The organism is Corynebacterium sp. ACRPF (genome assembly GCF_022347395.1).
Lineage (GTDB): Bacteria > Actinomycetota > Actinomycetes > Mycobacteriales > Mycobacteriaceae > Corynebacterium > Corynebacterium tuberculostearicum_D.
In genome coordinates this window covers 1-56,286 of sequence record NZ_JAKRNB010000012.1, presented here as the reverse complement: position 1 = coordinate 56,286, position 56,286 = coordinate 1, and the positions used below count along the sequence as shown (strand labels likewise).

54 protein-coding genes and 2 tRNA genes are annotated in these 56,286 nt (G+C 61.6%); 21 read left to right on the top strand and 35 right to left on the bottom strand.

The window, feature by feature from the left end; all coding sequences use genetic code 11:
* Positions 1 to 203: 203 nt before the first annotated feature.
* From MHX61_RS07150 to MHX61_RS07135, 4 genes are all read right to left on the bottom strand, one after another.
* Positions 204 to 560, bottom strand: coding sequence for a hypothetical protein (locus MHX61_RS07150; RefSeq protein WP_239193795.1), 357 nt, complete (start codon positions 558 to 560; stop codon positions 204 to 206).
* 116 nt (positions 561 to 676) lie between these two features.
* Entirely contained in the window at positions 677 to 1,213 is a 537-nt protein-coding gene (locus MHX61_RS11390) for a recombinase family protein (protein WP_239193793.1), read from the bottom strand.
* A gap of 85 nt (positions 1,214 to 1,298) precedes the next feature.
* Complete coding sequence (locus tag MHX61_RS07140) at positions 1,299 to 2,633, bottom strand: IS256 family transposase (protein WP_370658411.1); 1,335 nt, start codon at positions 2,631 to 2,633, stop codon at positions 1,299 to 1,301.
* Positions 2,634 to 2,712: 79 nt separating this feature from the next.
* On the bottom strand, positions 2,713 to 2,976 hold the full coding sequence (locus tag MHX61_RS07135) for a hypothetical protein (RefSeq protein WP_239193791.1): 264 nt from the start codon (positions 2,974 to 2,976) through the stop codon (positions 2,713 to 2,715).
* A gap of 157 nt (positions 2,977 to 3,133) precedes the next feature.
* On the opposite strand from MHX61_RS07135, the gene MHX61_RS07130 reads away from it, so the two are divergent.
* On the top strand, positions 3,134 to 4,198 hold the full coding sequence (locus MHX61_RS07130; protein WP_239193789.1) for a hypothetical protein: 1,065 nt from the start codon (positions 3,134 to 3,136) through the stop codon (positions 4,196 to 4,198).
* A gap of 365 nt (positions 4,199 to 4,563) precedes the next feature.
* Here the strand turns inward: MHX61_RS07130 and MHX61_RS07125 are convergent, their stop codons facing one another.
* From MHX61_RS07125 to MHX61_RS07110, 4 genes are read right to left on the bottom strand one after another with little or no spacing between them, the layout of a single operon-like run.
* Complete coding sequence (locus MHX61_RS07125; RefSeq protein WP_239193787.1) at positions 4,564 to 4,938, bottom strand: hypothetical protein; 375 nt, start codon at positions 4,936 to 4,938, stop codon at positions 4,564 to 4,566.
* A gap of 56 nt (positions 4,939 to 4,994) precedes the next feature.
* On the bottom strand, positions 4,995 to 5,744 hold the full coding sequence (locus MHX61_RS07120; protein ID WP_005327185.1) for a succinate dehydrogenase/fumarate reductase iron-sulfur subunit: 750 nt from the start codon (positions 5,742 to 5,744) through the stop codon (positions 4,995 to 4,997).
* Entirely contained in the window at positions 5,744 to 7,759 is a 2,016-nt protein-coding gene (locus tag MHX61_RS07115; RefSeq protein ID WP_201802305.1) for a fumarate reductase/succinate dehydrogenase flavoprotein subunit, read from the bottom strand. Before MHX61_RS07115 ends, MHX61_RS07120 begins: the two co-directional genes overlap by 1 nt.
* 15 nt (positions 7,760 to 7,774) lie before the next feature.
* Positions 7,775 to 8,530 (bottom strand): succinate dehydrogenase cytochrome b subunit, encoded by a 756-nt coding sequence (locus MHX61_RS07110; protein WP_179387314.1) that lies wholly within the window; start codon positions 8,528 to 8,530, stop codon positions 7,775 to 7,777.
* A 369-nt stretch (positions 8,531 to 8,899) separates the two neighbouring features.
* Here MHX61_RS07110 and ramB point away from each other — a divergent pair, with 369 nt between their 5' ends.
* On the top strand, positions 8,900 to 10,309 hold the full coding sequence (gene ramB, locus MHX61_RS07105; protein WP_239193785.1) for an acetate metabolism transcriptional regulator RamB: 1,410 nt from the start codon (positions 8,900 to 8,902) through the stop codon (positions 10,307 to 10,309).
* A gap of 127 nt (positions 10,310 to 10,436) precedes the next feature.
* Here ramB and lpdA read toward each other — a convergent pair whose 3' ends face one another.
* Positions 10,437 to 11,849, bottom strand: a complete 1,413-nt coding sequence (gene lpdA, locus MHX61_RS07100; RefSeq protein WP_005327177.1) for a dihydrolipoyl dehydrogenase — start codon at positions 11,847 to 11,849, stop codon at positions 10,437 to 10,439.
* 534 nt (positions 11,850 to 12,383) lie between these two features.
* Between lpdA and MHX61_RS07095 the strand changes: the two genes are divergently transcribed.
* The 7 genes from MHX61_RS07095 (at position 12,384) to rfbA (ending at position 21,166) form a co-directional block, all read left to right on the top strand.
* On the top strand, positions 12,384 to 13,796 hold the full coding sequence (locus tag MHX61_RS07095; protein ID WP_239193783.1) for an alpha/beta hydrolase family protein: 1,413 nt from the start codon (positions 12,384 to 12,386) through the stop codon (positions 13,794 to 13,796).
* Positions 13,797 to 13,829: 33 nt separating this feature from the next.
* Complete coding sequence (locus MHX61_RS07090; RefSeq protein WP_239193781.1) at positions 13,830 to 14,909, top strand: alpha/beta hydrolase family protein; 1,080 nt, start codon at positions 13,830 to 13,832, stop codon at positions 14,907 to 14,909.
* 45 nt (positions 14,910 to 14,954) lie between these two features.
* Positions 14,955 to 16,280 (top strand): M1 family metallopeptidase, encoded by a 1,326-nt coding sequence (locus MHX61_RS07085; RefSeq protein WP_239193779.1) that lies wholly within the window; start codon positions 14,955 to 14,957, stop codon positions 16,278 to 16,280.
* A 140-nt stretch (positions 16,281 to 16,420) separates the two neighbouring features.
* Positions 16,421 to 17,899: an HNH endonuclease signature motif containing protein gene (locus MHX61_RS07080; protein ID WP_239193777.1), complete on the top strand. Its 1,479-nt coding sequence runs from the start codon at positions 16,421 to 16,423 to the stop codon at positions 17,897 to 17,899.
* A gap of 64 nt (positions 17,900 to 17,963) precedes the next feature.
* Positions 17,964 to 18,959, top strand: a complete 996-nt coding sequence (gene rfbB / locus MHX61_RS07075) for a dTDP-glucose 4,6-dehydratase (protein WP_239193845.1) — start codon at positions 17,964 to 17,966, stop codon at positions 18,957 to 18,959.
* A gap of 2 nt (positions 18,960 to 18,961) precedes the next feature.
* On the top strand, positions 18,962 to 20,317 hold the full coding sequence (gene rfbD, locus MHX61_RS07070) for a dTDP-4-dehydrorhamnose reductase (RefSeq protein ID WP_239193775.1): 1,356 nt from the start codon (positions 18,962 to 18,964) through the stop codon (positions 20,315 to 20,317).
* Positions 20,318 to 21,166, top strand: coding sequence for a glucose-1-phosphate thymidylyltransferase RfbA (gene rfbA, locus MHX61_RS07065; RefSeq protein ID WP_239193773.1), 849 nt, complete (start codon positions 20,318 to 20,320; stop codon positions 21,164 to 21,166).
* A 3-nt stretch (positions 21,167 to 21,169) separates the two neighbouring features.
* Here the strand turns inward: rfbA and MHX61_RS07060 are convergent, their stop codons facing one another.
* From MHX61_RS07060 to MHX61_RS07050, 3 genes are read right to left on the bottom strand one after another with little or no spacing between them, the layout of a single operon-like run.
* Positions 21,170 to 21,784, bottom strand: a complete 615-nt coding sequence (locus MHX61_RS07060; RefSeq protein WP_005323087.1) for an MBL fold metallo-hydrolase — start codon at positions 21,782 to 21,784, stop codon at positions 21,170 to 21,172.
* Complete coding sequence (locus MHX61_RS07055) at positions 21,784 to 22,869, bottom strand: S-(hydroxymethyl)mycothiol dehydrogenase (RefSeq protein WP_200435940.1); 1,086 nt, start codon at positions 22,867 to 22,869, stop codon at positions 21,784 to 21,786. The genes MHX61_RS07060 and MHX61_RS07055 overlap by 1 nt, the downstream gene beginning before the upstream one ends.
* Positions 22,870 to 22,921: 52 nt before the next feature.
* Positions 22,922 to 23,737: a GDSL-type esterase/lipase family protein gene (locus MHX61_RS07050; RefSeq protein ID WP_204610408.1), complete on the bottom strand. Its 816-nt coding sequence runs from the start codon at positions 23,735 to 23,737 to the stop codon at positions 22,922 to 22,924.
* Positions 23,738 to 23,888: 151 nt separating this feature from the next.
* Here MHX61_RS07050 and MHX61_RS07045 point away from each other — a divergent pair, with 151 nt between their 5' ends.
* Positions 23,889 to 25,511 carry an AMP-binding protein gene (locus tag MHX61_RS07045; protein ID WP_204610410.1) on the top strand — a complete coding sequence of 541 codons (1,623 nt, stop codon included), beginning with the start codon at positions 23,889 to 23,891 and terminating at the stop codon, positions 25,509 to 25,511.
* Positions 25,512 to 25,568: 57 nt separating this feature from the next.
* Here the strand turns inward: MHX61_RS07045 and MHX61_RS07040 are convergent.
* Both MHX61_RS07040 and MHX61_RS07035 read right to left on the bottom strand, forming a co-directional pair.
* Positions 25,569 to 25,644, bottom strand: a tRNA-Thr gene (locus tag MHX61_RS07040).
* Between the two features lie 88 nt (positions 25,645 to 25,732).
* Complete coding sequence (locus MHX61_RS07035; RefSeq protein ID WP_370658410.1) at positions 25,733 to 26,932, bottom strand: DNA polymerase III subunit delta'; 1,200 nt, start codon at positions 26,930 to 26,932, stop codon at positions 25,733 to 25,735.
* A 37-nt stretch (positions 26,933 to 26,969) separates the two neighbouring features.
* Here MHX61_RS07035 and MHX61_RS07030 point away from each other — a divergent pair, with 37 nt between their 5' ends.
* Together MHX61_RS07030 and MHX61_RS07025 are read left to right on the top strand one after the other, a co-directional pair.
* Positions 26,970 to 28,502, top strand: coding sequence for an adenylate/guanylate cyclase domain-containing protein (locus MHX61_RS07030; RefSeq protein ID WP_204610414.1), 1,533 nt, complete (start codon positions 26,970 to 26,972; stop codon positions 28,500 to 28,502).
* A 12-nt stretch (positions 28,503 to 28,514) separates the two neighbouring features.
* Positions 28,515 to 29,759: a DUF418 domain-containing protein gene (locus tag MHX61_RS07025; RefSeq protein WP_239193771.1), complete on the top strand. Its 1,245-nt coding sequence runs from the start codon at positions 28,515 to 28,517 to the stop codon at positions 29,757 to 29,759.
* Here MHX61_RS07025 and MHX61_RS07020 read toward each other — a convergent pair.
* On the bottom strand, positions 29,703 to 30,290 hold the full coding sequence (locus tag MHX61_RS07020; RefSeq protein ID WP_204610416.1) for a hypothetical protein: 588 nt from the start codon (positions 30,288 to 30,290) through the stop codon (positions 29,703 to 29,705). The genes MHX61_RS07025 and MHX61_RS07020 overlap by 57 nt on opposite strands.
* Before the next feature lie 18 nt (positions 30,291 to 30,308).
* A complete protein-coding gene (topA, locus tag MHX61_RS07015) occupies positions 30,309 to 33,284 on the bottom strand; it encodes a type I DNA topoisomerase (protein ID WP_204610418.1) in 2,976 nt (991 codons plus the stop codon).
* 248 nt (positions 33,285 to 33,532) lie between these two features.
* Between topA and MHX61_RS07010 the strand changes: the two genes are divergently transcribed.
* Entirely contained in the window at positions 33,533 to 34,162 is a 630-nt protein-coding gene (locus tag MHX61_RS07010) for a DedA family protein (RefSeq protein WP_239193769.1), read from the top strand.
* Between the two features lie 30 nt (positions 34,163 to 34,192).
* Here MHX61_RS07010 and MHX61_RS07005 read toward each other — a convergent pair whose 3' ends face one another.
* The gene (locus tag MHX61_RS07005) at positions 34,193 to 34,396 is read right to left on the bottom strand and encodes a cold-shock protein (RefSeq protein WP_204610420.1); all 204 of its coding nucleotides are present in this window, start codon (positions 34,394 to 34,396) and stop codon (positions 34,193 to 34,195) included.
* 176 nt (positions 34,397 to 34,572) lie between these two features.
* On the opposite strand from MHX61_RS07005, the gene MHX61_RS07000 reads away from it, so the two are divergent.
* Positions 34,573 to 36,936, top strand: coding sequence for a DEAD/DEAH box helicase (locus MHX61_RS07000; protein WP_239193767.1), 2,364 nt, complete (start codon positions 34,573 to 34,575; stop codon positions 36,934 to 36,936).
* A gap of 7 nt (positions 36,937 to 36,943) precedes the next feature.
* Here MHX61_RS07000 and MHX61_RS06995 read toward each other — a convergent pair whose 3' ends face one another.
* The 8 genes from MHX61_RS06995 to ssd all read right to left on the bottom strand — a co-directional run bounded on the left by MHX61_RS06995 (position 36,944) and on the right by ssd (position 41,902).
* A complete protein-coding gene (locus tag MHX61_RS06995) occupies positions 36,944 to 37,141 on the bottom strand; it encodes a hypothetical protein (protein WP_239193765.1) in 198 nt (65 codons plus the stop codon).
* Between the two features lie 242 nt (positions 37,142 to 37,383).
* The gene (locus MHX61_RS06990) at positions 37,384 to 37,710 is read right to left on the bottom strand and encodes an Rv3654c family TadE-like protein (RefSeq protein WP_239193763.1); all 327 of its coding nucleotides are present in this window, start codon (positions 37,708 to 37,710) and stop codon (positions 37,384 to 37,386) included.
* Complete coding sequence (locus MHX61_RS06985) at positions 37,703 to 38,017, bottom strand: hypothetical protein (protein WP_005323101.1); 315 nt, start codon at positions 38,015 to 38,017, stop codon at positions 37,703 to 37,705. The genes MHX61_RS06990 and MHX61_RS06985 overlap by 8 nt, the downstream gene beginning before the upstream one ends.
* A gap of 55 nt (positions 38,018 to 38,072) precedes the next feature.
* The gene (locus MHX61_RS06980; protein WP_005327144.1) at positions 38,073 to 38,261 is read right to left on the bottom strand and encodes a DUF4244 domain-containing protein; all 189 of its coding nucleotides are present in this window, start codon (positions 38,259 to 38,261) and stop codon (positions 38,073 to 38,075) included.
* A 24-nt stretch (positions 38,262 to 38,285) separates the two neighbouring features.
* On the bottom strand, positions 38,286 to 38,882 hold the full coding sequence (locus MHX61_RS06975) for a type II secretion system F family protein (protein WP_204610422.1): 597 nt from the start codon (positions 38,880 to 38,882) through the stop codon (positions 38,286 to 38,288).
* Positions 38,879 to 39,667, bottom strand: a complete 789-nt coding sequence (locus tag MHX61_RS06970) for a type II secretion system F family protein (RefSeq protein WP_239193761.1) — start codon at positions 39,665 to 39,667, stop codon at positions 38,879 to 38,881. The genes MHX61_RS06975 and MHX61_RS06970 overlap by 4 nt, the downstream gene beginning before the upstream one ends.
* Positions 39,660 to 40,838, bottom strand: a complete 1,179-nt coding sequence (locus MHX61_RS06965) for a TadA family conjugal transfer-associated ATPase (RefSeq protein WP_239193759.1) — start codon at positions 40,836 to 40,838, stop codon at positions 39,660 to 39,662. Before MHX61_RS06965 ends, MHX61_RS06970 begins: the two co-directional genes overlap by 8 nt.
* A complete protein-coding gene (gene ssd / locus MHX61_RS06960) occupies positions 40,835 to 41,902 on the bottom strand; it encodes a septum site-determining protein Ssd (RefSeq protein ID WP_239193757.1) in 1,068 nt (355 codons plus the stop codon). The genes MHX61_RS06965 and ssd overlap by 4 nt, the downstream gene beginning before the upstream one ends.
* Positions 41,903 to 42,361: 459 nt before the next feature.
* Between ssd and MHX61_RS06955 the strand changes: the two genes are divergently transcribed.
* Positions 42,362 to 43,243, top strand: coding sequence for an HAD family phosphatase (locus MHX61_RS06955; RefSeq protein WP_239193755.1), 882 nt, complete (start codon positions 42,362 to 42,364; stop codon positions 43,241 to 43,243).
* Here MHX61_RS06955 and MHX61_RS06950 read toward each other — a convergent pair.
* Positions 43,240 to 43,956 carry an oxidoreductase gene (locus MHX61_RS06950; RefSeq protein ID WP_239193753.1) on the bottom strand — a complete coding sequence of 239 codons (717 nt, stop codon included), beginning with the start codon at positions 43,954 to 43,956 and terminating at the stop codon, positions 43,240 to 43,242. The genes MHX61_RS06955 and MHX61_RS06950 overlap by 4 nt on opposite strands.
* A 108-nt stretch (positions 43,957 to 44,064) precedes the next feature.
* Here MHX61_RS06950 and MHX61_RS06945 point away from each other — a divergent pair, with 108 nt between their 5' ends.
* On the top strand, positions 44,065 to 44,568 hold the full coding sequence (locus MHX61_RS06945) for a phage holin family protein (RefSeq protein WP_370658409.1): 504 nt from the start codon (positions 44,065 to 44,067) through the stop codon (positions 44,566 to 44,568).
* A gap of 120 nt (positions 44,569 to 44,688) precedes the next feature.
* Positions 44,689 to 45,603, top strand: a complete 915-nt coding sequence (locus tag MHX61_RS06940) for an alpha/beta fold hydrolase (RefSeq protein ID WP_239193751.1) — start codon at positions 44,689 to 44,691, stop codon at positions 45,601 to 45,603.
* On the opposite strand, the gene MHX61_RS06935 is transcribed toward MHX61_RS06940, so the two are convergent.
* From MHX61_RS06935 to nth, 4 genes are read right to left on the bottom strand one after another with little or no spacing between them, the layout of a single operon-like run.
* Complete coding sequence (locus MHX61_RS06935; protein ID WP_239193749.1) at positions 45,600 to 46,796, bottom strand: MarP family serine protease; 1,197 nt, start codon at positions 46,794 to 46,796, stop codon at positions 45,600 to 45,602. The two genes, MHX61_RS06940 and MHX61_RS06935, sit on opposite strands and share 4 nt — an antisense overlap.
* 57 nt (positions 46,797 to 46,853) lie before the next feature.
* Positions 46,854 to 47,555: a CoA pyrophosphatase gene (locus MHX61_RS06930; RefSeq protein ID WP_239193747.1), complete on the bottom strand. Its 702-nt coding sequence runs from the start codon at positions 47,553 to 47,555 to the stop codon at positions 46,854 to 46,856.
* The gene (locus MHX61_RS06925; protein WP_239193745.1) at positions 47,552 to 48,115 is read right to left on the bottom strand and encodes a TlpA disulfide reductase family protein; all 564 of its coding nucleotides are present in this window, start codon (positions 48,113 to 48,115) and stop codon (positions 47,552 to 47,554) included. Before MHX61_RS06925 ends, MHX61_RS06930 begins: the two co-directional genes overlap by 4 nt.
* Positions 48,116 to 48,124: 9 nt before the next feature.
* Positions 48,125 to 48,781, bottom strand: a complete 657-nt coding sequence (gene nth / locus MHX61_RS06920) for an endonuclease III (protein ID WP_239193743.1) — start codon at positions 48,779 to 48,781, stop codon at positions 48,125 to 48,127.
* 340 nt (positions 48,782 to 49,121) lie between these two features.
* On the opposite strand from nth, the gene glxR reads away from it, so the two are divergent.
* Positions 49,122 to 49,805 carry a CRP-like cAMP-activated global transcriptional regulator GlxR gene (gene glxR, locus MHX61_RS06915; RefSeq protein WP_005323128.1) on the top strand — a complete coding sequence of 228 codons (684 nt, stop codon included), beginning with the start codon at positions 49,122 to 49,124 and terminating at the stop codon, positions 49,803 to 49,805.
* 221 nt (positions 49,806 to 50,026) lie between these two features.
* On the opposite strand, the gene MHX61_RS06910 is transcribed toward glxR, so the two are convergent.
* From MHX61_RS06910 to MHX61_RS06895, 4 genes are read right to left on the bottom strand one after another with little or no spacing between them, the layout of a single operon-like run.
* Entirely contained in the window at positions 50,027 to 50,842 is an 816-nt protein-coding gene (locus tag MHX61_RS06910) for an MBL fold metallo-hydrolase (protein WP_239193741.1), read from the bottom strand.
* Between the two features lie 18 nt (positions 50,843 to 50,860).
* Entirely contained in the window at positions 50,861 to 51,319 is a 459-nt protein-coding gene (locus tag MHX61_RS06905; protein ID WP_239193739.1) for a RidA family protein, read from the bottom strand.
* Positions 51,320 to 51,478, bottom strand: coding sequence for a DUF4177 domain-containing protein (locus tag MHX61_RS06900; protein WP_005323131.1), 159 nt, complete (start codon positions 51,476 to 51,478; stop codon positions 51,320 to 51,322).
* Between the two features lie 44 nt (positions 51,479 to 51,522).
* A complete protein-coding gene (locus MHX61_RS06895; protein WP_005323132.1) occupies positions 51,523 to 51,846 on the bottom strand; it encodes a WhiB family transcriptional regulator in 324 nt (107 codons plus the stop codon).
* A gap of 144 nt (positions 51,847 to 51,990) precedes the next feature.
* Between MHX61_RS06895 and MHX61_RS06890 the strand changes: the two genes are divergently transcribed.
* A complete protein-coding gene (locus tag MHX61_RS06890) occupies positions 51,991 to 54,504 on the top strand; it encodes a transglycosylase domain-containing protein (RefSeq protein ID WP_239193737.1) in 2,514 nt (837 codons plus the stop codon).
* A 27-nt stretch (positions 54,505 to 54,531) separates the two neighbouring features.
* Here the strand turns inward: MHX61_RS06890 and MHX61_RS06885 are convergent, their stop codons facing one another.
* Complete coding sequence (locus MHX61_RS06885; RefSeq protein ID WP_204610441.1) at positions 54,532 to 54,996, bottom strand: GatB/YqeY domain-containing protein; 465 nt, start codon at positions 54,994 to 54,996, stop codon at positions 54,532 to 54,534.
* Positions 54,997 to 55,029: 33 nt separating this feature from the next.
* Between MHX61_RS06885 and MHX61_RS06880 the strand changes: the two genes are divergently transcribed.
* Both MHX61_RS06880 and MHX61_RS06875 read left to right on the top strand, forming a co-directional pair.
* Positions 55,030 to 55,920 carry a metallophosphoesterase gene (locus tag MHX61_RS06880; protein WP_204610443.1) on the top strand — a complete coding sequence of 297 codons (891 nt, stop codon included), beginning with the start codon at positions 55,030 to 55,032 and terminating at the stop codon, positions 55,918 to 55,920.
* A gap of 78 nt (positions 55,921 to 55,998) precedes the next feature.
* Positions 55,999 to 56,075 (top strand) — tRNA-Pro (locus MHX61_RS06875).
* Positions 56,076 to 56,286: the final 211 nt, after the last annotated feature.

Below are 56,286 nucleotides of genomic sequence, written 5' to 3'. Positions count from 1 at the left end.
TATGCTTTAGCATATGGTGTAACATGCGCTATAACATATGCCAAGACATATAGCGGGGCTGACGGGCGCGCTTATTCATCCTTTATAGCTGTGACCAGCCTGCTAAAAAGCCTGGCCACCCCGTTAAGGATGTCCAGGCTTTTCTCTGTTTGTCTTTCGTCTGAATGGACGAATTCGCAGTCAGGAATGTCGAGAAGTGAAAACTAATCGTCTACCTTTTCGTAGGAGCGACCATGGGCAATGATTGTATCGTCTTTCGTTGAAAACGATTCCTGGTTTCCGATAGCGCCCTTTTCTTCCATTTCTTCATCGCGGCTATCTTTGTCGCCTGGTACTCCAGCGTGCTCTAGGGTAAAAACTTTGTTCTCCTGATCGATGGAGCCGCTCAGTACTGCCCCTTCTATCGAGATTTCGTACGAGTCTCCGTCGATGACGATTGTTGAGGGGCCGTCTGGCCCAGTGTATTCGTAGGTGCCGTCCAGATTGTCCCCGCCGCAGGCGGCTAAGGACAGGGAGCACCCAAGGATGAGCCCAGCGGCAGTGAGTGAACGAAAACGCATGAAACCTCCAAAATGAGAACAGGAATAGGACATGATAAGGATACAAGGTCAAAAGGGCGTCGTGTCGAAGAGGCTTGAAAAGAGGGGCTTCGTATATACCCCTAATTGATACCGCGTTAGGTGTTTTTCAACGCCCGATACACCGTAGGACGGGTAACTCCGAATTCCCGCGCCAAGGCTGCTTTCGACTCCCCCGCCAGTACGCGCCGCTTAATCTCCGCCACCTGTTCTGTGCTTAGAGCTGGTTTGCGGCCTTTGTACTTGCCGGCCTTTTTCGCCAGCGCAATCCCCTCCGCCTGGCGCTCGCGGATAATGGCCCGCTCAAACTCCGCGAAGCTACCGAGAATGCCGAGCACTAAATCCGCACGCGGATCCGTGGTGTCTTTCGCAAAGATAAGATTCTCATGCAGGAAAGTGACAGTCACACCTTTGTTGGTGAGTTCATCAACAATACCGCGCAGATCCCTAAGAGACCGGGCGAGACGATCGATCGACGACACGACGAGTTCGTCACCGTCGCGCACATACGCCATACACTCGACAAGCCCTGGGCGGGCAGTCTTGGTGCGGCCGGAAATCTTATCTTCAAAGAACTGGTAAATCCTGCCGGAAGCATTGAGTAGTTCTTTCTGGCGCTGATTATTCTGCTCCACCGTCGAGACCCGGATATAGCCCACCCGCTGCCCACGCGAGCCGGAGTCCTTGAGCGTGCCAAGTTTTTTGTGTGTGGGGTTAGGTTTATAGGTATTTGTCGAAGCGGTCGGGGTAGGCCACGGCCATTTGGTTGATGGCTTGTTTCCAGCCGGAAACTCGGGCTCCTTCCATGAGTCTGCCGGCTGTCGCTGAGACTCGTTTGCCCTGCTTCGCCCTCTTGGCAGCTCGTTTGTCCTCAATATTGCAGATCATCAGCCACAGCGTTTTGAGCGCTGATTCATCGTTGGTGAACTGCACCCTGTTGCGGGTAGCTTTACGCAGCTCATTGTTAAACGACTCAATGGAGTTCGTCGTATAGATTACCTTTCTCGCTGCTGGTGGGAACTGCAGAAACGGTACGAAACGCGCCCACGCATCCCGCCAGACCTTGACTGAGCGGGGGTATTTTTCTCCCAATTCAGAGGCTTCAAATTCGTCTAAAGCAGCACGGGCTGTGGACTCGTCTGTGGCGGTGTAGACCTTCTTCAACGCGGCTGATACAGCCCGGCGATCCCCGTAGGCTACCCACCGGTTCGCGGCACGAATCAGGTGCACGATACAGGTTTGCACCATAGAGTTCGGCCACGTTGCTTCAACTGCTTCTGGTAGACCTTTAAGCCCGTCACAGCAGACGATAAAGACGTCTTTAACCCCACGATTGGAAAGATTGGCGCATACCTGCGCCCAAAATGAAGCGCCTTCTTCCTTGGCGATCCACAATCCTAAAATGTGTTTGATGCCGTCAAGGTCTACACCGATTGCCATGTACGCAGACTTGTTGACTACCCGGCCGCCATCGCGGACTTTAATGCGCAGCGCGTCCAGGAAAATGACCGGGTAGAACTCGTCTAGCTGGCGGTTTTGCCAGACCATAACCTCATCCAAGACAGCGTCAGTAACCGCGGAAATCGTCTCATGGGAAATATCGACACGCATCGCAGTTGCCATATGGTGCTGGATGTCCCTAATTGTCATCCCACCGGCATACAAGCTGACAATCATGTCATCGACATCAGTTAAACGTCTCGAGCCTTTAGGGACCATAGTTGGGATAAACGTCCCAGTCCTGTCTCTGGGAATATCCACGGTGACCGGCCCGTAGTTAGAATCCACGGTCTTTGTGTACGACCCGTTGCGGTGATTGTCTGTCCCAGCTGCAGCTTTGCCGCTCCTATCGCCGGGCTCGTAGCCAAGGTGGGCATCCATCTCGGCATTCAAACCCCTGGTAATCGAGGCTTGTAGCATGCCCCGAACTAGGTCGTTGGCATCCGTTGTAGACGTGCCTAGGTCATCAATCAGTTTCGCGATGTCAGGGTTAGCAAGAAGCTTCTTTTCAATCTCATCAATCTTGGCCTTATCAGCCGGATCTCGTCTCGCCACAGTAGTCAATCTGGTCCATCTCCTTATGCGGGTTAGGTACCCACACACAAACCACCAGACACTCTCGAGTCCTTGGCCATTAGTCTTCGCCCCGCGAGGGGTTAAAGGCAGCATTCTCCTGTTCTATGACCGCATCACGATACGACTCAACCACCCGCGCCAAGTCAGACAACTGTGCCCCGTCGAGACCATCAGCGTCAGCAAGCAAAGACTGCACAATCCTGCCCAACGCCTGCTGCCCCGACGACAACCCACCATGCAGATCCTTCACCCGCGCCAACGCGGGCACAGAGTCAATTTGACTTTCAATATGGAAACCATCCGACGACAACACCACACTCACCACTTTCTGTAAACATAAGGCCTAAACCCCGCTAGACACATGTAAAAAAATTCTAGGAACGGCCCTATTTACAGGAAACATTCCGCGTCAAACCGGCGTAACAATAGGGTGTACCTTAAACAACTGGTATTGACTGTTCGTTTAAAGAGGAGTGTTTATGGTTAGAAGCAAAGATGAATCTCAACCCACACAAGAAAACAAAACTCCCCCTGCGAAGGGGGGTAAAAAGACTATTCCACTGAAAGGGAGAGTGAAGGTTTACTTTGGGATTAATATCTTCCTTATTTTTCCTCCTCTTGGAGTCTTCATTTTGGATTGGTGGGATTTATGTAAGCACTCTAAAAACAGTGAAGAGGTATGGGCGGGTGCTGCTATTATGGTCCTCTCTTTCATTAGTGGCGTCATATTCTTGACTAGAGCTAGATGGATAAAAAGAGTTAATAACCGCGGGTTCCGGGTGACTAAGAATCCGGACGACTATGCACTCGAAAGAACTACTCTCTTGGCGTGGGTTTTGTTGCTCATTTTCCCAATAATTATCGAGGGTGTCGACGGTGCTTCGGGGATAGGTGCAATTACGAAGTGGGCTGCTGTCCTGGCTTTTTGGACCCCCATCGTTAGCATTGTCGGTTCAAGCTGGGGAAAGCTGAAAGCAACAAAACCTAACAGAGACAAAATTATTTGGCCGTGTAACTGGGGGAATGAAGCGTCTGAAAAACCAGAACGTGAGAACCGTGAAGGGGGCGGAAAAGGAATAGATAAGACCCGCTGTCTCTCTCCAAAAAACTTGTATAAGACTGGAAATCTTGGATTAATCCTAGTTCAAGCCCTGTTGTTCTTTGCCGTAAACTTCCTAGCTATCTTCTCCGATTTGTGGGTACGGCTCCCCGGTTGCAAGGCAATGGTGTTTTTCGGAGTTTATTTAATCCTATTTCTCGGTTGTTCGAGCCTGTATTTCGTTCCCGTCCACGACAAGGGCACGAAACCCCCGTGGCTGATTATTAGTCTAGTTGTCATGGCCGCTACACCGGCCATCCCAGCTGGGGTCGAACAGCTCGCCACGTCTGGAGTGGTGAATTCCCTATGGTGGAAGCTTGTAAAACTGCTTATCGGCACCGTCTGTCAGATTGTCGCAGGATATATTGCATGGAAGGCGACAGAACTGATACCAACGCCTGCCGTTAAGCAGAACGGTAAGGAGAATGATGAAGGAGCGGCGTGACGGACATTGTGCATGAAGCCCAGGACACGCACCTGTGCGTTTTGTTTATTGGGGCGCACGGGGATGCTGGAGATTACGAGTAGGCACTAGACGCCGCCAACAGTGCCGCCAAGCACCTACAGGTAATACAAGCGGAGTTACCTGCCACTTCCCCACTGGCCCGCGACGCCGCCATACTCGCTAAGTTTGTGCGCGCAGCACAACGGAATCTGTCTCAACAACGGCCCGCAGATAATCCCGACGAACTTCTAGACTTAGCCACGAGCCTCAAAGAGTCGCTGGAAGGGACAGATATGCAACAACCCCCGCCTCCCTGCATGTCATGCATGCTGGTGGAGGCGGGGGTTGCGTACTAAAGAAACGATTTAATTGGCTCGGCCGGTTTCCTTGCGGTACTTGCGGTAGTAGCGGCGGCCGTAGTGGACGGTGCCTACTGCAGCAATGGCCACAATGACTAGGGCGATGATGCCGATGATCATGGTCAGGGTGTAGTCACCCTCGCCTGCGGTGCCCAGCGGGGTGTCCCACACGCCAAGGCCCCAAATGATGATGCCGGCAGCCGGGAGGCAAGACATAATCAGACCCATGCCCACCCAGGTGGAGGTGCGCAGGAGGGAAGAGTGAGGAGCACCGAAGGACACGGGATCGTAGCCCTCAATGTAGGTGTCCTGAATCTTGCCGGAGAACTCTGGGTAGGTCTCGCTGGCGTAGTCAGCGACTGCATGGGTGTTATCGCTCATGGCGGAGTCTTTCTGTCTTTCTCTCGTTCCTAGTATTCCTACGGAATAACCTTAGCTTAGTCGTCCTTGCCACGGAAAGCAGCACGTGCACGTTCGCGGGTAACCGCGGAAACCGCGGTCAGCGGAACGCCGGCCGGGCAGACATCAGCGCACTCACCGTAGAGGGAGCAGTGGCCAAAGTTGGCTTCCAGGTCGTCGACCATGTTGCGGGCACGGCGGCCACGCTCTTCCTTGCCCAGCGGCATGAGGGAGAGGTGCACCAACTTTGCGCCGGTAAACAGGTGAGCCGCACCGTTCGGGCAGGCAGCAACGCAGGCACCGCAGCCAATGCAGGCAGCGTGGTCCAGCGAGTACTCGGAGGTCTCATGGTTGATGTGCATGGTATCCGCATCCGGAGCGGTGCCAGCGTCCATGGAAACGTAGCCGCCCTGCTCCATTACGTGATCCAGAGCCGCGCGGTCCACGATCATGTCCTTAATGACCGGGTAGGCAGCGGAACGGAATGGCTCCAGCTTGATGGTCTGGCCATCGGTGAAGTTGAACAGGCGCTGCTGGCAGGCAGGGGTGTTCTGACCTGGGCCGTGCGGGCGACCATTGACGGTCAAACCACAGGTACCGCAGATGCCCTCACGGCAGTCGGAAGCGAAGGCGAAGGGCTCTTCGCCGCGCTCAATGTAGCCCTCGTTAACGTGGTCCAGCAGCTCCAGGATGGACATCTGCTCAGAGGCGTCATCCACCTGGACGGTCTCGAAATGGCCTTCTTGGGTCGGTCCGGCTTGACGCCAGATCTCAAGTGTCAGTTTCATTACTTGTAGTTCCTTGTCATCAGCGGGATCGAATCAAAGTACAGCGGCTCGGCGTGGCGGATGAACTCGTTCTTATTTGCGCCCGGCTCCCATGCGGAAACGAAGCACCAGTTCTCATCATCGCGTTCTGCCTCGCCGTCCTCGGTGAGGTGGTCCTCGCGGAAGTGAGCGCCACAGGACTCATCGCGGTCCAGAGCGTCAACACACATGAGCTCACCCAAGTCCAGGTAGTCGGCAACGCGCAGGCCGTACTCCAGCACCTGGTTCATGTCATTGGCCTCACCCGGAATGCGGACATTAGCCCAGAAGTCCTCGCGCAGCTCGCGGATCTTGGTGATCGCGGCCTTGAGGTCCTCGACGTTACGGGACACGCCGCAGCCATGGTAGAGGATATCGCCCAGCTGGCGGTGGTAGTAGGACGGACCGTGCGGGTTCTCACCGCGCACACCCATGAGGCGGTCGATGCGCTCCTGGGACTGTGCCAGGGTTGCCTGTGCCTCTGGGGAATCCTCGGCCAGCTTCTCCTCGTTGAGGTGGTCAGCCAAGTAGTTCGGGATGGTGAACGGCAGGGTGAACCAGCCATCGACGGAAGCCGAAAGCAGGGAGTTTGCACCCAGGCGGTTAGCACCGTGGTAGGTCCAGGAGCACTCACCGGCGGCAAAGAGGCCGTCGATGGAGGTCATCTCGTTGAAGTCCGTCCACAGGCCGCCCATGGTGAAGTGGCAGGTCGGGGCGATGCGCATCGGGGTCTCATAGGCGGACTCGCCGATAGCCTCTTCGTACATCTCGATCAGGTTGGAGTAGCGCTCGCGGATCTTGTCCTTGCCTAGGCGCTCGATGGCGTCGCGGAAGTCCAGGTACACCGAGTTGTGCAGCGGGCCAACGCCCAGGCCGGCATTGATCTGCTGGGAGATGGCACGGGAAGCAACGTCGCGCGGAACCAGGTTGCCGAATGCCGGGTAGCGGCGCTCCAAGAAGTAGTCGCGCTCTTCTTCCGGAATGGTATTCGGGTCGCGGTCGTCGCCCTCCTTCTTCGGGGACCAAATGCGGCCGTCGTTACGCAGGGACTCCGACATCAGGATGGTCTTGGACTGCCAATCGGAGTTGACCGGCAGGCCCGTCGGGTGGAACTGCACGAAGGCGGGGGAAGCCAGGTAAGCACCGCTGTCGTACGCACGCATCATGGCGCTGGCATTGGAGTTCTTTGCCAGGGTGGACATGTGGTAGACGTTGCCGTAGCCGCCGGTACCCAGCACAACTGCGTGGCCGGTGAAGGCCTTGAGCTCACCGGTAATCAGGTTGCGGGTAACGATGCCGCCGGCACGCTTCTTACCGTTGTCGTTGTAGACGATGATGTCCTGCAGGTCGTTGTGAGCGAAGAGCTCCACGTTGCCCAAGCCAATCTGGCGGTAGAGCGCCGAAGTGGTGGACAGCTGCAGCTGCTGACCTGTTTGGCCACGGGTGTAGTAGGTACGGGAGACCTGCACACCACCGAAGGAACGGGTAGCCAGGGTGCCGCCGTACTCGCGAGCGAATGGGGCGCCGATGGCGTTCATGTGGTCAATAACGCGGACGGACTCGTTTGCCAGGCGCCAGCAGTCGGACTCGCGGCAGCGGTAGTCGCCGCCCTTCACGGTGTCCTTGGTGTGGCGGTAGGCGGAGTCATTGTCCACCTTCTTGGCACGGGAGGCGTTGACGCCACCCTGCGCGGCAATGGAGTGCGCGCGGCGCGGGGAATCGTGGTAGGTGAATACCTTTACCTTGTAGCCCAGCTCGCCCAGTGCGGCCGCAGCGGAACCAGCGGACAGGCCGGTACCAACCACGAGAACCTCAAACTTGCGGCGGTTCAGTGGGGAGACCAGCTGCATGTGGTCCTTCTGGTGGGACCACATATCCTTCATCGGCACGCCGTGCGGCTCGTGGGATTCCAGGATGTTGCCGGCGGATACGCCCGGAACGATGGACTGTGGGTGCGAGAACTTAGGGTGCTCGCGCTTGAGTTCAGTATTAGTCATGGGTTTCTAACTCCTTTAGCTGACCAAGCCCAGGGCAACGGACAAAGGCATAACGATGTTGCCGATGCAGACAACGGCCGGGATGACGTACGCCAAGATCAGGAAGGTCTGACGCCACTTCGCACCGGTGATACCCAGGTCAGAGGCGGCAAGGCGAATGCCGTGGGTGAGGTGCAGGAACAGGAAGCACATGGCGATCACGTACACGATGGTGACCGGCCAGCGGCTGAAGGTTGCAATCATGTTGGCCTTCACCGCGCCCTCTGCAAAGTCACCTGGGGCGATGGGCTGTACGCCCATGGTCAGGTCCAGCAGGTGGAAGATAATGAACAGCAGCAGAACCAAGCCGGAGACCAGCATGGTCTTGGTGGCGAAGGAATCCAGGCCACCCATGAGGTTGCTGCGGCTGAACTTGCCGCGGGATGCCTTGGAGCGGGCAGTCAAGGCGATCGCGCCGTAGATGTGGGCGATGATGGCGACCAGCAGGACGGCGCGAATGATCCACAATGCGCCCTCATGCGGGAACAACGGCTCGCCCATGGAGCGCAGGAATGCACCGTATTCATCTAGTGCTTCTTCGCCGCCGTGCGCCGGCAAGTACAACTTCAGGTTGCCGGCCATGTGGCCAACAACGAAGAGGGCGAAGAGCAGGCCAGTGACGGCCATGATGAGCTTCAGAACCCAGGAGGGCACTCCCGGCTTCTGGCGGATTGGTTCGTTAGTAATGTGGCCGTGAGTTACTGCCTCACGGTCCGGATTTCTTAAAGTCATGACACCTCCATTGTCGCCCTCACTTTAACTGGGCTTAACCGCTGGTTACTAGTCAATTCCTGCGGCGTTTCACCTAACGGTACGGCGGTACGGTTAAAGTCATAATTCTTTTAGGTAAGGGTTGCCTTAGAAGCCTTGGGGCAAAACGTCACTACCTTGGCTGCTCGGAATTCCGCAATATTGACGTTGCGTAATTCCCTCCGCAGTTGTGAACTTGCTCACCCAGTGTTACTAGAGTGACCGCCTTACCCCTTTATGTGTCAAACTTTCGCATGAAACCCACATGTAGCCCACAGGCGGGTGAACATTCTTCGCAAGATCTTTGCAATTAGGGTGCACACCCGCAGGCCAGCCAGTAACCTTGCCGGCATGAGTAAGACGTATGTGGGATCCCGCCTTCGCCAGCTTCGCCGTGAGCGCGATCTCAGTCAGGCTTCCCTCGCTGCGACGCTGGGTCTCTCCGCCAGCTACGTCAACCAGATCGAACACGACGTCCGGCCGCTCACCGTCCCGGTGCTCCTTCGCATCACCGAGGTCTTCGGCGTCGACGCCACCTTCTTCTCCCGCGACGATGACTCCCGCCTTCTTGCCGAGATCCAGGACGTCATCCAAGACAAGGAGCTCTGCCCCTCCCCCGTCGAGCTGCAGGAGCTCTCCGAGCTGGTCTATAACCACCCCACCGTGGCTCGCACGCTGGTGGATGTCCACCGCCGCTACCGCAATGTGCGCGATAAGCTCTCGCTAGCCACCGATGCCCGCCGCACCACCGAGGCCACCCAGGCCCTCTCCATGCCGCATGACGAGGTGCGCGACTTCTTCTACGCTCGCCAGAACTACTTGGACAACCTGGACCACCATGCAGAGCAGCTTGCCGACGCCCTCTCGGTCACCCACTTCGGCATCCGCGACACCGAACATGCCCTGGCCCAGCGCCTGCGCGAGCGTCACAACGTAAATATCCACATCACTTCCCAGATGGATGGCACGCTACACAGCTTTGACCGCGAGACCGGCGAGTTCCGGCTCGCGTCGCGCCTGAGCGAAGGCCAGCGCGCCTTCCGCATGGCCGCGGAGCTGGGCTTCCTTGAGGCCGGGGAGGATATCGCTTCCCTAGTGGAGGAGGAGCCGTTCACCTCGGATGCTTCGCGCAACCTCGCGCAGCGCGGCTTGGCCAGCTATTTCGCCGCCGCCACCGTAATGCCCTATGCACTGATGCATTCCGAAGCCGAGCGCTCTGGCTACGACGTGGAATACCTCTGCCAGGTCTTCGGCGTGGGCTATGAATCCGTAGCCTCCCGCCTGTCCACCCTGCAGCGCGATAACCTCCGCGGCATTCCTTTTACTTTTGTCCGCGTCGACCGCGCAGGCAATATGTCCAAGCGCCAATCCGCCACCGGCGTGCACTTTTCCAATAACGGCGGCACCTGCCCGCTGTGGAATGTCTACGAGACCTTCACCCAGCCCGGCATTATCTCCCGCCAGCTGGCGCAGATGCCCGACGGCCGCAACTACCTGTGGATTTCGCGCGCCGTCCAGCACCACCAGGGGCGCTTTGGCGATACCGATAAGCTCTTCGCCATCGGCCTAGGCTGCGAAGCCCGCCACGCCGACCGCACCGTCTACGCCGAGGGGCTCGATCTCAGCGATCTCTCCTCGGCCACCCCCATCGGCTCCGGCTGCCGCACGTGCCCGCGCGAGAACTGCGCGCAACGCGCCTTCCCACCCATTAATGAAGTCATCAACGTCGACGCCCACCGCTCCGCCGTGGCACCGTACTAACGCTTCCTGCCCAGGTGGACTGCACATAAAAAAAGCGGCACCGCGGTCCGCCTCCCTCCGACGAGGGAGCGAACGGTGCGGTGCCGCTGGCGTCGCGCTCAAAGGCGACGTCGGCAAGCAGCCCTGGTTAGAGGTTAATCATGTGGCCGCCAATACCCTCGGCAGCTTCCTTCATGGCCTCAGAGAGAGTCGGGTGGGTGTGAACGTTGCGGCCGATTTCCTCAGCGGTGAGGTCGAAGCGCTGCGCCAGGGTCAGCTCTGGCAGCAGCTCGGAAACGTTGGAGCCCACCATGTGGCCGCCGATGAGCTCGCCGTACTCGCCGTCCGCGATGAGCTTGACAAAGCCCGCGGTCTCATTGAGGCCAGCGGCCTTGCCGTTAGCGGAGAACGGGAAGGTAGCGACCTTAATGTCGCGGTCCGCGAACTTCTCCTTGGCAGCCTCTTCGGTGTAGCCGAAGGAAGCGACCTGCGGGTTGCAGAAGGTAGCGCGCGGCATATTCATGTAGTCACCCAAGAGCTGGGTCTCCACGCCGGCGATGGTCTCTGCAGCGACAACGCCCTGGGCCTCAGCAACGTGCGCGAGCTGCAGCTTCGCGGTGACGTCACCGATGGCGTAGATGTGGTCGACGTTGGTGCGCATGGTGTCATCGATGGCAATAGCGCCGCGCTCGGTGAGCTCAACGCCGGTATTCTCCAGGCCGAAGCCCTCGGTGCGTGGGGCGAAGCCGATGGAGATCATGGCGCGGTCCACGGTCAGGGTGTCCTGCTTGGAGCCGTCCTTGGACTCGACCTCAACGGTGACATTATCGCCGTTGTCCTTCACGGAGGTGGTCTTATAGCCGGTCAGCAGCTTGACGCCGAGCTTCTTGTACTCCTTGGCAATAGCCTTGGAGACATCCTTGTCCTCGTTCGGCAGGACGCGGTCCATGAACTCCACGATGGTGACGTCTACGCCATAGTTGGACAGAACATAAGCAAATTCCATGCCGATGGCGCCGGCGCCGACGATGACCATGGACTTCGGAGCCTCATCGTTGAGGATCTGCTCCTCGTAGGACACGATGTTGCCGCCGAGTTCAACGCCCGGCAGGGACTTGACCACGGAGCCGGTTGCGATGATGCAGTCATCGAAGGTGACGGTCTTGCCCTTGTCATCACCATCGGTGATTTCGATGGTCTTATCGTCCTTGAAGGAGCCAAGGCCGTTGATCTCGGTGATCTTGTTCTTCTTCATCAGGTAATGGACACCCTTGACGATGCCCGCGGAAACCTTGCGGGAACGCTTGTGGGCAACACCGAAGTCGAAGGAGACATCGCCGGAAATACCGAAGTCCTTGGCCTCGTGGTTGAAGGTGTGGGCAACCTCAGCGTTCTTCAGCAGCGCCTTGGAAGGGATGCAGCCTACGTTGAGGCAGACACCGCCCCAGTACTGCTTCTCGATTACGGCAACTTTCTTACCAAGCTGAGCTGCACGGATGGCGGCCACGTAGCCGCCAGGGCCCGCGCCGAGTACTACTACGTCATAATGTTCATTAGTCACGCCCTTTAGGATACGTAACTTTCCCCTCCATGTCGCGCATTGGGTCACACTCTTGTGCCCGAGTACCCCACGCTTCGGGGGGTAAAACGCGCAAAGGCCCTGCACGGTGGCGTCGGCAAGCGCGCGACGCCCCCAGGCAGGGCTATGGGCTCGGTGTTTTAGAACAGGCCGAGAGCCAGCGCAGCGGTGGAGGACATGGAGGAACCGGTGTGCAGGAACTGGCCCAGAACTTCGTTGATGGCCACGAGGATGGAATCGAAAACGTTCATTATGCTTCTTTCTGTGTTTTTACTTGCCTAGAGCGAGGGATGGGCCCGCGGATGGGGACCGCATTATTCACACGTTTAGTACTAGCGGAGATTGTAGCGCCACCGTTACATACGCGCCGCGTTCAGAATTATGACACACAAACCACATACGTCACAGGTTTTGCTACATTAAAAGGGCTATTAAGGCATAGAGTCTTGCTAACACTCCCGCTATGCGGAACGATACCTACTGAGAAGATTCTCTTAACTCGAGGAAGCTAAAAATATGCATACTTTGCGCTCTATCGGCTCCAGCGTCGCAGGCATCGCCATCGCGGCAGGAGTCCTCTCCGCCCCTCTCGCCTCCGCCGTCGAGCCGGCCGAGATCCAGGGTGACGCCACCCCGTCCACCATCCGCGAGGTAAACCTCACCGACTCGGCGGATGCGGAAAACATCAACTACGCCATCACCACCGAAGGCGAAAACCGCGTGGTAGATATTGCCAAGCTGAAAGATAAGGACAAGTGGAAAGGCTATGCCTTCGGCCACAAGAGTGGCCAGGACAAGCACTACGGCAACCACGTTAAGGCCCTGACCGCCACCTCCGCCGCGATGGGCGGCCGCGAGGTTCCGCTGGCGGTCATCACCCCGGACGGCAACTTTGATAAGCAGCGCCCCACCCTGTACCTGCTCAACGGCGCCGGCGGCGCCGAGCAGGGCATGGACTGGCTGACCGCCACTGCTAACCACGACATCGACCCTGAGGCCGAGGGCGTACAGGACATGGTGGACTTCTACACGTCCAAGGACGTCAACGTGGTCATCCCGCAGGCCGGCGCCTTCTCCTACTACACCGACTGGGTATCTTCCCCGAATAGCGGCTACCTCAAGGGCCCGCAGAAGTGGGAAACCTTCCTCGCCAAGGAGCTACCGGGCGCACTGGAAGAGCACATCGGCGGCAATGGCAAGCGCGCGATTGCCGGCATGTCCATGTCCGCGACCTCCTCCCTGCTGCTGGCGGAGCACAACCCGGGCTTCTACAACGCCGTGGGCTCCTTCTCTGGCTGCGCTTCCACCTCTCGCCCGCTGCCACGCCTGTACACCCAGCTGACCGTCAACCGCGGCGGTGGCTCGGCCGATCAGATGTGGGGCGCTATGGGCAGCGAGTACAACGTGTACAACGATGCCTTGGTGAACGCTAACCCGAATAACCTGGGCAAGTCCGAGACTTATGTTTCGGTCAACTCCGGCCTGGGCGGCGCCAACGACTGGGGTGTTCCGGGGTCTTCCACCCTCATCGTTGAGGGCGGCGTCATCGAGGCTGCCATGAACTCCTGCACCCATGACCTCAAGGCCAAGATGGACTCCCAGGGCATGAAGGCGGACTGGAACTTCCGCAATACCGGCACCCACTCCTGGCCGGGCTGGCGCAATGACCTCTTCACCTCCTGGGCAACCTTCGAGCGCGGCTTTGCCAAGGATGCCGCAGAGGCACCGGCCGAGCCGGAGGTAAAGCCCAACGAGCTTTCCATCGAGGCACCGCAGGCCGAGGAAGATGCGCAGGTTAAGGACGCCCCGAGCGCCGCTGACCAGTCCCCGGATAAGGACTTTGTCGCAGGCAAGGACGCAGAGGGCGCAGAGGTTCCGGACGCTGCGGAGGCTGCAGCGTCCGCCGAGGCTGCTGTCGCTGCCGAATAATCAGGAATTCAATAACTACAGGAAAGAAGCACTATGAAGCGCCTAAGCTCCATCCTTGCCGGCACCGCAGTGTGCGCAGGCTTGGCTTGCGCCCCAATGGCGGGGGCCGCACAGCTCACCCCGCAGCAGGTAGCGGGCAACGCCGCCCAGTCCACCCTGGCCCCACTGGAGGTCACCCCAGAGCTGGAGCAGCAGACCTGGTACCAGAAGTACAAGGACGATCCGCGCGTCGAAAAGCTGCAGGCCACCTCCCCAGCCATGAACGGCCGCCAGATTCCGCTGGCCGTCATTCGCGCAACGGATGAGAACCGCCCGACCATCTACCTGCTCAACGGTGCAGGCGGCGCGGAGCAGGACATGGACTGGCTGAAGCTTTCTGACGCCGTCGATTTCTACCACTCCAAGAACGTCAACGTGGTCATCCCGCAGGCCGGTGCTTTCTCCTACTACACCGACTGGGTATCCGAGCCGAACTCCAAGTACCTCAAGGGCCCACAGAAGTGGGAAACCTTCCTCACCAAGGAACTGCCGGGCGCCATCGAGGGCCACATCAAGGCCGATAATCACCGCGCTGTCGCGGGCATGTCCATGTCCGCCACCTCCTCCCTGCTGCTGGCGGAGCACAACCAGGGCTTCTACGACGCCGTCGGTTCCTACGCCGGCTGCGCAGCCACCGCTTACCCGGTAGAGCACAAGGCCGTTGAGCTTACCGTCAACCGCGGTGGTGCGACCGCGGAGCAGATGTGGGGCCCGTTCGGCTCCCCCACCAACCGCTATAACGACGCGATGATGAACCACGAGAAGCTGCGCGGCACGGATCTGTACATCTCTTCCGGTTCTGGGTTGGCCGGAGAAACCGATACGTATTCTTACTATACGAATCAGGGAGCTAACCCTGCTATCGCTGCTGTGGGCTCCGCTCGGCTGCAGGTCGAAGGTGGCGCCATCGAGGCTGGCGTGAACTACTGCACCCACAACTTCAAGGCCAAGCTGGACCAGGCTGGCATCCCGGCGACCTACAACTTCCGCAATACCGGCACCCACTCCTGGCCGCACTGGATTGCGGACCTCAAGGATTCTTGGCCGGTCTTCGAGCGCGCTTTCAATAAATAAGCTCGTTTCTTTCCACGGCTAAAAGGGCGGTAGGCTTGCAGCATTATGAAGTTGCTTCCTACCGCCCTTTCGCGTGCCCACACTGATCCTTATACCGGCGTGGATTTTAATCTCGGTTTCGAGGTTTCCCACTACACGCTGGATCTGACCTACCGCGTGGAGCCCAACCTGCTCCACGGCGAGGCTATTTTGGCCATCCGGGCCGATGAAGATTTGGCGTCCCTGACCCTAGATCTGGGCGGGGCGATGGTGGCTCGGCGCGTGACCGCAAAGGGTGCGCCGCGGGTGGCTAAATTCCGCCAGTCCTCCGGGAAGCTGCGCCTGCGCTTTGCTGAGGAGATTGCGGCCGGCACTGAGTTTGAGCTGGTGATTCGCTATGGCGGCAGCCCGCGGCCGATCCGCACCACCTGGGGCGAGATTGGCTGGGAAGAAACCGAGTCCGGTTCGCTGGTGGCCAGCCAGCCCAATGGCGCGCCGAGCTGGTTCCCCTGCGACGATACGCCTTCTGCCAAGGCACTCTATGACATCATCATTACGGCCGATGATCCCTTCATCGTGGTATCTAATGGTGACCTTGTCTCCCGCCGGGCGGGCGGTTCCACCACGCGCTGGCACTACCGCACCCGCGAGCCCATGGCCACCTATCTGGCGACGGTGCAGGTAGGAGAGTTCTCTTCTTTCGATTTGGGACCTTCCACGCGCGCTTGGGCGCCGGCCGCGCTGCGCGAGCGCGTGCTGAACGAGTTTGCCCAGCAGCAGGAAATGGTGGACTTCTTCTCCTCCCTCTACGGCCCGTATCCCTTTGCGGATTATCAGGTGGTCATCACGGAAGATGAGCTGGAGATTCCACTGGAGGCGCAGGGCCTCTCCATCTTTGGCTCCAACCACATCAAGGGCGACCACGCCTTCGAGCGCCTCATTGCCCATGAGCTTTCCCACCAGTGGTTTGGCAATTCCGTGGGCCTGGGCGAGTGGAAGGATATTTGGCTCAATGAGGGTTTTGCCTGCTACAGCGAGTGGCTATGGGGCGAGCACAAGGGCGAGACCACCGCGCGCGAGGCAGCACGTTCCCACTACAACGTCCTGGGACGCAAGGCGCAGAACCTCACCGTTTCCGATCCGGGTGCGCGCGATATGTTTGATGACCGCGTGTATAAGCGCGGGGCCTTGACCGTGCACGCCATTCACCGCCTGCTTGGCGACGCCTTCTTTACCACCCTCCGCAGCTACCTCACCGAGCACCAACACTCGGTGGTAGAGCCCCCCATGCTGCTGGATGCCTTCCGCGCCGCCGCTCCTGACGCCGCGCTTTTCGACGCCACCGTAGACACCTGGCTTAACCAGAAGGCCCTTCCTCCCTTCCCGAGTTAGTGGCTTTGGCCCCGTTTTGTGGGGTTTTGCCTGCGTTTGTTTGGGGAATGTCTAATCTATTGACCATTCTTTCTTTCCTGTTGACGGGGCGTTTTATCTGGGTAAGATAGAACATGTAAACGAAAAGGAAGGGAGGGATCATGCAGACCACCAAGCACGCGGAGATAGACTCCGCCATCGCCCAGGTTGCCACTGGGCTCACCCAGCTGCGCAGCCTCATGCAGGATCCTTCCGATCTGTCCTTCGAGCTTCTTCATTCGCATTTCGAACACTTGGAGCGGGCGCTAGGCAATAAGTCCACCATCGACGCCGCCTTCGCTTTCATCGCGGAGCGGGATGACGCCGGCCGCCGCGTTGGTTCTTCCAAGGCCAAGGACTACCTGACCACGCGCCTAGGCCTTACCGATGCCGAGGCCGCCGCCCGCCTCCGCAATGGACGCAACCTCTTCGCACCCATCCCCGATCCGGAGCCCACTCCCCCTGCGGACCCCGATGCGGACGATGCCGCACGCGCCCGAGCCGAAGAGGAATCCCGCCGCCGCGCTGACCGCGAGCGCCGCGAGGAGGAGAAGCGCCGCAAGAAGCTCTTTGAGGAAGATCCTATCCCCGAGCGCATCCTCAACCTCATCGAAAACGAGCTGCGCAGCCTCAGCAAGTACGCCATCCCCGGCCCGAGCGAACTGCGCAACCAGGCTCTCGAGCAGGCCAAGCGTCGTTCCTTCGATTCCCTGCGCGAGTGGCTGCGCAAGGCCATCCGCAAAGCGAATAAGCACGCTCTCAACCCAGCCGGCGAGCCCGATCCGCACGCCGCTACCCGCAAACGCCGCTTTAGTATCTCCCGCCAAGATGCTGATGGCGGCGTGCACATCTCCGGCTATCTCGATGCCTCCGCAGCTGCCATCCTCGCCAGCGCCTTCGCGCCCGCCAAGAATAAGGGCAGCGCGGATCTCAGTGCCGAGGACGATACCCGCACCTATGCCCAGCGCATGGCGGACCAATTAACCGCTGCGCTATCCAGCTATCTTTCCGCCACCCAAAAGAACTCCGACGGTCTCGGCTCCTTCTTCGTCGCCACTACCTTGGAGGAGCTAGAAGCGATGGGCGGAGATACCCGTTTCGCTACCAGCACCGGCATCGAGCTCACCCCGCTCGACCTCCTTCGCCTCGGCGGCGCGCGGCACGATTTCTTCTGCGCCGTGGACGACAAAGGCTTCCCCCTCGAGCTTGGCCGCACCAAGCGCACCGCGTCCCTCTGGCAGAAGCTCGCCCTCGCAGCCTCCGAGCTCGTATGCACACACCCAGAATGCAACCGCCCGTGGCAGGACTGCGACGTCCACCATCTCCAAGCCTGGTCTCACGGTGGCGCCACCGACCTCAAGAACCTCACTCTGTTGTGTCGCCGGCACCACGTGGACAATAACGACTACCGCGATGGCCGCAACGGAATGGGACACGCCGAACGAGACCCCAACACGGGCCGGGTAGGATACCGAGCCGCCCACACCAACGGCTTATCGCCCACCGTGGAGGTCAACGACCACCCCGCTGCGGAACAAGCCCCGGCCCGCAGGCTCACCGATCCGCCTTCGCCACCGCCGTCGCCCCCGGGCGCGGCCTGACCGGGGCCCGCGGCCTGCCACAGCCGCGCGCCCGACTGCCCTACACTGGATAACCATGCAAACGATGCTCGTCACTGGCGGCGCCGGTTTTATCGGCGCCAATTTCGTGCGCCTAATATGCCAGGCGCGCCCCGATATCCGCGTTACGGTGCTCGATAGACTCAGCTACGCCGGAAACCGCGCCAACCTCGCCGGTCTCGATATTGACCTCGTGGAGGGGGATATCGCCGATCCCGCCACCGTAGAACCGCTCGTCACCGCTGCCGATGCAGTGGTTCATTTTGCCGCCGAGTCCCATAACGATAATTCTTTGCGCGACCCCTCGCCCTTCATCCACACGAACCTCGTAGGCACCTTCACCCTTCTGGAAGCCTGCCGGAAGCACGATACCCGCCTCCACCATGTCTCCACTGACGAGGTTTTCGGCGACCTGGAAATCGGGGCAGACACCAAGTTTAGCGAGCACACCGCCTACGCTCCCTCCAGCCCCTACTCGGCCACCAAGGCGGGGTCTGACCACCTCGTGCGGGCATGGGTGCGTTCTTTCGGACTGCGAGCCACCATCTCAAACTGCTCCAATAATTACGGGCCGTACCAGCACATCGAGAAGTTCATTCCCCGCCAAATCACCAATATCCTCTCTGGACACACGCCCAAGCTCTATGGCACGGGCGAGCAGGTGCGCGATTGGATCCACGTCGATGACCACAACGAAGCGGTGCTCGCCATCCTCGAGCGCGGCCGCATCGGCGAGACCTACAATATCGGCGCGGACCAGGAAGATATTAATAATAAGCAGGTCATTGAGCTGATCTGCGAAATCATGGGCCACACCCGCAATGGGCGCGCGCTCTATGAGCACGTAGCGGACCGCCCCGGCCACGACCAACGTTATGCCATGGACGCCGCCAAGCTGCGTCGCGAGCTGGGATGGACCCCGCGGTTCACGGATATCCGCGCCGGTCTCGAAGACACCATCGCGTGGTATCGCGAGAACGAAGGCTGGTGGAAGCCCGAGAAAGAAAACGTGGAAGCCCGCTACAAGCAGCAAGGACAGTAGATATGCGTATTACCGAAACCGCCATCCCGGGGCTGCTCATCATCGACCTCGACGTGCACGGCGATAACCGCGGCTGGTTCAAGGAGAATTGGCAACGCGAAAAATTCACCGGACTCGCGCCCGAGCTCGCGAGCTTCCAGCCGGTGCAGAACAATATCTCCTTTAACCACACCGGTGCTACGCGCGGCCTGCACGCTGAGCCGTGGGACAAGCTCGTCTCGGTGGCGCAGGGCAGGATTTTCGGCGCATGGTGCGACTTGCGCGAGGGGTCGGAAAGCTTTGGCGAGGTCGTCACCCACGAGGTGGGGCCGGAGACTGCGGTGTTTGTCCCGCGGGGCGTCGCCAATGGCTTTCAGGCGTTGGAGGAAACCTCCTACTGCTACCTGGTGAATGAGCACTGGTCGGCCGAAGCTCGCTATGCCGCGGTGAATCTCAACATCGTGGATTGGCCGCTGGAGCCCACCGAGATTTCGGAGAAGGACAAGCAGCACCCTGCTCTTAAAGACGTGAGCCCGATGCCCGCCCGGCGCATCCTCGTCACGGGCGCGAATGGACAGTTGGGGCGTGCGCTCAAACGCTTGCTTGCCGACGCCGAATTGTGTACCCACGCCGACTTCGACATCACCGACCCACCAGAACGGAATTGGAAGCAGTACTCCGCCATCATCAATTGCGCGGCGTATAACGACGTCAACGGTGCCGAAAACGACCGCGCCACCGCCTGGGCCGTCAATGCGGAAGCGCCCGCACGGCTGGCGCGCATCGCCGCGGAGAACCAACTCACGCTGGTGCATGTGTCGAGCGACTATATCTTCGACGGCACTAACGAGGTCCACACCGAGGAGGAACTGCCGTCGCCGCTGAGTGCGTATGGGGCGTCAAAAGCCGCGGGCGATACCGCCGCGCAGACCGCGCCGCAGCACTACGTCATCCGTACTTCCTGGGTCTTTGGTGATGGCGAGAATTTCATGTCCACCATGCGCCGGCTGGCCACTAAGGGCGTGGAGCCGAAGGTCATCCACGACCAGCGCGGGCGGCCCACGTTTGCCGAGGACCTGGCCAAAGGCATCGTGCACCTGCTCAACTCCGGTGCGGAGTACGGCGTGTATAACCTCTCCAACTCGGGCGATACCGTGGGCCGCGATGAGATTGCCATGGCCGTGTTCATCGGGCTCGGCCACGACCCGGCCGAGGTCACTCCGGTAAGCACCGAGCAATACCGCGAGATCGCGGGCCCCGAGGCGCCGCGCCCCAAGGAGTCGACGCTTGCGCTAGATAAAATCGAGGCTACGGGCTTCAAGCCGCCGAATTGGCGCGCGGCCCTTGCCCTGTACTTGGCGCTGTACCCGGAGGATTAAATGAAAGGCATCATCCTGGCCGGCGGTTCCGGCACGCGGCTCTACCCGATTACCAAGGGCATCTCGAAGCAGCTCATGCCCATTTATGACAAGCCGATGATTTATTACCCGCTCACCACGCTCATTCAGGCGGGTATTCGGGAGATTCTCATCATTACCACCCCGGAGGATGCGGGGGCCTTCCAGCGACTGTTTGGCGATGGATCGCAGCTCGGGCTCATGATTGATTACGCGCTCCAACCGCGGCCGGAGGGGCTCGCGCAGGCCTTTTTGATCGGCGAGAAGTTTATTGGAGACGACAGCGTCGCGCTGGTGCTCGGCGATAATATCTTCCACGGCTTCGGCAGCGAGCTCGCCCACTGCCAAGATCCGGAGGGCGGCATCATCTTCGCCTACGAGGTCTCGGATCCGCAGCGCTATGGTGTCGTGGAATTCGACGCCGCCGGCCATGCGCTCAGCATCGAGGAAAAGCCGGAAGTGCCGCGGTCGAACCACGCGGTGGTGGGCTTGTACTTTTATGACAACTCCGTCGTGGAGATAGCCAAGGGCATCGAGCCCAGCGGCCGCGGTGAACTGGAGATCACGGCGGTAAACGAGGAGTACCTGCGCCGCGGCGAGCTCAATGTGCAGCGCCTGCACCGCGGCAGCGTGTGGCTCGACACGGGAACGGTGGACTCGATGAGCGAGGCCTCCGCCTACGTCGAGGTGATGCAAAAGCGCACCGGCATCGTTATTGGCTCACCAGAAGTGGCCGCCTTCGAAGCGGGCTTCATCGACCGCGCCCAGCTAGAAAAACTCGCCGAGCCGTTACTTAAGTCCGGCTACGGCGAGTACCTGCGGGCGTACTAGAGGCTAGTAGCCGCGCTCGATGTATTCGTCGATGCGCGCTGCCTCCGCGCCCACCGTGGTGGCGTCGCCATGCCCTGGCAGGACCTTGGTGTCCTCCGGCAGGGTGAAGACGACGTTCTTCAGCGACTCGATGATCACATCGAAGTCGGAGTACTTGCGGCCGGTGGCACCAGGACCGCCGTTGAAGAGCGTATCGCCCGACAACAGCGTCTCGCCCACGTGCAACACCACGCAGCCCGGCGAGTGGCCCGGGGTGTGGTAGACCGTGATCTTCTCGCCGCCAATATCGAACTGACCGCGGTCCGCCAATGGCGTGTATGGAGCATCGCCATTGGACTCCTGCCACAGCATGTCATCGTCCGGGTGCAGGTAGACCTCGGTATCGAAGCGCTTGGCGGCCTCGGGGGCGAGCTCGCAGTGGTCATTGTGCGCGTGGGTGAGCAAGATGCCTTCCACGCGACGGTCGCCAACGAGCTCTGCTACCGCATCCAGATCGTGGGAGGGGTCCACCACGTACACGCTGGAGTCATCACCCACGACGTAGACGTTATTGTCCACGTCCCACTCGCCGCCATCGAGGCGGAACTTGCCAGAAGTAACCGTGCTATCGATACGCATTAGAACTCCACCACCGAACGCAGAACCTTGCCGGACTTCATGGTGGTAAAGGCCTGCTCGACGTCGTCAAGCGCAATGCGCTCGGAGACGAACTTATCCAGCGGGAAGTTGCCGGCCTTAGACAGCGCCACATAAGCGGGGAAATCGCGCTCTGGGAGGCAATCGCCGTACCACGCGGGCTTAATAGAACCGCCGCGGCCGTAGAGGTCGATGGCCGGGATATCCACGTGGTCGGTGAGGTTCGGCACGCCCACCATGACCATGCGGCCGGCGTGGTCGCGGGAGTAGAAGGCCTGGCGCCAAGTGGGCTGAATGCCCACGGCGTCGATAGAGACATCGGTGCCAAAGCCTCCGGTGAGCTCGCGGACGGCGTCAATAACCTCCTGCTCCGAAAGGTCCTTGGAGCAGATGGTGTCGGTCGCGCCGAACTCGCGGGCGGTCTCCAGCTTGGACTCGTCGATGTCCACGGCAATGATCTTTGCCGCGCTCGCCAGCTTGGCACCCGCAATGGCAGCCATGCCAACGCCGCCGCAACCAAAGACAGCGACGGACTCGCCGAGCTGGATATCGCCGGTATTCACGGCCGCGCCGAGGCCCGCCATGATGCCGCAGCCCAGCAGGCCAGCGGCAGCCGGGTCGGTGTCTTCCACCTTGGTGCACTGGCCCTCGTGGACCAGGGTCTTCTCAGCGAAGGAACCGATGCCCAGCGCAGGGGTGAGCTCGGTGCCGTCCTCGAGGGTCATCTTCTTGGAGGCGTTGTGGGTATTGAAGCAGTACTTTGGCTCGCCCTTCTTGCAGGCGCGGCACTCGCCGCACACGGCGCGCCAGTTCAAAATGACGAAGTCGCCTTCCTCCACGTGGGTGACCGCAGAACCTACGGTCTCTACTACGCCTGCGGCCTCGTGGCCGAGCAGGAAAGGGAAGGCGTCTTCAATATCGCCATCGCGGTAAGCAAGGTCGGTGTGGCACACACCGCAGGCCTGGACGCGCACGATGACATCGTTAGGGCCGGGGTCAGGAACGACAATGTTGACGGTTTCGACTTCCGCACCCTTGGAACGGGCGATAACAGCTTTTACAGTCATGCGCCCGAGCGTACCGATATTTTCAAAACCGGCGCATTATTGAAAACTCTTTTTAAGAGTGGGCGATGACGTTGGCCGCATGCTCGTGACCACGCTGGTTCATATGGATGGGCAGGTTGCCGTCGCCAGCAGTAAAGTCCACCAGACCAGCCCACATGCGCTGGTTTGCATCGGCGCACATGCCGTTATTGCGGGTAGAGGGCTTCAGATCCAGGAACTGCACGCCGGTGCGCGCCGCCAAGTCCACCTGCATCCACTGCGCCTTATTCTCAAAGTCTTGGATGCCCGGCAGGAAGGTAGAATCGGCCGGGCGCGGACCGAAGTGGAAGAGGCAGTAATAAGGGCCGGTGCCGATGGTGGGGTATCCCACGATCTGGACGCGAGCGTTCGGGGCAGCGCGCTTAATGCGCTCGATCTGCGGGGCGGTGCGGTCCGCGAACTCCTTGCGAATCTGCGGCAGGCTCATATCGCGGTGGTTGTAGGTGTCATTAAAGCCGGTGGTGATGACCACGCGGTTAGTGGCCGGGCTCAGCGCGCCGGTACGGATGGCCGCATCCACCTGCTGGAAGATCTGCGGGCCGCGGGACATGGACACGGCGCCGGAGCAGGAGAAGTCCCGCACCGGAAGGCGCAGCTTGGCGCCGGCGCGCTTGGCGTAATTATTAGAGGTCGGGCAATCTACGCCCACACCTTTAGAGGGGGCGTAGCGGTGAGCGAGGTAGGAGCCGGCGTCTGGATCCGCCAAGACGGAATCGCCGAAGGCTACCAGGTTGCGCTCCGCGGCGGTGGCCTGCGGTGCGACAGCCACGCCTACGACGGCCAGCGCGGACGCCACCACGGAGAGGACTTTGAGCTGCAGAGATTTCATGAGATCCTTTTCTAGAAACACCAGTAACTTCAGGTAACTGTAGTCACTTCTGTAACATATTTCGAGTTGGCGGCAACACCGCCCGCCTCTCTCACGATATCGTCCATGGTTATCTTTCCGTTATCTTCGCTAATTTGGAGCTTTCCCGATCGTGAATTTTTCTGATTTCACATTCCACGCTGCAGCCCTCGGCCGGTTCGTGCCGGCGCTTCTTAACGCTGGACTCGTCAGCCACCAAGGCGGCGCGAAGGCGCAGCTTAGTTTGCTACCTAACCTGGCCCGCTACCGCTTCACCACCGCGCGCGAGATCGAACAGGGCTACCTCACCTGCCCAGAGCGCCTGGCGCTTATCGACGACGACGGCACCCTCACCTACCGCCAGCTGCGCACCCACACGCAGGGCTTCGCCCGCTACCTCCGCTCGCTGGACCTGCCCGAAATCCGCCTCGGCGTCATGGCACGCAACGGCCGCGGCATCATCATTCCACTCGGTGCCAAAGGCTATGCGGGCGCTTCTATTTACCTGCTCAACGTTGGTTCCTCCCCGGAGCAGTTAGCGGGCTGCATCGAGGAAAACGGTATCAACGTGCTCGTGGTTGATGATGAGTTCATTAACCGCGTGGACACCGATATCCCCGTCATCATCGCGCACGATACCGGGGCAAGTGATCTGCCAAAGCTAGACAAAATTGTGAAGACTCCACCGGCCGCGACGCTGCCGCGATTCCCCAAGCACGGCCCGATCGTGCTCATGTCTTCCGGCACCACGGGCATTCCGAAGGGCATTGTGCGGCCGGAGCCAACCCTGCCGGTGGTACTGGCCTCCATCGTGAACACAATTCCGTGGCGCGGCGACCAACGCCTGCAACTGACCGCCTCTATCTTCCATACCTGGGGTTGGGCCTGCATCAATATTGCACTGGGCCTGCGCAATACCATTGTCACCCGCCGCGTATTCGACGCGGAGCAGGTGCTTGACGATGTCCAGCGCTACCGCCTCGATGGCATGATCTCCTCCCCCATCTTCTTCAAGCGCTTGGTGGAGCGGGATCCGGCCGGTGAGTTCGATACCGCGAGCTTGAAATTCATCGCCTCGGCCGGCAATGCGCTGACCCCGGAGGTAGTCAAGGAGACCAATGCGCGCTTCGGCGCGATCCTCTGCAATGTCTATGGCTCCACCGAGCTCGCGCTGGCGACGACCGCCACCATGGACCAGGTGGCCGCCAACCCCACCATCGCCGGACGCGTGGCCTCCGGCACGAAGCTGCGCATCCTCGATAAGGAAGGCCACCCGGTGCCGCGCGGCGAGGTGGGCGAGATTTATCTGACCAACTCCACCGCCATGACTGGCTATACCAACCCGAATCTGCGCCTCAATAAGGTGGACGGTCTCATTTCGATTGGGGACCTGGGCTATATCGATGAACACGACTTCCTGCACGTTGTCGGCCGCGCCGATGACATGATCATCGTCGGCGGCGAGAACGTCCATCCGCAGTCCGTCACCGAGATTCTCGAGGCCATGCCGGGCATCCATGAGGTCCACGCCGGCGGTGTTGAAGATAGCGAAACCTTCCAGCGCATCGCCGTGTGGGCAGTGCCTACTGCCGACGCCACCGGTAAGGCCCTGACCGCCGACGCCATCCGTGACTGGGTCCGCACCAAGCTCGCTGACCACTCCGTGCCGCGTGATGTGCACTTCATGGACAAGCTCCCACGCAATGCCACCGGCAAGGTGGTCCCGCGCCTGCTGAAAAGCCACGGGGACGCTTAAGCCACGCGCTGCCCCCAAAACAGCGAAAGGCCGCAGGCTATGCACCTGCGGCCACTGTGGAGCCGCCTGCGAGAATCGAACTCGCGACCTTTTCATTACGAGTGAAATGCTCTACCGACTGAGCTAAGGCGGCACGCTGCTTAGCATATGCCAATGCAGCAAGAGAAAGTTTAACCTAGGGGCGCCGCGGAATAGAAATCGGGCCCCGAGCAGGCACCCGTCTATAGGCACGCGCGGCGCAGGCGGCCCACCAGCCCATCAAAGGCAATTTGCGTGCCGACGTTTTGCGTCAGCTGTTCGCGGCATAAGGTGATGGCCGCTTGGCAGTCCAGCAGGCCTTCCTCGCTCACCCGCTGCGCGAGCTCGCCAGAAAGACCAGCGAAGTCCGGATGAGTCAGATCCACCTGCGCGCCGACCTTCTGCATGAGCGCATCGCGGTATACGCCAGAGAGATCGATAAGTACTAAATCCAAGTTGTCGATTACTCGGCGCTTCGCCCGCTTCTTGTGCTGCTCCTGAAGATCCTTGATGGCGGATCGGGCGTCGCGCTGTGCCTTGGCCGCACCCTTGCCCTTCGCACCGACGCCGAGGGTCTGCTCCAGCTTCGCCAGTTCGGCTTCTTCCTGTTCCTTATGCGATTCCTTCGCCTCTGAATCGACCAATTTCAGCAGCGAGGTCACCGCCTGAAAGCCTTGGGAGCCATGGAAGACCTCTTCTGCCAGGTTGATGGCCACGGCGCGGCGCTTTTGCACCGCCGGGTCGTTGACTAGGCGCCGTGCCCGGCCGACGTGGCGGAGGGAGGTGAGGGCGGCCAAGTGGGCGTCGTGATCCGAGGCGCCCTCGCTGACCAGCTGGGCGGTAATGCTCTCCACCGACGGGGAGGGGATGTAGAGGTGGCGGCAGCGCGAGCGGAGGGTCTGGGAGAAGTCCTCGGGTGCGTCGGAAGGAGCACACATAATAATCACAGTGCGCGCCGGCGGCTCCTCCACCGTCTTGAGCAGGGCGTTCGCACCGTTGTTAGTAAGGCGGTCGGCATTGTTAAAGATCACCACGCGCCACGGCGCCACCGTGGGCAGGCTGGCAGCACGGCCGATAACCTCGCGCACCGTATCCACCGGAATGATGACTTCCTGCGGATCCACCAGCACCAAGTCAGTATGCTGCTTAGCACCCAACACCGCCTGGCAGGCCTCGCACCGGCCGCAGCCCGGCTCCTCCGGGTCCGTACACATGAGCGCGGCCGCAAAATCGAGCGCGGCCAGGGAACGGCCGGAACCCGGCGGGCCGGTAAATAGCCAGGAATGGCTCATCGCCCGCGGATCTGCCCCCGCCATCCCCCGCGCAGCCCGGGCGGCATCCAGAATGGTGCGGGCCACACCTGGGGTATCTGCCAATCTTTGCGCAACGCTTCCGGTATTCACTCGCCCTAGCCTACTGGTCTTACTAAAGTATGAAGGCATGAACAGACTACTGCGCGGCGCACGATGGCTCATGGGTACCCAATGGCCGGTCTACGCCGCCTTAGTCCTCGGCGCCAACCTTATCGGTGCCATCGCGATTATGACCTTTGTCCTCTATTTCCTGCCGATGCCGGAGATCAAGGACTTCGCCGCCGAGTTGCCCAGCCTCATGGGCGTCGCCGCGGTGTATCTGATTTTTGCCGTGGTCATTGGCATCGCCGTTACCCTGCTGCTTTTCCGCCCGGTGCTGGACTGGCAGCGCAACCCGGACGAGCACGATCCGAATATGGTGCGCAATCTGGTGCTGCGCATCCCCGTCTACCAGTCCGTGGTGGCGGCGGCGGTTTGGCTCATCGGCATCATCCTGGCGGTGGTGATTTCCGGCCGGGAATCCGCCAAGCTCGGGCTCGTCGTGGGCGTTTCCGCAACACTCGCCGGTCTCGTGGTCATTATCTTGACTTATCTACAGGCTGAACGCCTCGTGCGCCCGGTCGCCGCCCAAGCGGTGGCACGGCGCTTTGAGGATTCCACGCTCGAGCCGCCCATCAAATACCGCCTGATTTCTACCTGGTTAATGACCTCCGGCGTGCCTCTGGTGGGTATCCTCCTCGTCCTCATCGCGCAGCGCACCGGACTTTTTCCCAGCACTGCAGGAGACCTAGTCCCTGCCATTACCGCACTCGCACTGACCGCCCTGGCTACCGGGTTTATCGGTACTAGCTTTGCGGTGATGAGCGTGGTGGACCCGATTGTGGAGCTGCAGGACGCCATCAATCGGGTGCGCCGCGGCGATACTAATGCAGAGGTCGATATCTATGATGGTTCCGAGCTAGGCGTGCTGCAGGCCGGCTTCAACGAAATGATGCGTGGCCTGCGGGAGCGCAACCGCGTGCGCGATATTTTCGGCCGCTACGTCGGCAGCGAGGTGGCCCAACGTGCGCTGGAGGAACGCCCAGAATTAGGCGGAGAGGATCGCAAGGTGGCGGTGCTTTTTATTGACGTCATCGGTTCCACCACCTTCGCCGTCAACCACTCCCCCGAGGAGGTGGTGGAGGAACTCAATAAGTTCTTCGAGCACGTCATCGAGGTGGTGCACCGCAATAAAGGAATTATTAATAAATTCCAGGGTGATGCCGCCCTGGCTGTCTTTGGCGCCCCGCTCAACGTTTATGATTCCACCTCTGTGGCGCTACAGGCCGCCCGGGAGCTGCGCAGTGAATTGCGTGGGCTGGAACTGCAAGCCGGCATCGGGGTGGCCGCAGGACACGTCGTCGCCGGGCATATCGGTGGTGCGGACCGCTTCGAATACACCGTCATTGGAGATGCTGTGAATGAAGCCGCGCGCCTGACCGAGCTGGCCAAGGACACCCCGGGCCAAGTGCTCACCAATGCCGCCACACTCAAGACCGCTAACGAGGCCGAGCAGGCCCGGTGGACTATGATGAAATCCATTGAGTTGCGCGGTCGCCATCGCATGACCCAGCTGGCTCGCCCTATCCGCGCTACCCTGGCAGAACGTTCCGAGGTATAACGAGGTTTTTAAGTGAGTTCAGCTCCCCGGCCCCGCATGATCGTGCCCGATGTGGCACGCGGCATGGCCCTATTAGGCATCGCCATGGCCAATATGACCACGGCGTGGATTATCACCACCGACCGGCCAGCAAGTTATTTCGGCGGCATCATCGACGGCAGCGCGTGGGACAAGGCCGCCGTCGTCTTCGGCGCCTTCTTTGTCCACAACCGCGGCCTGCCCATGTTTTCTACGCTGCTGGGCTTTGGCGTGGGGCTCATCGCGTTGAGTCTGTGGCGGCGTGGGTTTCCGGTGCAGGCGGCGCGCAGGGTCATCGCCAAGCGCTATGCCTTCTTAGCAGTGATGGGTGCGGTGCACATGACGCTGCTGTTTTGGGGCGACATCATGTTCTTCTATGGCGCGGCCGGAATCGTGATTGCATTCCTGCTGCGCAAGCGGGATTCTACCCTTATGCGCGTGGCCTATATTCTGTTCGCACTGTGCGCGCTGGGCGGGATCGTGGCCTTCATTTCCGGCGCTATGGATCCCCTCGGCGTGGTGGCTACGGAAGGCATCGGCACCATCGAGTCCTACCCCGATTTGCTGCTCAGCCAGCTTGTCACCCTAGGCAGCCAGGCCTTGGCCACGCCGATCATTTTGCTGATGTACTTGCCCGTCATGCTGGTGGGTTTTGTGTGGGCGCGCCGAGGCGTGCTTGCCGACGTCCCCTCTCACCGCCCCACCCTCCTCCGCTGGGTTGCCATCGCGGTGGTCATTACCGTGGTAATCGGCGCCCTGTGGTCTTTGAGCACGCTTGGGGTCATCGAGCAGCGCTGGGCGAATGCGGCCAATAATGCCAACTCCTTCCTCGGCGTCTTCACTGGCCCCGGCATCCTGGCCGGGCTCGCGTTGGTGCTGCAGCCAGTACAAGAGCGACTCTCGGCCGGTGCACCGCTGCCCGCGGTACTGTGGCCCTTCGCGGCGCTGGGCAAGCGCTCCATGAGCGGCTATGTGGGCCAGTCCATCCTCTTTTTCTGCCTCGTGCACCCATTCATGCTGAACTTTGGTCACGAGCTGGGAGCCTTCGGCCAGGCCGCGCTAGCCTTCGCGGTATGGCTGGCCACGCTCATTTTTGCCTGCGTGCTGGAGGCCGGCGGCCGCCGCGGTCCCTTCGAGGCCGTGCATCGCCGCTTGTCTTATGGCCCGACGATGCAGCCGCAGCTACCGCGCTCGGGTGCGGCTAAGGCCGTCAATCAGCAGCAGGTGGCCGAGAATTAAGGTGCCGGCTTCGGCCGCGCGCACTAGCCGCACCTTGCGCTTTCGCTGCTGCAGCGCCGCACGCAAGGCCGTTAGCCCCTCGGCCGCGACGAGCAGGTTGGCGCCGTGGCTCATGCCCTTGCCGGCGTCGGTGCGCAGCGCTGGGTCGCCCGCCAGTGCCGAGGTGGCCAGCACGGCCGCGCCACCCACTGCCACTGCGGCGGACGTCGGCTGGCTACGGGTACTGGCAACGCCCGCGCCCCATGCGGCCGCGCGCAGGCCCCAACCTAAGGCATCATTGCGCGCGCCGCGGCGATACAAACTCCAGGCATAGGCGGCGTGGCTCGCAGCCACGGCCGCCACGCCCAGCACAGAGGGGCGTGTCAGGCGGCGGGTCTTTTCCACCTGAGCAAGGACTCCGGCCAAGACTGCGGTGTCAACGGCGGGCTCTTCGCAGACCGAGGCGAGCAGCTGCGGCTGTGCGCTGATATCGGATACGGCGCGCCGCAGAGCCGCAGCGCCTTCGTGGGTGCGGGCAAGAAAATCGTTCATGCCCGCCACCTTACGCGGTTATTTCTTGCGCGAGCCGGCCTTCACCACGTTTTTCGTGCCGGGCGAAGGCTTCTTGGTTGCCTTCTTGCCGGCCTTCTTCGTGGACTTTTTGGTGGCCTTCTTAGTCGCCTTCTTCTTGGTCGTCTTTCTAGAGGACTTCTTGGTGGACTTCTTCTTGGTCTCGCCGGAAGCTTCCTTGGCACGGCGCTCGGAGAGGAGCTCGTTCGCGCGGGCGTCGGTCAGCTGCTCCGGGTCATCGCCGCGGCGCAGGGAGGCATTGGTGGTGCCGTCGGTGACGTACGGACCGAAGCGGCCGTCCTTGACGGTCATCGGCTTGCCGGAGACGTCATTATCGCCCAGCTGCTTGATCGGCGGCTGGGCCGCGGCGCGACCACGGCGCTTCGGCTCGGCATAGATGCGGCGGGCTTCGTCCAAGGTGATGGTGAAGATCTGCTCTTCCTTGGCCAAGGAGCGCGAATCGGTCCCCTTCTTCAGGTACGGGCCATAGCGGCCATTTTGGGCGGTGATCATCACGCCGTCATCCTCGCCCACCTCGCGCGGCAGGGACAGCAGCTGGAGGGCTTCTTCGAGAGTCACCGTAGAGGGTTCCATCGAGCTAAACAGCGAGGCCGTACCCGGCTTCAGCTTATTCTCGATGTACTCCTTGACGCGCTTTTCCTTCTGCTTTGCGGCCGTCTTGGTCTCCCAATTCTTGGCGCGCTTGCCCTCCTCGGCGCGTTGCTTATCCTCCTCGGCCCGCTCCTTGGCGACGACCTCTTCGGCCTCACCCTCGGCCTTCTCCCGCTCATCATCGCGGACAACCTCGGTGACATACGGGCCGAAGCGGCCCTCCTTAGCCACAATCATGCGCCCATTTGCCGGGTTTTCACCCAGTTCGCGGCCGCCCTGTGGGGTGGCAAAGAGTTTTTCCGCCAGCTCCTCGTTCAATCCGTCCGGAGTGACGGTTTCCGAGAGGTTAGCGCGCTGGTACTCGATGCTGCCGTCGTCATTGGTGCCGACGGCGCGCTCGATATACGGTCCATAGCGGCCCACGCGTACGAAGACATCGCGGCCCTCGGTATCGGTGTAAAGGCGCAGGGAGTTGACCTTGCGAGCATCGATGGCTTCTAGGTTGACGTCGATAAGTGATTTCAAACCACCGTGACGGGCAATAGAGGCCGCCTTTTGCTCATTGGCCTCGGCGTTGCCGAAGTAAAAGCCGTTGAGCCAGGCGGTGCCGTCCTCGATACCGGTAGCAATCTGGTCCAGCTCATCCTCCATAGAAGAGGTGAAGTCATAGTCCACCAGCTCGGTGAAGTTTTCCTCCAATAGGCCCACGACGGCGAAGGCAACCCACGATGGCACCAGCGCATTGCCGCGCGAGACCACATAGCCGCGGTCCTGGATGGTCTTGATGATGGATGCGTAGGTGGACGGACGACCGATACCCAGATCCTCCATCTTCTTGACCAGGCTGGCCTCGGTATAGCGCGCCGGCGGGTTGGTGGAGTGGCCCTCGGCGGAGACTTCCTTGGCGCTAAGGGCGCGGCCTTCTTCCAGATGCGGCAGGCGGGTCTCGCCCTTCTTGTCACCCTTGGCGTCATCCGCGCCATAGGCCTTCAGGAAGCCGGGGAAGGTAATGGTGCGGCCGGTGGCGGAGAATTCCACGTCATAGCTGCCATTATCCGTGGTAGCCGTGCCGGCCACGGTGACCTTCATGGAGGTTCCCTTGGCATCGGCCATCTGGGAGGCGACGGTGCGCTTCCAAATCAGGTCATAGAGCTTAAACTCCTCCGCATCCAATTGACCGGAGAGCTGGCCCGGGGTGGCGAAGGACTCGCCGGCGGGGCGGATGGCCTCGTGGGCTTCCTGGGAGTTTTTCACCTTGCGGTCATAAACGCGCGGGGAATCAGAAACGTACTCTGCGCCATAGATGCTGGTGGCGGAGTTGCGCGCGGCTGATAGACCCTGCTTGGACAGCGAGGTGGAATCGGTACGCATATAAGTAATGTGGCCGTTTTCGTACAGTCGCTGCGCAATGCGCATGGTGCGCTCAGAGGTAAAATGCAGGCGTCGGCCGGCCTCCTGCTGCAGCGTAGAGGTCATAAACGGCGCATAAGGCTTGCGCGTATAGGGCTTGTGCTCGACGCCAGCGACCTGCATTTCCGCGCCGCTCAGTGCGGTTTCCAGCGCCTTGGCCTGCGGCTCGGTGATGACGATGACGTCCTTGCTCTTCACGTTTCCGCGGTCATCAAAGTCGCGGCCGAGGGCCACGCGCTTGCTATTGACGGCGGTAAGGCGGGCGTCGAATGTAGCGGGGTTATCCGCATCCGCAGCGCCGGTATCTAGCGTGGCGGCTAGGTCCCAGTAATCGGCCGGGATGAACGCCATGCGCTCGCGCTCGCGCTCGACGATGACGCGGGTGGCCACCGACTGCACGCGACCGGCAGAAAGCCGCGGCATGACTTTCTTCCACAGCACCGGGGAGACCTCATAGCCGTAGAGACGGTCGAGGATGCGGCGGGTTTCCTGGGCGTCGATAAGGTTGTAATCCAGATCGCGCGTATTATCCGCAGCTTCCAAGATGGCTGACTTGGTGATCTCATTGAACACCATGCGGCGTACCGGGACCTTAGGCTTTAGAACCTCGAGCAGGTGCCACGCGATGGCTTCACCCTCGCGGTCGGGGTCTGTTGCGAGGAAGAGCTGGTCGCACTGCTTCAGCTTGGATTTTAGGTCCGCGACCTTTTTCTTCTTATCGGGGCTCACCACATATAGCGGGGCGAAGTCGTCCTCCGGGTTCACGCCGAGGCGCGCCCAGGATTCCTTCTTATACTTAGCCGGCACATCCGCAGCGCCGCGGGGAAGATCGCGGATATGGCCCACGGAGGCCTCCACGATGTACTTATCTCCGAGGTAAGGCTGGATCTTCTTCGCCTTCGTCGCCGACTCGACGATCACCAAGGTCTTTCCCGGCCCGGCTGCTTCTGCCACTTCGACTTCATCCCTTTCGATGATGCGAACAATAAGGTTTGCACGCTTTCAGCAATCGCCCCTAGCGTACACAGATGATCTGCGTTTTCTTTCTCGCACCATATACGCGGTTGTGCCAAAAGGCCGTTTTCAGGGGCACTATGTACCCCCACGGAACCGGTCTATACTGGCCTACTTAGAACGCCCAGTAGCTGTGAAAGCATTGTGGGGCACGATAGCACACCCAAGACGACGCCCGCGGAGGATTCATGGTCGACACCATCACTATGTGGATCGAAACCGTCATGTCCACAGAGTGGATCTACCCGTTGGTAGGCGCACTGATCTTTGGTGACTGCTTCTTCCCCGTACTGCCGTCTGAAATCCCGCTCAATATGGCCGGCGCTTGGTCCGGCTCGCAGGGCTTTCCGCACCTGCCCACCATGTTTTTCGTAGCGCTAATCGCCGCCATGATGGGAGATAATCTCTGCTTCCTATTAGGCACACGGTTCATGCCCCTGCTCAAGCGCGTGCCTAAGGGATCAAAGGCTTACGAGGGGCTGAACTGGGTCAAGCGCAATATGCGCCGCGGCGGTGGTGCGGCCATCATTATCGCGCGCTTCATCCCCTCCGCCCGGCTCTTCATGACTATCCTGCTGGGATCCATGCGGTTTCCCTGGCTGGTCTTCTTGTTCTTCGACACCATCGGCGTCGCCCTCTGGGCCGCCCAAGCGCTAGCCATCGGCTATCTCGGTGGCATGGCCTTTTCCGATTCGCCGGTGCTGGCGGTGGTAGTCAGCATTATCGCCGCCGTCGTCATCGGCGTCGGCCTGCAGAAACTGCAGAATAAGTTCACCGAGTGGTGGGATACCCGCCGCGGCTACGCCGAAACGCCGTAGCGGGAAGACCTGAGCGAGGCAACCGGCCGCCTAAACTACGGACACGGACTGGGCCTGCTCGCCCTTCGGACCGGAGCCTACCTCGAAGGTGACCTGCTGATTTTCTTCTAGGGTGCGAAATCCGCTGCCCTGGATCTCGGAGTAGTGGACGAAGATATCGCCTTCGCCGTCCGCGCGCTCGATGAAGCCGTAGCCCTTTTCAGAGTTAAACCACTTAACGGTTCCTTGTGCCATGGTGTGCAGTCCTTTTCTTGATTGGCGGTGCGGCGATTCCGCGCCGAGGGGTTCGGTAAATGCGTCCTTTAGCAGTACCTTAAAGTGTAAACACCGCACCAAGACATCATTGGCCTCATCTCAGTGTGACACGTTCCACGCCAAAGCGATAGGCCTAACCCACGAGGGGGTAAAAATTGACTCACCCGGAAACGGATAATCCCCTGGGAGAAGAGCTCCTCGAGTTCATCCAGTGCCGCCTCGATGAGTCCACTCTCACATTTCAGACCACCCTGCCGCCGCAGCGCGCGCAGTATGCCGAGTGGCCCGAATGGGTGCTGCCGCAGTTGCGGGAAAAGCTGGTAGAAGGGGGCGTCGGCAAGCTGTATAGCCACCAAGCGGAGCTGGCGCAGGCGGCCTGGGCCGGCGAGGATGCGGTGATTTCTACCGGTACGTCCTCGGGTAAGTCCCTGGGCTATCAGCTGCCCATTCTGAGCCGGCTAGCGCAGGAGCCGACCGCCTGCGCGCTGTATCTCACCCCCACCAAGGCGCTGGGATCTGACCAGCTGCAGGCGGTGCTCGAGCTGTGCCGGGGCATTCCGGCGCTCAAGGGCGTGGTGCCCTCGCCTTATGACGGCGATACGCCGCAGGAATCCCGCGCGGGCGTGCGCGATCATTCGCGGTTCATTTTCTCCAACCCGGATATGGTGCATATGTCGCTGCTGGCGGCGCACGCGCGGTGGGCGCGGCTGCTGCGGCACCTGGAGTTCATCGTCATCGATGAATGCCATTCCTACCGAGGCGTTTTTGGCGCGAACGTGGCGCTGGTGCTGCGGCGCCTGCTGCGCCTGTGCGCGCACTATGGCTCGCGGCCGACGGTAATTTATGCCTCGGCCACTATGAAGGACCCGGGCCGGCATGCGCAGCGCCTTACCGGCCGGCCCACCCGCGCGATTACGGAGGACACCGCGCCCACCGGCGCGCGCACCGTGGCGCTATGGGAGCCGGGCTTTATCGAGGGCGCCGAGGGCGAGCACGGGGCGCCGGTGCGCCGCGCCGCCACCACCGAGGCGGCCGAGATGATGGCCTCCTTCATCGCCGAGGGCGCGCGCACCATGACCTTTGTGCGTTCGCGCCGCTCGGCCGAGGTAGTAGCCATGCGCGCGGCCGAGGTGCTCTCCGGTAGCCTCGGCCGGCCCGATTTTGCCCAGCGCATCGCCGCCTACCGCGCCGGTTACCTGGCCGAGGACCGCCGCAAGTTGGAGCGCGCGCTTGACGACGCCTCCTTGCTCGGCGTCGCCACCACCTCCGCCCTCGAGCTGGGTATCGACGTCGGTGGGCTCGATGCTGTGGTCACGGCCGGCTTCCCGGGTACCGTCGCAAGCTTTTGGCAGCAGGCCGGGCGCGCCGGCCGCCGCGGGCAGGGCTCGCTCGTGGTGCTCATCGCCCGCGATGAGCCGATGGATACCTACTTAGTCCACCACCCCGAGGCCCTGCTGGGCCGGCCGGTGGAGGCCAGCGTCTTCAATCCGGCCAATCCGTATATCCTCTTCGGCCACGTCTATTGCGCCGCGGTGGAAAAGCCGCTGGATGATGCCACGATTGCCGCCTGGGGTGCTCAGGATGTGGTTCACCAGCTGGCCAAGTCTGGCCTGCTGCGCCGCCGCGAGCGCGGCTGGTTCGCCGTGCCCGTCCCTGCCCATTCGCCGGAAGAGCTTTCCCCAGAGACGGCCCATACCGCGGTGTCGCTGCGCGGCGGGGCGGGCGAGGAAGTCATGATCGTAGATTCCTCCGACGGCCGCCTGCTCGGCACCATCGACGCCGCCCGCGCTACCAGCCAGGTCCACCCCGGCGCGGTGTACCTGCACCAAGGCGAGAGTTTTGTCATCGAGGAGCTCATCCTCAGCGACTACCTGGCGCTGGCCCGGCCCGAGACCCCGGACTATTCCACGACTCCGCGCTCCACCACGGATATCCGCATCCTGCGCGAGGCCGATAACCTGGTCAATTACTCCCCAGGACTGTGGGTGGCGGACGTGGAGGTGGAGGTCACCGACCGCGTCACCGGCTACCAGGTGCGGCTTGCCGACGGCACCATTGGCGACGATATCCCCCTCGATCTCCCCGAACAGCGCCTGGTCACCCGGGCGGTGGCCTACACCATCGATCCAATGGCGCTTGCCGCGATGGGGGTTACCGCCTCCGATACTCCTGGCACGCTGCACGCGGCCGAGCACGCCGCGATCGGCCTGCTACCGCTAATCGCCACCTGCGACCGCTGGGACATCGGCGGCGTGTCCACCGCGCTGCACCCCGATACCCAGCTGCCCACCGTCTTTGTCTACGACGGCCACCCCGGCGGCGCCGGTTTTGCTGAGGAGGGCTTTCGCCGCTTCCCCGAATGGATCGAGGCTACCTTCGAGGCGGTGCGCTCTTGTCCGTGCGAAGCCGGTTGCCCATCGTGCGTCCAGTCGCCCAAGTGCGGAAACGGAAATAACCCGCTGAGCAAGGACGGCGCCATCAAGCTACTGGGTGCGCTGGTCACCATGACGCAGGGCTAGCCTCAACTTAAGCGGTTTTGCCTTTTTCTTCATTTACTCGCTGCGCCCGCGCGTATTCATAGTCGGCGCTGCGCTGCAATAGCTCCTCACGCCGATGAGGAAACCGCTCCAATATTATGCGCTGAATTTCCGCCGCTGCACGTGCGCGAGTGCGCCGCACTTCCGGATTTGGCTCGTAAAAAGGCGAGCCTTGCGGATGCCTCATGGAGCATCGCCTCTTTCTTCTTTCGGGGCAGATTTGTCGAGCTCACCCTCTTTAAACTCTTGGGCAAAATCCCACAGCGTGTTGATAAAAGGGGAATCTCCTTCAACGTCCGATAATAATCCCAGAATTGTGGGGAGAAAATACCATCCAGTAAGTCTTTCGGCGGTATTCCCGCCAAGCGATGAAGCCTGCTACGGCTGCCACCGCGGTGGGGATAAGGCGCACTACTGCTTCCTGCCAGGTCATACCGGCCCGGCCTTCGCTTGAGTGGACCGGCCACGGACCGTGGCGGTGACGATGACGTCGCGGCCGGACTCGGTGCAGGTTTCTAAGGCGGCGTCATTGAGCGCGGCGGTATCGCGCGCGGCGGTGCAAGCATCTTCACCCGTAGCGAGGGCCCAGGCGCCGGCAACCGCCGCGAGGTCGGCCGCCACCTGGGCCTCGTGTCGCGCGGCCACGCGCGAGCCCACTGCCGCCACGATAAGCAGCAGGCTCACGATGGCGACGATGATGCCGGCTGCGGCAATGGTGGCATAGCCTTCCTCGCCGCAGCGCCTCGGCCTACTCATTTCCGCCCACCTCGGCCGGAAATACCGCTTCGGAGCGCATGGTGCCGACGGGGGCATCGACGCTTACCGACGCCCTCACCAACCCACCGCTTTCTTCCACGCTAACCTGGGCATCCTCGCGCGGGGGATGGTATTCGACGCCGATGGCGTGCGAACGCGCGGCCGCGCCCGCCATGTCCACCGCGGCGATATAAGATGCCAGCGTGGCAATGGCACCCACGATTCCCGCCGCGACCAAGACCAGGGAGCTTAAAGCCAAGGCGGCCTCGATGGTCACGGAGCCATCGTCATCAAATACCCTGTGCATCATTCCTCCTTTCTGCCGGCAGGCTGGGCCCGCCGGCCACGGTTAGAGAGCGGCGCTAGCTCGGGGTATTCGAGAGGGCGTCGGTAATGATGCCCTCGATGGCATCGACCACCCCGCCGCCGTTGATGACCATGTAGAGCACCCCGGCAAGCGCGGCGGCCGCCAAAGATCCCATGGCATATTCGATGGTGCTCATCCCCTCGTCATTGCGGATGAGCTGGGAATACTTATTTAGTGCGTGCATGATTAGTGTCCTTTCATGTGAGGTTTAGAGAAGTTGTGCGCCCAAACTGATAACTACGGGCGCAAGTCCTAGAACGATGAATGCTGGCAGGAAGCACACCGCCAGCGGGAGGGCGATAAATACTCCTGCGCGCTCCGCCTGCGCCGTGGCATGAGCGGATGCTTCCGCGCGCAAAGAAGTACAGATTCGATGGCACCCGGCCGCGATGGTGGCGCCGGATTGGCCCGACATGATGACAAGCTGCGCTAAGTCCTCCAGCCCCGCATGGCCCTTCATGTGGCCCCACGCGGAGTGCGCGGGAACGCCCACGCCGAGCAGCGCGGCGACGGTCTCCCACAGTTCCTTAGTCTGGGCATCCGCGGTGCGGGCCACCGCGGTGGTGGCGCCATGTACGGAAAGCCCTGCGGCCAGGCACGCTGCGAAGAGCTCGACGTCGCCAGCTACTGCCAGTGGATCCAGCGGTGCGGCGGGCTTGAGCTTGCTTATCAGTCCCCCGCGTGCGGTCGGGCCATCGCGCGGGGTCTTGGCGGTGGTCTCGGTTGCGCTGGCAGGTGCCAGGCGGGCGGTGTGCGGCGGCAGGCCAATAAGGGCGGCGAGGGCGATAAAGATGAGCGGGGTCATGCGGCCGCCTTCCGGATGATGACGCGCGACCAGGCGAATCCGCCGCAGGCCAGCGCCACGCCCACCACGAGGAGAATGCCGCCTAATCCACCGCCTAAAAGGAATCCGAGCGAGTTAGCACCCATGGCCCCTCCCATGGCGATGCCGGCTATGGGCAGGCACGCGAGCACCGTGGCGGTGGCTTGGGGTCCTTGCAGGCTAGCGGCGGTGGATTGCTGGTGGCGTCGGGAAGCGTCGAGGCGGCTTTGGGCTTGGTCGAGCAACCTGGCCACCGCTATGCCGTGATAGGTGGAAAGCTCTAATAAGTGACCCAAGCGGTGAAACTCTGGCAGAGCCTTGCCGCCCTGCGGATCTATCAGCGCCATGTGCGGCGGCGCACCGCGCGCGGCGAGGGTGGCCGTGGATTCTAGTGCTGCGGATACCTCGCGCGGGGTGGTAGCTGGAAGGGACTCCACGCCGCGGGCGAGCGCGCCAGCCAGGGTCGCCCCCGCACGCAGGTCCGCGGTGACCACGCCCAGGTAGGCGGCCAGCCCCTCGCGGCCGCGCCGCTCCGCCCGCGCGGCCACTAAGTCTTTGACGTACCAAGACACGCACCACGCGATAATGGCGGCGGCGATGGCGATGCTAATGCGTCCCACCGAGTAGAAGACCAGGCTGCCGCAAAAGACTGCGCCTAAGATCACCACGGAGCTGGTCTGTGCCCGGCGCGTGGCTGAGGCCAAGCGGCCGGCACTCGAAGGCGCGGGTATAAGGAGCGCGGCGGCAAGGAAGAGGTAGCTAAGCATGGCTGGCCTCCCCGGCAGGCTCGCCCAGAAGCTGCGCGGAGAATTCCGCGAAGCCGTCTGCCGGGCCATCTTCGGCGCTCCAGATGATGCGCGGGGTCACTGGGTTTCCCTCGAGCACACCGATATGGGCGAGGCGGCGGCCCTGCGGGGTGCGCTCCATGGTCAGCACCATGTGCACAGCCGCCGCCAATTGCGAATGCAGCGCCGCGCGGTCCACGCCGCCGAGGGCGGCGAGCGCCTCCATGCGGGCTGGTACTTCAAAGAGGGAATTGGCGTGCAGCGTGCCGGCGCCGCCGTCGTGGCCGGTGTTGAGCGCGGCGAGGAGGTCCACCACCTCGCGGCCGCGGATCTCGCCCACCACGATGCGGTCCGGCCGCATGCGCAGCGCTTGGCGCAGCAGTTGTGACATCGTGACCTCGCCACTTCCCTCCGCGTTGGCCCGGCGCGAGACCACGCTGACGCAGTGCGGGTGGTGCGGGGAGAGCTCGGCGGTGTCCTCGATAACGAGGATGCGTTCGCGCTCGGAGACGGTTCCCAAAAGCGCGGAGAGCAGGGTGGTTTTGCCGGAACCGGTGCCGCCGATGACGAGGAAGGAAATCCGCTTGTCCACCACGGCGCGCAGCAGTGCCGCGATGTCGTCAGGCAGCGTGCCATTGTCTACCAGCTGGGGCAGGGTGGTCTGCGCTTGGCGCAATACGCGCAGGCTCAGGCAAGTCCCGGCAACCGCGGGCGGGCTCAGCAGTGCGTGGACGCGCAATACGACACCATCGGGGCGAGTGACGCGGCCATCGGCAAAGGGCTGCGCATCATCGAGGCGCGTGCCTGAAGCTGCCGCAAGCCGGCTGGCCAGCTGGCGGACCTCGGCATCATCGCGGAAGGTGATATCGGTGCGCTCAAGGCCTTCGCCGCGGTCCATGAATACCGCGTGTGGCCCGTTGACTACGACGTCTGTAACGCCCTCGCGCCCCAGCACCGCATCGAGCGGGCCCATGCCGGTGGCGTCTTGGCGCAGGCGGCGCAGCAGGTCGAGCACTGCAACGTCACTAATCACGCCGGCTTCTGCGCGAATGCGCCGGGCCAGAGCTGCCGCATCATGCACCAATTCGGGCTCGGCGGCAATGATGCGCTGCATCTTTTCCAGCGTTTCTTGTGCTGCTTTATGCTCGCTCATACGCCGACCTCCTCGAGGACCGCGCGGGCGGCCTTGCGCAAGGGTGCGGGGAGGCGCTGCGGCAGGCCGCCGATTTCCACCGCGCGGGTGAGGCCCCGGAGCGTCGGCAATTCTGCCAGCACCGTGCTGTGGACGATGCGTTCTACTTCGGCCGCGCTTAACGACGCCCACTGGCGTTGCCGCAGCACCACCACGCATCTGCGCCGCGCAGCATCGAGACGCACCAGAAGTTGCGCGGCCGACGCGGCCGATCGCACCTCCGCGGCCACCACGATGACCACGTGGGTACAGGCATCCGGGATAGTCTCCGGGGTGCAATCCACCACGCATACCCCTTCGCCCGCATGGGCCGCCCCTACCACCCGGGCAAGCAGGTCCATGTCCAAGCGGAAGGGATCCGCGACGGTGCTGCGCGCGGCCGAGAGCACCGCTACCCCATCAGGCGTGGATGGCAGCGCGCGGTAGAGATCGGCGGCATCGATGCTGCCATCGCCCACGGTAAGCTCCGGCCAACGCGCCCCCGGTTCCGCTTCTACGCCGAGCAGGAGGTCGAGGCCGCCGGAGTATGGGTGGGCGTCGATAAGCAATGCGCGACCGTCGGCTGCGCACTGGGTGCGGGCCAGCGCGGCCGCGAAGGTAGAAGCACCCACCCCACCGCTCGCGCCCACCACTGCGATGGTCGCACTGCCCGGCCGCGCTTCCTGCGGCGCGCCCGCCGCGGCAATGCTCGCCAGCAACTCCTTCACCTGGGCGGGGATGATAAAGGCGCTCTCCGCGTGGCAGGCGAGCGCCGCCTCGTAATCAATCGGTCCGGGGTCCGCGGCCAGGAAAAGCACCGGCGCAGGCGCGGTGTGGGTGCGCCGCGCTGCTGCCACCACGCGGGCCATAAGGGAATCAACCAGCACCGCATAGGCGCCGGGCAGGCTGCGAGGGATATCGCGGGGATCGGTTACGGTCAGCACATCGTGGCTGGTCGCAGCCGCGGCGTGAACGGCCTCGGCGCGCAGCGCTTCGTCACCAATGGCGACAACGATGACGGCGGAATCAGGGTGTAATGCGTTCATGCCTCATAGCCTGAAGCAGTCGCGCAACCGCAGCGAGGCTCTGGCAGCAGCGTTGTGGATAACCCGCCAGACGTCACCATGTGGACCTAGTTTGGTTGTCGTTTCAACCAAAAATCTGTGGATAACCGGCACCACACGTCGGTAGATATAGGTGACGGCCCGCGCATCGGGGGGGTGTGCGCGCGGGCCGTCAGTAACCCGGCCTCGGGGGGTGAGCCGGGGCAGGCCGCACAGTATATCGGGGCCTTGCACGCATTATTATGACATGTTCGCCACCCAATCACAACAGCTAACAGCAGATTTCCACGGCCACGGCGCTGACCTGCACCGAATGCATGTTCACTCAGCGCCACCCCCACGCGGGTTCCCAATCCCACATTTGTGACATACAAATCACCGTTAACGCCAGCCACTTCTACACCAGCAAGCGCTGAGGGCGGCTACACTCGGCAGCACATCATGCCTACTTCCCGCGATCCCCGTCATCCCCGCCGCGCCGCCACCACTCGCGCCGGCGGCGACCACGCACGCACCGCGGCGTTTTTCGATCTCGATAAGACCATCATCGCCACCTCCTCGGCCTATGCGTTTGGCCGCGAGTTCCTCCACAACGGGCTCATCTCGCCGGCCGAAGCACTGCAGCTCTCACTTGCTAAGGCCAGCTATATGTTTTCCGGCCTGACCAGCGAAGGCATGGATTCCACCCGCGACCAGCTCACCGCACTGGTCACCGGGTGGTCCGTGGACGAGGTGCGCGCCATCGCCCGCGACACCATGCATCACGTGGTCACACCCTCCATTTATGCCGAGGCCCGCGAACTCATCCGCGCCCACCGCGTTGCTGGCCACCACGTGGTCATCGTCTCTGCCTCCGCGGCCGTGCTGGTGGACATCATCGCAGAGGAACTCGGCGTCGAGCACGTCATCGCCACCGAATTGGCAGAAGAAAACGGCCGCTTTACCGGGGAGGTTCTCTTTTACTGCAAGGGTCCCACCAAAGCAGAGGCACTGGAGCGGACCGCAGCGGCAGAAAACCTCGACCTTAATGCCAGCTATGCCTACTCGGATTCCGCTACCGATATCCCGATGCTGGAAAAGGTAGGCCACCCCGTCGCCGTCAACCCGGACAAGCAGCTAAAGCGCCACGCCCTCGCCCACGAATGGGAGATCCGCTCCTTTAAGGACCCAGAGCCGCTCCTGCCTGCGCCGACCGCCAAGGAAGTTGGAATCGGCGCCTCCGTTCTGGCAGGTACCGCGGCAGTTATCGGCGCTGGCCTGTGGCTCGCCCAGCACCCGGGCCGCCCCGGCCCGCCCAAGCGGGGCCCACGGCGCGCCTCCTAGGCCGCGCGGGCAATCGCGTCGGCTTCTTTGCCGCCGGCGGTCCAGGCGGCGAGGTGGGTTAAGAGGGCGTCGGCAAGCGCGGTGCGGTAATTGCCCACCGCTGCGGCATACTCGGCGCGGTGGCGGGTGTAGTAGACCTCGGGCACGGCGAAACCGCGCGGGTCAAAGCCCGTATGCACCGCGGCGAGGCGGGAGGCAACGCGGGCGACGAGGCCACTGCGAGGGCCAAAGAACTCGCCGGCGGCAATCTCGGCATGGACCACACTCGGCAGCAAGAGATCGAAAGCGGGACCGCCACCCTGCGCGATGAGCCGGCCTAGCCCTTGCAAGCGCGCACTCTCGCCGGCCGGAATGCCAGTACCGCCCGCCGCTACATCAATGCGCGCCAGCACCTGCAGCGGTGCCCGGGCAAAGGAGCGCACCGTGGCATCTAAGAGTTCCGGGGCGGCCACGGAATAGGCGCTGACTGCGCTGGCCAGCGGACCTTTTTCCATATCTTCCGGTCCCGGATGTGGGGGGATGGCGTGGCCGTCCAGCGCCACGCTGGCGCGGGCGCCGCGCATGAGGGACTCCGCAGAGATAACCTCAAACTTGCGCAATCCTGCAGGTCGGCGGTGTGCGCGGGCGATGGCAGCGGCGGCCTTTTCTGCACTTTCTTTCACCCCCGGCAGGCGAAACAGTGGGGATAACGCGTCATTTTCTGACATATCCATTAGGATAGCCGTGGAAGTCCCTAAGTATGCGTGGCACCATGGGATAATAGTGATTCCATTATTATTGGGGACATTACAAGGTTTAGATAAACGCGAGGAGAATTAATCGTGAGCAACGATGGACTTTTTACCGACGGTACTGATCAATTTGCACCGAAGGTGAACTCTATCCCTTTGAGTGACGTGGATACGTCCTCGTCCGAGACCTCGGTAGGCCAGCTGGTCTCCAACGCCACCGAGCAGATGTCCCAGCTCGTGCGCTCCGAGGTGGAGCTAGCCAAGACCGAGCTGGCAGAGTCCGCTAAGAAGGGCGGCATCGGTGCAGGCCTCTTCGGCGGCGCAGGCACCATCGCACTGTATAGCTCCTTCTTCTTTTTCTTCTTCCTGGCCGAGCTTCTCGCCGTCTGGCTGGACCGCTGGGCAGCGTTCCTGATCGTCTTCCTGATCATGATCGTCCTCGCCGGCATCCTGGCCTTCATTGGCCTGAAGAATGTCAAGCAGGTCAAGGCCCCGCAGAAGACCATTGATTCCACCAAGGAGCTCAAGAACCTGGTTCCGGGCAAGGCGCAGAAGTCCCTGGACCGTAAGAACACCCACGGCCTCTACACCTAAACCGGCAGGCGCCACGCGTACGTGCACCCCTCTATCCGCCCTAGCTAGCCTGGGGCGGATTTTGTGTACTTCCTCCCCTTTTCTCTACCGTTTCTGCCCCAACTATAGAAAGGCGGCACCATGGCCTTCGCACCCCTGCCTCCCTCAACGGTGGAGCTGGATGGACCTTATGCGCATGAGTTCGTCCACACCCGCGGCATCCGCTTGCACGTAGCCACGGCGGGCGATAGCACGCAGCCCCTAGTGGTGCTTATCCACGGCGCTTTTGGCGGGTGGTTCGATTATCAGGACGTCATAGCGCCGCTTGCCCAACGCGGCTTCCACGTCGCGGCCGTGGATATGCGAGGTTTTGGCATGTCCGATAAGCCACCCATTGATCCGGGACAGGATATCCGTACCTTGGTGGGCGATATTAGCGGGCTGATCCAAGCCTTGGGCCACGACGACGCCTTTGTAGTAGGCGCCGATACCGGCGGCGCGGTGGCTTGGTGCCTGGCTGCTGAGCGCCCTGAGCGGGTGCGCGGCCTGGCCTCCATTTCCGCCGCCCACCCGGTAGATCTGCGCCGCGCGATTGCCGCCCGGCCGTGGGATTTTGGCTGGATTAACCTGCGCTCGCTGCTGTGCCGCCTGCCGCGCGTTACCCGCGCCCAAAACCTGCTGCTTAGCCCCCGCGCCTATCGCAAGGAGCTGGAGCTGGATACGGGGCCTTTGCTTGCCGACGCCGCCCTAGACCGCATCCTCGATCTCCGCCTGCGCGCCTCCCGCATCGGCAGCGTCCGCCGTGGAATCTTGTGGAACCACCGCATGCGCACCGCCGTGGTCCCCTTGACCTGGGTGGAACTGGCAGTAGAGCGTCCCGTTCTCTTCATCCACGCCCAACAGCGACTGTGGAACCCTGTGGTCCGCCGCGCCGCCTCGCGCGCCCGCCGCGGATTCACCGCCACGACCGTCCCCGGCGCGAAGAACCTTCCTCACCTGGAAGCACCGGCGGATTTCGTTTCCATGCTGGCGGCCTGGCTACAAGAACATAACTAGTGCGCCACGCACTCCCCGGTATCAACCGGGTGGGTAAGCTGCGTGATGTCTCCGATTTGGGCGTTGACCTCATCGGCGGTTAAGGCATAGCCCGTCTCGGAATCATCCACCGAGGCGCCGAAGACCACGCCGAGGACCTCGCCGGCCGTGTTGACCAGCGGCCCGCCGGAATTTCCTTGTTGGATCTTGCCGCGCACGGTGTAGGAATCGCGTTCCACGCGACCATGCGAGTAGATATCCGGGCCGGAAATGGTGATGCGATCGCGCACGCGCGCCATCTCGGCGTCGAAAGGCCCGGAGTGCGGGAAGCCCATGACCATGGCATCATCGCCCGTCTGGGCCGGGGCCTGGGCCCAGGGCAGTGGATCGATGCCCAGGTCGCGCGAGTGCAGCACCGCCACATCCACATCCGGGTTGTAGTAGACCACGGTCGCGTCCTTGAGGCCCACCTTGGTATCCAAGCGCACGGTCTGCGTGCCGGCCACGACGTGAGCATTGGTGATCACGTAGTCATCGGCCGCCACGAAGCCGGAACCCATGAGGCGGCGGGAGCACTCTTCGGCGTCGCCAAGCACGTGAATGATAGACGGCCGCATGCGCCGCACCATCTCCGGATCCTGCACGTCTGGGTCCGGCTCTTCTACTTCCTCGGTGCTAATCGAGTTTTGCCACGGCGAGACCAGCGGCGGCAGGCCGGACTCGTTGAGCATCGCCGCCACCCCATTGGGCAGCGACGCTACCTGCGCCGGTGCGGCCGAGTTGAGGTTGCCCAAGATGCGGGAATCGCGCAGGCCCTGGCCGGCCGCACCGCCTAAATTAGTGGCCACGGGGATAGAAATCAGCCATATAACCACCAAGGCGGCAAAGGCTTGAAAAACCGCACCCACGGCAGAATCGAGGCGCTGCGTCTTGCGCGCTTTCATGCGATCGCGCACGCTGCCGCCCAACGAGGACCCGATAAGCTGCCCGATGCCCACAAAAAGCACCAGGATTCCCACCAATAGCAGCAAGCGCAGCGAGGGCTGCTCCACCAAGCGCAGGGCGGCTGGGGCCACGGCAATGCCTAGCACTACCCCAGCGCCCACACCTATGGAGGCCAATACCGCCGCGAGGGCGCCATTGCGCCACCCGCTCAGGAGCGCTATGAGGACGGCGACCACAATCAGGCCGTCAACGAAGAGCGCAGGAGTCATGGCTATGGGTTCTTTCTATCTGGGGTTTAAGACGTATACGTACCGCGGCACCAGCGGTTAGGACATCTTCTCATTATTGCGGGAGTTTGTGAGGGAGTCACGCAGGTCCATGACTGAATTGTTATCCCATGGCACGCTCCATCCGGAATGCTGCAAAAGCGCCGAGAGCACGCCGGCGGTAAAGCCCCAAATGACGTAGCCATTGGCGTGAAATGCTGGTCCCTGCCATTTTCTAAAGCCCACCATGAAGCGGTTGCGCGGATCGACTAACTCCCGGATCGGTACGAGAAATACATCATCGGTCTCATCGGGGCTGGCGGGATAGACCTCCCCCGGCTGGGTCCAATGCGCCAAAATCGGGCTCACCGGATTGCCGGTGGCGCGAATATGCAGCTGCTCCCACTGCTCCAGCGGGGTTACGGAGTTGCGCTGCAGGTCCGTTTCCTCCCAGGCTTCCCGCAGCGCGGTATCCACCAGGGAAGTATCCGCGGGATCCCGGCGGCCGCCGGGAAAGGCAATCTGGCCCGAGTGCGAGCGCATGGACGGCGAGCGATGCGTGAGCAAGATGCTGGCCTCCTCCGCGCTCTCACCGCTCAGCAGCATGAGCACGGCCGCTTCCCGCTTGACCGGCACCTGCACATTGGTGCCATTGAGGGACGAAGCCTGGCGGTTGCCAATGAGCTCTTGCACTTGGCTGGGGTCTACCCCCAGCGCCGGCTTGAGCCATTCTGGCGTGCGCTCGGGAAGGAGTTGACTCATGCCGCAATCGCCTCCTCCACGGCCTTTTCAATCTCCGCTGCGGAGCTAAACGGCTGCGCAAATTGCTTGCGCACCTCGCCGTCCTTGAGCACCACGGTCACCGGCACCACGCCCGGCAGGCCCAGCTCACCGGCGAACTTATTATCCGAATCTTGGAAGCTCGGCAGCTCCACGCCCAGGTCATTCAAGAAGGCTGCACCACTTCCCGCGTTCTTATCCGCGTGCACGCCTACGACCTGCCAGTCCGGGTGCGCTTCCGCCACATCCTGCAGATAGGGAAGCTCCGCGCGGCACGGCTCGCACCACCACGCCCACACGTTAACCACGGCTACGCCCTCATCGGCCGGCTTTCCGGCGGCCGCACCGCCTAGGCACTCCAGCTCTACCCCAGCCACAGTGCCGGCCGGGCAGTCTGGGCGCTGCGGGACTTCCTGCGGGGAAGCCTCGCTTGGCGACGCCTCCTCGGATCCGTCCCCACCCCGCAACTGCAAGACCCCAGCTACCGCAATGACGGCAATGAGGATCGCGGCAATTACCGTGCCAAGGACGTAGTTCTTCATACCGTTAGCCTAGCGCCCACGAGCGGCTGGACACATATCCCGCAGAACGCATGCTTCGCATTCCGGCGTGCGCGCATGACATACTTGGCGCCCGTGAAAGATCACGCGGTGTGAAAACATCGTCCACTCTTCCTCCGGCACGAGCTGAGCGATGTCCCGCTCAATCTTGACCGGGGTCTTCTCCCCCGTCAGCCCGAGCCGCTGCATGAGGCGGCTAAAGTGCGTATCCACGGTCAGCCCAGGAATCCCGAAGGCATTTCCGAGCACCACCAGTGCGGTCTTGCGACCAACACCGGGCAAGCTGGTCAGTTCCTTGACCGTGCGCGGGACTTCGCCTTGAAAATCTGCCACCAGCTTCTCCCCGATGCCCAAAAGGTGACCCGCCTTGGCGCGCTGAAAGCCCAACGGCCGCAGGATGCTCTCCAAGTCCGAACGCTGCGCAGCCGCATAATCCGCCGCCTCGGGGTAGCGGGCAAAAAGTTCAGGGGTCACCGAATTCACGCGTTCATCCGTGCATTGTGCGGAAAGAACGGTGGCAATGAGCAGCTGCAGCGGGGAGTCATAATCCAAGGCACACCGTGCATCCGGATATTCCTGCGCCAAACGCCGATTTACTTCCGGTGCGCGTAGCTCCGGCGCGCTGGCCGCTGACAGTGCTGAATTCATGGGGTTCAGCTTAGTAGACTAGGAAAACATGATTTCACTCGTGATTCTGGTACCACTTGCCATCGCCCTTTTCGCCCTCCTGATGGAAAAGCTCGAGGCAGTCGTTTTCGCTGACTAGGCCGCAAAACTGCTGGCCTGAACCGTGCACTAGCACGAGTAGAGTTTCTATAGTGTGACAAAATTTCTGTGAAGTACCAAAAGTGACCAATTACACTGTAAGATGAAACGCGTTACACAGTGACCCCGCTTGTTCCGCATTGTCGAGTGCATGAAAGACCGCACCCAGATGTGGCACAGGCTCATCTATGGACTTTCGTAGTCGACATCCAAGGAGTAAAACGTGGAAGGCGTACAGGACATCCTCTCCCGCGCCGGAATCTTCCAAGGCGTTGATCCCGTTGCAGTGCAGCACCTTATCGAGCAGATGGAGACCGTGCGCTACCCGCGCGGAACCACCATCTTCGACGAAGGCGAGCCCGGTGACCGCTTGTACATCATCACCTCGGGCAAGATTAAGCTCGCCCGCCACGCCCCGGATGGCCGCGAAAACCTGCTGACGGTCATGGGCCCATCCGATATGTTTGGCGAGCTGTCCATCTTCGATCCGGGCCCGCGCACCTCCTCCGCCGTGTGTGTGACCGAGGTTCAGGCCGCCACCATGAACTCCGAGCTGCTCAAGAAGTGGGTTGGTGACCACCCCGAAATCGCTCAGCAGCTGCTGCGCGTGCTGGCACGCCGCCTGCGCCGCACCAACGCCAACTTGGCTGACCTCATCTTCACCGACGTTCCGGGCCGCGTGGCAAAGACCTTGCTGCAGCTGGCTAACCGTTTCGGTGTTCAGGAAGGCAGCGCCCTGCGCGTGAACCACGACCTCACCCAGGAAGAGATTGCCCAGCTGGTGGGCGCTTCCCGTGAGACCGTCAACAAGGCGCTGGCCACCTTCGCGCACCGCGGTTGGATCCGCCTCGAAGGCAAGTCCGTTCTCATCGTCGATACCGAGCACCTCGCCCGCCGCGCTCGCTAAGACCGCGCCAGTTCGCTACCCCGCTCCGGCGGGGTTTCGCTGGTTTTACCCCCTTTTAACCAGTTCCGCACCGCACTTGTGGCCACGGTACGCTCCACTCCGCACCGCCTGCAGGCCCCACCGCGGCCATACGTCGGCCCTGCGCTCCTCCTGCCTCAGCCCACAAACACAGTTAAGCCCCTCTCCCCACCAAAGAGGAAGAGGGGCGAACGGAGACAGGCTTATTTAGCCTCGCCGTCCAAGTACTTCAGCGCGGTGCGCGTGGACTGCTCCGCAGCGTGGCGCAGCACCGGGTCCACGTCGTCATACATCTCGTTGACCAGGGTATTCAAATCCACATCATCGCCTAGGCGGGAGCGGATCTCCTTAATCTGGTCAAGGCGGTAGTGGCGGCGGTCAATGTACTTGCGGGCCACCTGCGAGGTGTCATCCAAGTCGGGACCGTGTCCTGGGAACAGCGCAATATCCTTGCCGCGCTCTTCCAAGGTGTCGAGGGTGTGCAGGTAATCGGCCAAGTTACCGTCCGTCTCCGAAAGCAGAACGGTGTGGCGGCCGGCGATGGTGTCACCAGAGATAATGCCTTCGAGGCGGGAATTTCCTACCTCACCGCTCCACACAAAAAAGCAGGTGGAATCCGCGGTATGACCTGGGGTGTGCACGACCTCGAGACTTGGGGTAATGCCATCGAGGGAGATGTGCTCGCCGTCCTGAAGGGCCTCGGCACCATTGCAGTAGCTCGGATCGAAGGCGCGGATGGGGGCGCCGGTCATCTGCCGCAAGCGTTGTGCGCCCGAAGCGTGGTCATCGTGGCGGTGGGTAATCAAAATCAAAGCCACCTCACCTGCGTTGCGATGCACAACGTTGAGATGGCCTTCATCCTCGGGACCCGGATCCACGACGATCGCCCGAGAGTCTTCAGCGGCGCGAATAATCCACGTATTCGTACCCTCAAGGGCGGTGTAGCTGGGGTTATCACAAAGGACTACGCCAACGGACTGGCTGACGGGACGCAATTGACTATATGCGGGGTGCTCCATAGTTACTAGCCTATCCGATCAAGCAGCAATTTCTACGATTAGTTCGATCTCTACCGGGGCGTTTTTAGGCAACGCAGCCACGCCCACGGCGGAGCGGGCATGCGTTCCAGCATCCCCAAAGACCTCACCGATGAAATCGGAGGCACCATTGATAACTACCGGTTGGTCTCCATAGGCCGGATCGGAGGCCACAAACCCCACGATTCTTACCACGCGGGAGATATTGTCCAGGCCAACTTCGGCATCGATAGCGGCAAGCGCATTCAGCGCCGCGATGCGTGCCTGTTCCTGGGCTTGTTCCGTGGTGACTTCGGCGCCAACCTTGCCGGTGAGCGGCAGGGCGCCTTCTACGAGGGGAAGCTGGCCAGAGGTCCAGACCTGATCACCCACGCGCACGGCCGGCACATAGGAAGCTAACGGCTTGGCGACGCCCGGTAGCTCATACCCCAGCTCCCGCAAGCGAGCATGAAAGCCCATTTACTCTGCCACCTCGCGCTTGAAGTAGGCCACGACGTTTTCCGGGTTAGGACCCGGGGTGACGGTGACCAGTTCCCAGCCATCTTCACCCCAAGAATCGAGGATCTGCTTGGTGGCGTGGGTAAGAACAGGTGCGGTTGCGTATTCCCATTTAGTCATGGGCCCATTCTAACTATTAAATACGCCCCACGCCGTCTAAATTCTTAAATCCCGACGAGCTCGCCGCCTTGGGCCAAGTAGTGAGCCCAATCCGTGATGTGGGGGTTCTTGCGCAGCAGGGCTCGGCGCTGACGCTCGGTCAGCCCGCCCCAAACACCGAACTCGACGCGATTATCCAGGGCGTCAGCGCGGCATTCGGTTAGCACCGGGCAGTGGCGGCAAATGACGGCCGCCTTGCGCTGTTCCGCACCGCGAACGAAAAGAGCATCCGGGTCGCCCTTGCGGCATTTGGCCTGGGTGACCCACTCACCACGCTCGGGATTTCGGGCTGTATTAGACATTCCAGCAGTCTTCACACGAACGGTCATGGGTGAGTGTGCTCCTTCCCAGACGGAATACTATGTAACGCATCTAAGTCTATTCATCCAGGTAGAAGATTGTCTAACACGTCACACTTTAGGGGGTGCGAGTGATCTTCCACCTACCAAGGGCGACCACGTAGGGTATGGGGCGTGACTGTCATCAAATCTTTGGCCAAGATAGCCCTGTCTACGGTCTTGGTAGGCGCGCTCATCGCCCTGGCTCTTGCCCCCTTCGCGGGCATTTCCGGTGTAGCGATTGCCCGCACTAACGAAACCATGCAATCTGACCTGCAAGATCTGACTGCCGGCAATATCCCAGGCGTCACCACGATCAAAGACGCCAAGGGCAAGGACATGGCTTATGTCTTCAGCCAGCGCCGCCACCCGGTGGAGAGCAAGAAGATCTCTAAAGCCATGAAAAACGCCATCGTCTCCATTGAGGACGAGCGCTTTTATGATCACGAAGGCGTGGACTTCCAAGGCAATTTCCGCGCCCTGTGGACCAACCTGACGTCGGGCGGCGTCTCCCAGGGCGCTTCCACCATCGATCAGCAGTACGTCAAGAACTACCTCTTGCTGGTCTCTGCCACCACCGATGAAGAGCGCGCCGCGGCCACCGAACAATCCGTGGCCCGCAAGCTGCGCGAGATGCGCATGGCCACCAAGATGGATGCGGAATTGGATAAGGATGACATCCTCACCAACTACCTCAACCTAGTGTCTTTTGGTAACCATGCCTACGGCGTCGAGGCGGCGGCCCGCACTTACTTTGGCACCCATGCTTCCGAGCTCACGGTGCCGCAGGCAGCGATGCTGGCCGGCATGGTCCAATCCTCTGAGCGCCTCAATCCCTATACCAACGCGGCGGAAGTAACCGAGCGGCGCAACCTAGTCCTGCAATCCATGGCGGATAACGGCCATATCAAGCAACAGGAAGCGGATAAGTATAAGGGGGAGAAGCTGGGCGTCGGCAAGAAGCCTAAAACGCTAGCCAATGGCTGCATCGGCGCCGGCGACCGCGGTTTCTTCTGTGATTATGTGCTGAAATACCTGGATAAGAAGGGCATTAGCGAGGAGCAGCTGGCGCGCGGTGGCTACACCATCAAGACCACCCTGGACCCAACGGTGCAGGATAAGGCCCTCGAGTCCGTCCAAAGCCATACCAATCCGGATGCCCCGGGCGTGGCTGAAGTCATGAACGTCATCAAGCCCGGTAGATCGGACCGCAAGGTACTGGCCATGGTCTCCTCGCGCGACTATGGCCTAGACCTGGATAAAAATGAGACCATCCTGCCACAGCCCTATTCCTTGGTGGGCAACGGTGCAGGTTCCGTCTTCAAGGTCTTTACCGCCGCGGCCGCGCTCGAAGCGGGCTATGGCATCAAAAACACCGTGGATGTGCCCACCCGCTATGAGGCGGAGGGCCTGGGCCACGGCGGCGCTGCCGGCTGCCCGGCGAACCGCTACTGCGTGGAAAACGCTGGTGCCTATAAGGCCACGATGACGCTGCAGGAAGCGCTGGCGCACTCCCCCAATACGCCGTTTATCAAGCTCACGGAGCAGGTAGGCGTGGCACCCATCGTCGATATGGCCGTGCGTTTGGGCCTGCGCTCCTACGATGACAAGGGCAGCTTTGATAAAGAGACCTCGATTGCCCAGCACACCAAGGACGCCAACTCCGGCTCCTTCACCTTGGGCCCGGACCAGGTCAACCCGCTGGAGCTTTCCAATGTCGGCGCCACGCTGGCCGCGGATGGCAGGTGGTGCGAGCCCAACCCCATCTCCCAGGTCACGGATAAGGAAGGCAACGAGGTCTATCTCAAGGAAACCCCGTGTGAGCAGGCCGTTGATAAGGGTGTTGCCCGTGCGATGAGCAACGCCCTGTCCGAGGACGCCAAGCAAGGCACGGCCAAGAATGCCGCCCAGGCGGCCGGTTACTCCAGCCCTATCGCGGCCAAGACCGGTACCACCGAGTCCAACCAGTCCTCCGCATTTTTGGGATTCAACGAGGGCATTTCCGCCGCGCCGTATATCTATAACGATGGCACCTCCACCGTCCCGCTGTGTACCGGCCCGGTGCGCCAGTGCGCGGGTTGGGGCAACCTCTACGGCGGCTTGGAGCCGGCGCAGACCTTCTTCAGCATGGCTACGCAGCTGCCGATAGCCACCAAGGCCGGGCTGCCGAATTACAACAAGAAGTACGACAACGGCACCACGGCCGATAAGACCCTTGATAGCCTGCGCGGCAAGTCCGAGGCCGAGGCCCGCCAGACCTTGGAGTCCAAGGGCTACGTGGTCAAGACCTCCCGGGTTATCGGCGGCAATGTTCCTTATGGCCGCGTGGTTCGCGCGATTACCGGCAAGGACGGCAAGAAGAAGGGCGCGGAGATTACGCTGCAGCTTTCCGACGGCGCCGGGGCCTCCCAATCCCCTTCCTCCGGCGTGGCCGACGCCGACTCCACCGGCGCACAAAATAGCACCGGCGGCGGTAATGCCGACGGTGCTACGAGCCCGGGCCGCTCGACTGGCGACACAGGCGGCAGAACGGGTAACGGTGGTGGCGGTACCGATACCGGCGGCGGGTTCTCGCCGGAAGACTTTGGCATCCGCCAAGAGGACATCGATAGCTTTGCTAACGATGTCCGCAGCCTCCTTGGCCGCTAAGCCTCGCCCGTTGCGGTCTCGTCCGCTTTAGCTCAGCTGGGACTTGACCTCAGCGGACAGGCGCTTGCCATCTGCCTGGCCGGCGGCCTTGGCATTGGCCACCTTCATTACTGCACCCATCTGCTTCATGGTGGGTGCTTCGCCGTTTTCGGCCTCTACCTCCGCGATAGAGTCCTTCACTAGGGCCTTAAGCTCGGACTCGTCCAGCTGGCGGGGTTGGTAGGCCTCGAAGAAGGGGACGTCGGCAAGCTCGGCTTCCGCCAGCTCCGGACGGCCGTTTTCCTCATAGACCTCGGCGGACTCGCGGCGCTTTTTAATCTCGCGCGCAATCACCTTGAGGATATCGGCGTCCTCCAGCTCATGCCGGGAGCCATTGGTCTCCTCGGCCTGGATGGCGGCCAGCAAGGCGCGGATGGCGCTGGTGCGCTGCTTCTCCTTGGCCTTCATTGCGGTTTTCAGATCTGCACGGATGGTTTGCTTTAGCTCGCTCATGCCTATCAATGTACGCCAGGTAGTGTGGTAGCCGTGAAACTTTTACGTATTCTTGGCGGCCTCACCGCTGCCGGCCTGGGCGCCGCGGCATGGGGCTATAGCGAACTGACCAAATTCGAGCTCAAGGAATATACGCTCCCCCTCCTGCCCAAGGGCACGCTGCGCGGTAAGTCGGAATTTCGGCTGCTGCATCTGTCCGATCTGCATATGATCCCCGGCCAGGAGACCAAGATTGCCTGGGTTTCTGCCCTCGACGCCCTAGAGCCGGACCTCGTGGTCAACACTGGCGATAATCTCTCCGACCAGCAGGCCGTTCCCGATACGTTGCGCGCTCTCGGTCCTTTGCTGGCTCGCCCCGGCCTCTTCGTCTTCGGCACCAATGATTACTGGGCACCGCAGCCGGTCAATCCCTTCAAGTACCTGCTGGGCAAAAAGCGCGAGCCCTCCTATGTGGACTTGCCGTGGCGCGGTATGCGCGCCGCCTTCTTGGAGCACGGCTGGCGCGATGCCAACCAGGCCCGCCATGAATTCAAGGTGGGCAATGTCCGCCTTGCCGTCGCCGGCGTGGACGATCCCCACCATGATCTAGATGACTACTCCGAAATCGCCGGCCCGCCCAACGAGGACGCCGACTTGTCCCTGGCGCTCCTCCATGCCCCCGAGCCCCGCGTGCTGGAAAAGTTCGCGGCCGACGGCTACCAACTCTCGCTGTCTGGACACACTCACGGCGGCCAAATCTGCCTGCCCGGCTCCCGCGCACTGGTAACCAATTGCGGCATCGACCGCGACCGCGTGCAGGGCCTCCATGACTTCGGCCCGATGAAGATGCATGTTTCCAATGGTCTGGGCACCTCCAAATTCGCCCCGGTACGCCTTTTCTGCCGCCCTTCCGCCACTCTGCTGAAAATCACCGAGGTGGACTAAACCCAGCCACCTGCCGTTTTGTTGATTGCGCTCAGCTTGCGTTAAAGTATCCAGGTACCGCTTTTCAAGGCGGAACGCCGGGATATGGCGCAGGTTGGTAGCGCGCTTCGTTCGGGACGAAGAGGTCGCAGGTTCAAATCCTGTTATCCCGACCAACAGCCCGCAGCTTTGCTGCGGGCCTTTTTCGTTGCAACGACCCTCTGAACTCAAGAGCGACACGCTCAAAAAGAAATCCCCCGGCTAGGTGAACTGCTCCCCATTAGTTGGACTGAGAAATCAGTTTCCGATTAGTGGGGAGTAGTTTTCATTGAGAGCTCGAAGTTTGGTGAGTGAGCATCAGCGGGAGCAGTTGGTTGAACTATTTGA

Coding starts and splice junctions, on each gene's coding strand:
- MHX61_RS07150 (WP_239193795.1), bottom strand. CDS start 560: ATGCGTTTTCGTTCACTCACTGCCGCTGGGCTCATCCTTGGGTGCTCC.
- ramB (WP_239193785.1), top strand. CDS start 8,900: ATGAGTAAGACGTATGTGGGATCCCGCCTTCGCCAGCTTCGCCGTGAG.
- MHX61_RS06950 (WP_239193753.1), bottom strand. CDS start 43,956: ATGGATATGTCAGAAAATGACGCGTTATCCCCACTGTTTCGCCTGCCG.
- nth (WP_239193743.1), bottom strand. CDS start 48,781: ATGAATTCAGCACTGTCAGCGGCCAGCGCGCCGGAGCTACGCGCACCG.
- MHX61_RS07080 (WP_239193777.1), top strand. CDS start 16,421: ATGCAGACCACCAAGCACGCGGAGATAGACTCCGCCATCGCCCAGGTT.
- rfbD (WP_239193775.1), top strand. CDS start 18,962: ATGCGTATTACCGAAACCGCCATCCCGGGGCTGCTCATCATCGACCTC.
- MHX61_RS06935 (WP_239193749.1), bottom strand. CDS start 46,796: ATGACTCCTGCGCTCTTCGTTGACGGCCTGATTGTGGTCGCCGTCCTC.
- MHX61_RS07055 (WP_200435940.1), bottom strand. CDS start 22,869: ATGACTGTAAAAGCTGTTATCGCCCGTTCCAAGGGTGCGGAAGTCGAA.
- rfbB (WP_239193845.1), top strand. CDS start 17,964: ATGCTCGTCACTGGCGGCGCCGGTTTTATCGGCGCCAATTTCGTGCGC.
- MHX61_RS07020 (WP_204610416.1), bottom strand. CDS start 30,290: ATGAACGATTTTCTTGCCCGCACCCACGAAGGCGCTGCGGCTCTGCGG.
- MHX61_RS07010 (WP_239193769.1), top strand. CDS start 33,533: ATGGTCGACACCATCACTATGTGGATCGAAACCGTCATGTCCACAGAG.
- MHX61_RS06970 (WP_239193761.1), bottom strand. CDS start 39,667: ATGCTTAGCTACCTCTTCCTTGCCGCCGCGCTCCTTATACCCGCGCCT.
- MHX61_RS07125 (WP_239193787.1), bottom strand. CDS start 4,938: ATGAGCGATAACACCCATGCAGTCGCTGACTACGCCAGCGAGACCTAC.
- MHX61_RS06985 (WP_005323101.1), bottom strand. CDS start 38,017: ATGCACAGGGTATTTGATGACGATGGCTCCGTGACCATCGAGGCCGCC.
- MHX61_RS07050 (WP_204610408.1), bottom strand. CDS start 23,737: ATGAAATCTCTGCAGCTCAAAGTCCTCTCCGTGGTGGCGTCCGCGCTG.
- MHX61_RS07120 (WP_005327185.1), bottom strand. CDS start 5,744: ATGAAACTGACACTTGAGATCTGGCGTCAAGCCGGACCGACCCAAGAA.
- MHX61_RS07005 (WP_204610420.1), bottom strand. CDS start 34,396: ATGGCACAAGGAACCGTTAAGTGGTTTAACTCTGAAAAGGGCTACGGC.
- MHX61_RS06955 (WP_239193755.1), top strand. CDS start 42,362: ATGCCTACTTCCCGCGATCCCCGTCATCCCCGCCGCGCCGCCACCACT.
- MHX61_RS07090 (WP_239193781.1), top strand. CDS start 13,830: ATGAAGCGCCTAAGCTCCATCCTTGCCGGCACCGCAGTGTGCGCAGGC.
- MHX61_RS07110 (WP_179387314.1), bottom strand. CDS start 8,530: ATGACTTTAAGAAATCCGGACCGTGAGGCAGTAACTCACGGCCACATT.
- MHX61_RS06980 (WP_005327144.1), bottom strand. CDS start 38,261: ATGCACGCACTAAATAAGTATTCCCAGCTCATCCGCAATGACGAGGGG.
- MHX61_RS06995 (WP_239193765.1), bottom strand. CDS start 37,141: ATGAGGCATCCGCAAGGCTCGCCTTTTTACGAGCCAAATCCGGAAGTG.
- MHX61_RS06885 (WP_204610441.1), bottom strand. CDS start 54,996: ATGAGCGAGCTAAAGCAAACCATCCGTGCAGATCTGAAAACCGCAATG.
- ssd (WP_239193757.1), bottom strand. CDS start 41,902: ATGAACGCATTACACCCTGATTCCGCCGTCATCGTTGTCGCCATTGGT.
- MHX61_RS06900 (WP_005323131.1), bottom strand. CDS start 51,478: ATGACTAAATGGGAATACGCAACCGCACCTGTTCTTACCCACGCCACC.
- MHX61_RS06905 (WP_239193739.1), bottom strand. CDS start 51,319: ATGGGCTTTCATGCTCGCTTGCGGGAGCTGGGGTATGAGCTACCGGGC.
- MHX61_RS07030 (WP_204610414.1), top strand. CDS start 26,970: ATGAACAGACTACTGCGCGGCGCACGATGGCTCATGGGTACCCAATGG.
- MHX61_RS07060 (WP_005323087.1), bottom strand. CDS start 21,784: ATGCGTATCGATAGCACGGTTACTTCTGGCAAGTTCCGCCTCGATGGC.
- MHX61_RS06910 (WP_239193741.1), bottom strand. CDS start 50,842: ATGGAGCACCCCGCATATAGTCAATTGCGTCCCGTCAGCCAGTCCGTT.
- MHX61_RS06895 (WP_005323132.1), bottom strand. CDS start 51,846: ATGACCGTTCGTGTGAAGACTGCTGGAATGTCTAATACAGCCCGAAAT.
- MHX61_RS06925 (WP_239193745.1), bottom strand. CDS start 48,115: ATGAAGAACTACGTCCTTGGCACGGTAATTGCCGCGATCCTCATTGCC.
- MHX61_RS06990 (WP_239193763.1), bottom strand. CDS start 37,710: ATGAGTAGGCCGAGGCGCTGCGGCGAGGAAGGCTATGCCACCATTGCC.
- MHX61_RS06940 (WP_239193751.1), top strand. CDS start 44,689: ATGGCCTTCGCACCCCTGCCTCCCTCAACGGTGGAGCTGGATGGACCT.
- MHX61_RS06975 (WP_204610422.1), bottom strand. CDS start 38,882: ATGACCCCGCTCATCTTTATCGCCCTCGCCGCCCTTATTGGCCTGCCG.
- rfbA (WP_239193773.1), top strand. CDS start 20,318: ATGAAAGGCATCATCCTGGCCGGCGGTTCCGGCACGCGGCTCTACCCG.
- MHX61_RS07115 (WP_201802305.1), bottom strand. CDS start 7,759: ATGACTAATACTGAACTCAAGCGCGAGCACCCTAAGTTCTCGCACCCA.
- MHX61_RS06965 (WP_239193759.1), bottom strand. CDS start 40,838: ATGAGCGAGCATAAAGCAGCACAAGAAACGCTGGAAAAGATGCAGCGC.
- MHX61_RS07130 (WP_239193789.1), top strand. CDS start 3,134: ATGGTTAGAAGCAAAGATGAATCTCAACCCACACAAGAAAACAAAACT.
- MHX61_RS07085 (WP_239193779.1), top strand. CDS start 14,955: ATGAAGTTGCTTCCTACCGCCCTTTCGCGTGCCCACACTGATCCTTAT.
- MHX61_RS06930 (WP_239193747.1), bottom strand. CDS start 47,555: ATGAGTCAACTCCTTCCCGAGCGCACGCCAGAATGGCTCAAGCCGGCG.
- MHX61_RS07095 (WP_239193783.1), top strand. CDS start 12,384: ATGCATACTTTGCGCTCTATCGGCTCCAGCGTCGCAGGCATCGCCATC.